This window comes from Solibacillus cecembensis (genome assembly GCF_050272495.1).
GTDB lineage: Bacteria > Bacillota > Bacilli > Bacillales_A > Planococcaceae > Solibacillus > Solibacillus cecembensis.
Genome location: NZ_JBNNMF010000027.1, coordinates 1 through 54560, shown reverse-complemented (window position 1 = coordinate 54560; position 54560 = coordinate 1). Strand labels below are relative to the sequence as shown.

53 protein-coding genes and 1 other annotated feature are annotated in these 54560 nt (G+C 37.5%); of the genes, 13 read left to right on the top strand and 40 right to left on the bottom strand.

The genetic code is table 11. The features are described from left to right. A partial coding sequence (locus tag ACQKIH_RS19260) for an IS3 family transposase (RefSeq protein ID WP_486387656.1) occupies positions 1-93 on the top strand: 93 nt, incomplete at its 5' end. 110 nt (positions 94-203) lie between these two features. On the opposite strand, the gene ACQKIH_RS19255 is transcribed toward ACQKIH_RS19260, so the two are convergent. From ACQKIH_RS19255 to kynU, 3 genes are all read right to left on the bottom strand, one after another. Beyond that, entirely contained in the window at positions 204-1892 is a 1689-nt protein-coding gene (locus ACQKIH_RS19255) for a methyl-accepting chemotaxis protein (RefSeq protein WP_427768298.1), read from the bottom strand. Between the two features lie 221 nt (positions 1893-2113). After that, entirely contained in the window at positions 2114-3505 is a 1392-nt protein-coding gene (locus tag ACQKIH_RS19250) for an amino acid permease (protein ID WP_427768297.1), read from the bottom strand. A 30-nt stretch (positions 3506-3535) separates the two neighbouring features. Next, positions 3536-4828 carry a kynureninase gene (gene kynU / locus ACQKIH_RS19245; protein ID WP_427768296.1) on the bottom strand — a complete coding sequence of 431 codons (1293 nt, stop codon included), beginning with the start codon at positions 4826-4828 and terminating at the stop codon, positions 3536-3538. 372 nt (positions 4829-5200) lie between these two features. Here kynU and ACQKIH_RS19240 point away from each other — a divergent pair, with 372 nt between their 5' ends. After that, positions 5201-5830: a TetR/AcrR family transcriptional regulator gene (locus tag ACQKIH_RS19240; RefSeq protein WP_427768295.1), complete on the top strand. Its 630-nt coding sequence runs from the start codon at positions 5201-5203 to the stop codon at positions 5828-5830. A 116-nt stretch (positions 5831-5946) separates the two neighbouring features. Here the strand turns inward: ACQKIH_RS19240 and ACQKIH_RS19235 are convergent, their stop codons facing one another. After that, complete coding sequence (locus tag ACQKIH_RS19235; RefSeq protein WP_427768294.1) at positions 5947-6435, bottom strand: metal-dependent hydrolase; 489 nt, start codon at positions 6433-6435, stop codon at positions 5947-5949. Between the two features lie 331 nt (positions 6436-6766). Continuing rightward, entirely contained in the window at positions 6767-7270 is a 504-nt protein-coding gene (locus ACQKIH_RS19230; protein WP_427768293.1) for a DinB family protein, read from the bottom strand. A gap of 197 nt (positions 7271-7467) precedes the next feature. Between ACQKIH_RS19230 and ACQKIH_RS19225 the strand changes: the two genes are divergently transcribed. After that, on the top strand, positions 7468-7980 hold the full coding sequence (locus ACQKIH_RS19225) for a MepB family protein (protein ID WP_427768292.1): 513 nt from the start codon (positions 7468-7470) through the stop codon (positions 7978-7980). Between the two features lie 94 nt (positions 7981-8074). Here the strand turns inward: ACQKIH_RS19225 and ACQKIH_RS19220 are convergent, their stop codons facing one another. Beyond that, positions 8075-9775 carry a methyl-accepting chemotaxis protein gene (locus ACQKIH_RS19220; RefSeq protein WP_427768291.1) on the bottom strand — a complete coding sequence of 567 codons (1701 nt, stop codon included), beginning with the start codon at positions 9773-9775 and terminating at the stop codon, positions 8075-8077. A gap of 407 nt (positions 9776-10182) precedes the next feature. On the opposite strand from ACQKIH_RS19220, the gene ACQKIH_RS19215 reads away from it, so the two are divergent. Next, positions 10183-10584, top strand: a complete 402-nt coding sequence (locus tag ACQKIH_RS19215) for a YuzC family spore coat inner layer protein (protein WP_427768290.1) — start codon at positions 10183-10185, stop codon at positions 10582-10584. Positions 10585-10769: 185 nt separating this feature from the next. Here ACQKIH_RS19215 and ACQKIH_RS19210 read toward each other — a convergent pair whose 3' ends face one another. The 3 genes from ACQKIH_RS19210 to ACQKIH_RS19200 are packed head-to-tail and all read right to left on the bottom strand — an operon-like array spanning position 10770 to position 12663. Continuing rightward, positions 10770-12080 (bottom strand): serine hydrolase, encoded by a 1311-nt coding sequence (locus tag ACQKIH_RS19210; protein WP_427768289.1) that lies wholly within the window; start codon positions 12078-12080, stop codon positions 10770-10772. 47 nt (positions 12081-12127) lie between these two features. Next, positions 12128-12430: a hypothetical protein gene (locus tag ACQKIH_RS19205; protein WP_427768288.1), complete on the bottom strand. Its 303-nt coding sequence runs from the start codon at positions 12428-12430 to the stop codon at positions 12128-12130. A gap of 2 nt (positions 12431-12432) precedes the next feature. Then, positions 12433-12663 (bottom strand): helix-turn-helix transcriptional regulator, encoded by a 231-nt coding sequence (locus tag ACQKIH_RS19200; RefSeq protein ID WP_427768287.1) that lies wholly within the window; start codon positions 12661-12663, stop codon positions 12433-12435. 328 nt (positions 12664-12991) lie between these two features. Between ACQKIH_RS19200 and ACQKIH_RS19195 the strand changes: the two genes are divergently transcribed. Together ACQKIH_RS19195 and ACQKIH_RS19190 are read left to right on the top strand one after the other, a co-directional pair. Then, complete coding sequence (locus ACQKIH_RS19195; protein ID WP_427768299.1) at positions 12992-13279, top strand: PadR family transcriptional regulator; 288 nt, start codon at positions 12992-12994, stop codon at positions 13277-13279. After that, positions 13266-13778, top strand: coding sequence for a DUF2812 domain-containing protein (locus tag ACQKIH_RS19190; RefSeq protein ID WP_427768286.1), 513 nt, complete (start codon positions 13266-13268; stop codon positions 13776-13778). Before ACQKIH_RS19195 ends, ACQKIH_RS19190 begins: the two co-directional genes overlap by 14 nt. 373 nt (positions 13779-14151) lie before the next feature. On the opposite strand, the gene ACQKIH_RS19185 is transcribed toward ACQKIH_RS19190, so the two are convergent. The 5 genes from ACQKIH_RS19185 to ACQKIH_RS19165 form a co-directional block, all read right to left on the bottom strand. After that, on the bottom strand, positions 14152-15000 hold the full coding sequence (locus ACQKIH_RS19185) for a hypothetical protein (RefSeq protein WP_427768285.1): 849 nt from the start codon (positions 14998-15000) through the stop codon (positions 14152-14154). After that, on the bottom strand, positions 14993-15487 hold the full coding sequence (locus ACQKIH_RS19180; protein ID WP_427768284.1) for an RNA polymerase sigma factor: 495 nt from the start codon (positions 15485-15487) through the stop codon (positions 14993-14995). Before ACQKIH_RS19180 ends, ACQKIH_RS19185 begins: the two co-directional genes overlap by 8 nt. 621 nt (positions 15488-16108) lie before the next feature. Further along, the gene (locus tag ACQKIH_RS19175; protein ID WP_427768282.1) at positions 16109-16528 is read right to left on the bottom strand and encodes a pyridoxamine 5'-phosphate oxidase family protein; all 420 of its coding nucleotides are present in this window, start codon (positions 16526-16528) and stop codon (positions 16109-16111) included. Between the two features lie 177 nt (positions 16529-16705). Then, positions 16706-17422 (bottom strand): response regulator, encoded by a 717-nt coding sequence (locus tag ACQKIH_RS19170; protein WP_427768280.1) that lies wholly within the window; start codon positions 17420-17422, stop codon positions 16706-16708. Then, positions 17415-20123: an ATP-binding protein gene (locus ACQKIH_RS19165; protein WP_427768279.1), complete on the bottom strand. Its 2709-nt coding sequence runs from the start codon at positions 20121-20123 to the stop codon at positions 17415-17417. Before ACQKIH_RS19165 ends, ACQKIH_RS19170 begins: the two co-directional genes overlap by 8 nt. A 263-nt stretch (positions 20124-20386) precedes the next feature. Here ACQKIH_RS19165 and kdpF point away from each other — a divergent pair, with 263 nt between their 5' ends. The 4 genes from kdpF to kdpC are packed head-to-tail and all read left to right on the top strand — an operon-like array spanning position 20387 to position 24919. Then, positions 20387-20467 carry a K(+)-transporting ATPase subunit F gene (gene kdpF, locus ACQKIH_RS19160; protein WP_083493616.1) on the top strand — a complete coding sequence of 27 codons (81 nt, stop codon included), beginning with the start codon at positions 20387-20389 and terminating at the stop codon, positions 20465-20467. A gap of 23 nt (positions 20468-20490) precedes the next feature. Further along, positions 20491-22188 (top strand): potassium-transporting ATPase subunit KdpA, encoded by a 1698-nt coding sequence (gene kdpA / locus ACQKIH_RS19155; protein ID WP_427768278.1) that lies wholly within the window; start codon positions 20491-20493, stop codon positions 22186-22188. 12 nt (positions 22189-22200) lie between these two features. After that, a complete protein-coding gene (kdpB, locus tag ACQKIH_RS19150; RefSeq protein ID WP_427768277.1) occupies positions 22201-24267 on the top strand; it encodes a potassium-transporting ATPase subunit KdpB in 2067 nt (688 codons plus the stop codon). A gap of 13 nt (positions 24268-24280) precedes the next feature. Next, positions 24281-24919 carry a potassium-transporting ATPase subunit KdpC gene (kdpC, locus tag ACQKIH_RS19145; protein WP_427768276.1) on the top strand — a complete coding sequence of 213 codons (639 nt, stop codon included), beginning with the start codon at positions 24281-24283 and terminating at the stop codon, positions 24917-24919. 251 nt (positions 24920-25170) lie between these two features. On the opposite strand, the gene ACQKIH_RS19140 is transcribed toward kdpC, so the two are convergent. From ACQKIH_RS19140 to cymR, 13 genes are all read right to left on the bottom strand, one after another. Beyond that, positions 25171-26364: a hypothetical protein gene (locus ACQKIH_RS19140; RefSeq protein ID WP_427768275.1), complete on the bottom strand. Its 1194-nt coding sequence runs from the start codon at positions 26362-26364 to the stop codon at positions 25171-25173. 14 nt (positions 26365-26378) lie between these two features. Continuing rightward, the gene (locus tag ACQKIH_RS19135; protein WP_427768274.1) at positions 26379-27209 is read right to left on the bottom strand and encodes a hypothetical protein; all 831 of its coding nucleotides are present in this window, start codon (positions 27207-27209) and stop codon (positions 26379-26381) included. Beyond that, positions 27206-27895, bottom strand: a complete 690-nt coding sequence (locus ACQKIH_RS19130; protein ID WP_427768273.1) for an ABC transporter ATP-binding protein — start codon at positions 27893-27895, stop codon at positions 27206-27208. Before ACQKIH_RS19130 ends, ACQKIH_RS19135 begins: the two co-directional genes overlap by 4 nt. Further along, positions 27892-28281 carry a GntR family transcriptional regulator gene (locus ACQKIH_RS19125; protein WP_427768272.1) on the bottom strand — a complete coding sequence of 130 codons (390 nt, stop codon included), beginning with the start codon at positions 28279-28281 and terminating at the stop codon, positions 27892-27894. The genes ACQKIH_RS19130 and ACQKIH_RS19125 overlap by 4 nt, the downstream gene beginning before the upstream one ends. Before the next feature lie 295 nt (positions 28282-28576). Beyond that, entirely contained in the window at positions 28577-28954 is a 378-nt protein-coding gene (locus tag ACQKIH_RS19120) for a DUF5071 domain-containing protein (protein WP_427768271.1), read from the bottom strand. A 2-nt stretch (positions 28955-28956) separates the two neighbouring features. Further along, positions 28957-29532, bottom strand: a complete 576-nt coding sequence (locus ACQKIH_RS19115) for an anthranilate synthase component II (protein WP_057984007.1) — start codon at positions 29530-29532, stop codon at positions 28957-28959. After that, on the bottom strand, positions 29529-30923 hold the full coding sequence (trpE, locus tag ACQKIH_RS19110; protein ID WP_427768270.1) for an anthranilate synthase component I: 1395 nt from the start codon (positions 30921-30923) through the stop codon (positions 29529-29531). Before trpE ends, ACQKIH_RS19115 begins: the two co-directional genes overlap by 4 nt. A 94-nt stretch (positions 30924-31017) precedes the next feature. Beyond that, positions 31018-31233: a binding site (T-box leader), on the bottom strand. Positions 31234-31306: 73 nt separating this feature from the next. Next, the gene (locus ACQKIH_RS19105) at positions 31307-32671 is read right to left on the bottom strand and encodes a hypothetical protein (RefSeq protein ID WP_427768269.1); all 1365 of its coding nucleotides are present in this window, start codon (positions 32669-32671) and stop codon (positions 31307-31309) included. Beyond that, positions 32668-33309 (bottom strand): ATPase, encoded by a 642-nt coding sequence (locus ACQKIH_RS19100; RefSeq protein ID WP_427768268.1) that lies wholly within the window; start codon positions 33307-33309, stop codon positions 32668-32670. Before ACQKIH_RS19100 ends, ACQKIH_RS19105 begins: the two co-directional genes overlap by 4 nt. Before the next feature lie 161 nt (positions 33310-33470). Next, positions 33471-34136, bottom strand: coding sequence for a tetratricopeptide repeat protein (locus tag ACQKIH_RS19095; RefSeq protein WP_427768267.1), 666 nt, complete (start codon positions 34134-34136; stop codon positions 33471-33473). Positions 34137-34180: 44 nt separating this feature from the next. Continuing rightward, a complete protein-coding gene (gene mnmA, locus ACQKIH_RS19090) occupies positions 34181-35302 on the bottom strand; it encodes a tRNA 2-thiouridine(34) synthase MnmA (RefSeq protein ID WP_427768266.1) in 1122 nt (373 codons plus the stop codon). 54 nt (positions 35303-35356) lie between these two features. Then, the gene (locus ACQKIH_RS19085; protein ID WP_057984019.1) at positions 35357-36499 is read right to left on the bottom strand and encodes a cysteine desulfurase family protein; all 1143 of its coding nucleotides are present in this window, start codon (positions 36497-36499) and stop codon (positions 35357-35359) included. A 32-nt stretch (positions 36500-36531) separates the two neighbouring features. Further along, positions 36532-36951, bottom strand: a complete 420-nt coding sequence (cymR, locus tag ACQKIH_RS19080) for a cysteine metabolism transcriptional regulator CymR (RefSeq protein WP_057984021.1) — start codon at positions 36949-36951, stop codon at positions 36532-36534. A 116-nt stretch (positions 36952-37067) separates the two neighbouring features. On the opposite strand from cymR, the gene ACQKIH_RS19075 reads away from it, so the two are divergent. Further along, positions 37068-38348 carry a replication-associated recombination protein A gene (locus ACQKIH_RS19075; RefSeq protein ID WP_427768265.1) on the top strand — a complete coding sequence of 427 codons (1281 nt, stop codon included), beginning with the start codon at positions 37068-37070 and terminating at the stop codon, positions 38346-38348. A gap of 58 nt (positions 38349-38406) precedes the next feature. On the opposite strand, the gene ACQKIH_RS19070 is transcribed toward ACQKIH_RS19075, so the two are convergent. Next, positions 38407-38907: a GTPase gene (locus ACQKIH_RS19070; protein WP_427768264.1), complete on the bottom strand. Its 501-nt coding sequence runs from the start codon at positions 38905-38907 to the stop codon at positions 38407-38409. A 167-nt stretch (positions 38908-39074) separates the two neighbouring features. Then, positions 39075-39485: an aminopeptidase gene (locus ACQKIH_RS19065; protein ID WP_427768263.1), complete on the bottom strand. Its 411-nt coding sequence runs from the start codon at positions 39483-39485 to the stop codon at positions 39075-39077. A gap of 173 nt (positions 39486-39658) precedes the next feature. On the opposite strand from ACQKIH_RS19065, the gene ACQKIH_RS19060 reads away from it, so the two are divergent. Beyond that, complete coding sequence (locus ACQKIH_RS19060; RefSeq protein WP_427768262.1) at positions 39659-41116, top strand: methyl-accepting chemotaxis protein; 1458 nt, start codon at positions 39659-39661, stop codon at positions 41114-41116. A 91-nt stretch (positions 41117-41207) separates the two neighbouring features. Here ACQKIH_RS19060 and ACQKIH_RS19055 read toward each other — a convergent pair whose 3' ends face one another. The 11 genes from ACQKIH_RS19055 to ACQKIH_RS19005 form a co-directional block, all read right to left on the bottom strand. After that, on the bottom strand, positions 41208-41969 hold the full coding sequence (locus ACQKIH_RS19055) for a tRNA threonylcarbamoyladenosine dehydratase (protein ID WP_427768260.1): 762 nt from the start codon (positions 41967-41969) through the stop codon (positions 41208-41210). Between the two features lie 351 nt (positions 41970-42320). Further along, complete coding sequence (locus tag ACQKIH_RS19050; RefSeq protein WP_427768259.1) at positions 42321-43325, bottom strand: asparaginase; 1005 nt, start codon at positions 43323-43325, stop codon at positions 42321-42323. Positions 43326-43452: 127 nt separating this feature from the next. Further along, complete coding sequence (locus tag ACQKIH_RS19045; protein WP_057984032.1) at positions 43453-44613, bottom strand: ROK family protein; 1161 nt, start codon at positions 44611-44613, stop codon at positions 43453-43455. 100 nt (positions 44614-44713) lie between these two features. Further along, on the bottom strand, positions 44714-45775 hold the full coding sequence (locus ACQKIH_RS19040; protein ID WP_057984034.1) for a Gfo/Idh/MocA family protein: 1062 nt from the start codon (positions 45773-45775) through the stop codon (positions 44714-44716). Further along, complete coding sequence (locus ACQKIH_RS19035; protein WP_057984035.1) at positions 45772-46659, bottom strand: sugar phosphate isomerase/epimerase family protein; 888 nt, start codon at positions 46657-46659, stop codon at positions 45772-45774. Before ACQKIH_RS19035 ends, ACQKIH_RS19040 begins: the two co-directional genes overlap by 4 nt. 3 nt (positions 46660-46662) lie before the next feature. Beyond that, a complete protein-coding gene (locus ACQKIH_RS19030; RefSeq protein WP_427768258.1) occupies positions 46663-47643 on the bottom strand; it encodes an ABC transporter ATP-binding protein in 981 nt (326 codons plus the stop codon). Next, complete coding sequence (locus tag ACQKIH_RS19025; RefSeq protein ID WP_057984039.1) at positions 47633-48628, bottom strand: ABC transporter ATP-binding protein; 996 nt, start codon at positions 48626-48628, stop codon at positions 47633-47635. The genes ACQKIH_RS19030 and ACQKIH_RS19025 overlap by 11 nt, the downstream gene beginning before the upstream one ends. A gap of 22 nt (positions 48629-48650) precedes the next feature. Beyond that, complete coding sequence (locus ACQKIH_RS19020; RefSeq protein ID WP_427768257.1) at positions 48651-49547, bottom strand: ABC transporter permease; 897 nt, start codon at positions 49545-49547, stop codon at positions 48651-48653. An 11-nt stretch (positions 49548-49558) separates the two neighbouring features. Next, complete coding sequence (locus ACQKIH_RS19015; protein WP_057984044.1) at positions 49559-50482, bottom strand: ABC transporter permease subunit; 924 nt, start codon at positions 50480-50482, stop codon at positions 49559-49561. 67 nt (positions 50483-50549) lie between these two features. Then, complete coding sequence (locus ACQKIH_RS19010) at positions 50550-52157, bottom strand: glutathione ABC transporter substrate-binding protein (RefSeq protein ID WP_057984046.1); 1608 nt, start codon at positions 52155-52157, stop codon at positions 50550-50552. A 345-nt stretch (positions 52158-52502) separates the two neighbouring features. Beyond that, positions 52503-53186 (bottom strand): response regulator transcription factor, encoded by a 684-nt coding sequence (locus ACQKIH_RS19005; protein ID WP_057984048.1) that lies wholly within the window; start codon positions 53184-53186, stop codon positions 52503-52505. Positions 53187-53484: 298 nt separating this feature from the next. Here ACQKIH_RS19005 and ACQKIH_RS19000 point away from each other — a divergent pair, with 298 nt between their 5' ends. After that, positions 53485-54444, top strand: coding sequence for a c-type cytochrome (locus ACQKIH_RS19000; RefSeq protein WP_427768256.1), 960 nt, complete (start codon positions 53485-53487; stop codon positions 54442-54444). Positions 54445-54560: the final 116 nt, after the last annotated feature.

Sequence of the window (54560 nt, the reverse complement as noted above, 5' to 3'; positions counted from 1 at the left end):
GTCAATGACTATATAAAGTATTATAACTATATCCGAATACAAGCGAAATTAAACAACCAGTCGCCGGTTCAATACCGACAACTGGTTGGATAAATACTTTTTTGACCTCTGTCTTATATACGGGGGTCAGTCCCAATGTCGGGTTGATCTTTTATTTTTACCTTGCTTCAACAGAAATTCTATCCTTCTATACGTGGCGGATTTTATACGTTAAACTTATTTATTTCACCCTTTACCAACAGCGCCTCTTCACTTAAACTTTTCGCCACGGCACTCAATTCTTGAATCGTTGCTGCTTGTTCTTCTACAGTAGCAGTAATGTCTTCCGATTGTTTGGCGATTGTATTTGCTGATGCTGACATTTCATTGACAGATGCAGCCACCTCTTCTGTACTTGCTGAAATTTGTTGTGTAGACGCAGAAACATCTTCAATTTGGTCTGTCATTTCTTCAATTGCACCTACAATATGATCAAAAGCCGTTTGCGCATTTTGAATAAATTGGACCCCTTCATTTACATTGAGTACCGTTACCTGCACGGCCTTTTCAACGTCTTTCGTATTGTGCTGAATGTTCGCGATTAACTCGACAATTTGATAAGCAGAGCTCTTTGATTGTTCCGCTAACTTACGAACCTCATCAGCTACTACCGCAAAACCTTTTCCATGCTCACCTGCTCGTGCTGCTTCGATTGCTGCATTGAGCGCCAGAAGATTCGTTTGTTCTGTAATGTCTGTAATAACTTTTGTAATGGTAACAATTTCAACGGATTGGACACTTAGTTGTTGAATGCGCTCGCTTGTCTCTTGAGAAGAATGTTGAATAATCTTCATTTGATTTTCAGCAGTGTGTAACGTTTTTTCTCCCTCATGCGCAATGGATTGTGTATCAACAGCTTTCGTATGTAGTAATTGTGTGGCTTCTGCAATACGTTGGACACCATGCGCCGTTTCATCCATCGCAATCGAACTTTCACGCCCTGTTGCAGCAGCTTGGTTATCACTCGTTGCCATTAATTCTACACGTTTTGCAATGTCACGGGAAGTGAGTGATATCCCTTCCGTACTTGCTGCTAATTCTTCCGTAGCTGATGTTGTATGCTCTAGATTTGCTGCCACACTATGAATAAATTTCTGTAAATTCGCCTTCATCAAATTAAATGACCCAGCCAAATTTTTAATTTCATCATTTGTTTTGACTTCGATATCTTTCTGACGTAAATCGCCTTTTGCAATGATCTCCGCCGCAGCAGCCAGTTTATTGATTGGTACAATAATCGAGCGCGCGAATAAAATGCCCACAATGATACAAGTAACTAAAATAATAGCAAATATTAATAAAAACGAATTTTTATTATCATTAATAAGATTTTCAACATTTTCTAAAGAGTTTTGCATCTCTACAATACTCTTTTGCTGGAAAACCGTTACTTTTTCATTAATTTCGATGGACGTCGTATCAAATTCTAACATGATTTGATTGCCTCGCTCTGGACCCACTTCAATATAACTGTTCGCCATCTTTTGTCCTGTCGCATAGTACGCATCAAAAGCTATTAGTATTTCTTCTAACTTTTCCTTATCTTGTGGATGCAGGATTTGAAGTTCATTCAAATTGTTTTTAAAAATTTGACTGTACTCCTCCGCTAGTTCAAAGCCATCATCTAAACCGTTTTGAGCACGCGTTGCACTAATATCTGTTAAATATTGTTGCACTTGGACTACCGCTAATTTCATCTCATCCGCTAATAACGTAGCTTGAAGCGTTTCTTCTTTCATAAGTTGAATATGTGCAAGTAGTGATTTTGAATTTTGTTGTTGCAAAAAGCCCATCAAAATGACGAGGCATATGATTAAACCGAAAGCTACAATACTTCTTACTTTAATAGTCATGGCATTCACTCCTCGTCTCTCTCTAAGTAGATTATATCTCTCACTAAACCATACACGCACATAGAATGATTTAAAAGGGGTAAATTAGTACTTTTTCCAACATCTTATGTACAATACAAAAAAATCCTGTATAGCGGTTCATACATACTACCACCATACAGGGTTTATTATGTTCAATTGTCCCCAGCAATCTCACCGTCAAAATGCATCTCTTTCTTCCACTAGTTCACCTTTTTTGCGTTAACTCTCTTCCAAATAAAGTAACAGACTGAGATAAAGATCAGCCAAGGGAAGCCAAGTGTTAATGTGGCTTTAAAGTCAGGTGAAAACCACGTGGATAAAACAACCGATGCTAGGAGAACCGCCCCGAGTATCGTTAAATAAGGGAATCCAATCATTCTTACTGGTAATTTACGTCCATTCGTTGAATTCCATTTCCGTCTGAAAAATAGATGTGTTACAAAAATCATAAACCAAGCAAACATGGCGCCAAAGCTAGAAAGTGAAATCATTAATGCGAAAGCTGAATCTGGTTTTACTACTGTGAAAATCGTTGCAAAGACAATCCCAATAACAGAAGTAAATAGTGCAATTGATGGAACTGATTTTTTGTTTAGCTTTCCAAGTATTTTCGGCGCAAAGCCACCACGAGACAATGAGAACATCATACGTGTTGAAATATATAATTGACTATTCATAGCTGAAAGTGCCGCCACAAGAACTACGAAATTCATAATGGCTGCTGCGCCTGGAATATTAACAATTTCCATAACTTTAACAAATGGGCTTTTATCAACCCCAGCAGCACCCCAAGGAACAATCATTAACATTAGGGATAGCGTTAACAGATAAAATAGCACGAGACGGACAACTGCTGAACGAAGCGCAATTGGAACTGCCTTTTCTGGATCCTTTGCTTCTCCCGCACTAACCGCAATCATTTCAATACTTAAGTAACTAAATAGCGAAATAAATACAGCAATCCACATTCCCCACATTCCATTCGGGAAGAACCCACCATCATTCGTATAATTTTGGATACCAATCTCCGATGAGCTATCCGCACCAACAACTACATACACGGCCAAAATGATAAAACCAGTAATCGCAACAATCTTGATGAACGAAAACCAATATTCAACAGCACCAAACATCTTAACGCTTGTCAGGTTGACATACATTAAAATCGCTGCGAATATTACAATCCACACAATTGCGGGAACTGTTGGAAACCAATATTTCATATATACCGCAACAGCTGTGACTTCGGTTCCGATTGCACAAACTAAACTAAACCAGTAAGAATAGCGAACGGTAAAACCTGCCCATGGGTTAATATAACGTTCTGCATACGCCCCAAACGAACCTGTAACAGGATGAGCCACCGTCATTTCTGCCAGACAGCCCATTAATAGTAGTGCAATTAATGCACCAATGGCATAACTGACTATAACACTCGGACCCGCCAAACCAATTGCCAAGCCACTTCCTAAAAATAACCCTGTTCCGATTGCACCACCAATAGCAATCATCGTCAATTGTCCTGTCGTTAAACTACGATGTAACCCTTTCTCCCGTTCGATAATATCCTGAAAGCTATTGTCATTTTTCATAACGAACTCCTCCTTCAGTTCTTGATTAGTTTATGAGACAACATTGCGTTTCTTATCAAATTTTTCGTAGTGCTTTTCCGTTACGATGTGCTTGAGTATTTGGACCGTTTTCCACACTTCCTCATAAGAAGTGTAAAATGCGACCGGCGAAAGACGGATAATATTCGGTGGTCTGAAATCTGGAATAATTCTATTTTCCACCAAAGACTTGCATATTCTTACAGCTTCATCATGCTCGAGACAAATATGTCCACCGCGCCTTGCATCTTCACTAGGATTCCCGATTGAAAAACCTAATCCTGATAACTCTTGATTGATTAAATCTGTCATGTACTGTGTAATATGCAGTGATTTTTGACGTACTTTTTCGATACCTACTTCAGCGAATATTTCTAACGAACCAATGATTGGTGCTAAACTTAGGACGTGAGGTGTTCCCGACTGGAGAGCTCCAGCCGATTCTTCTACATCTAAAATATGCTCCATATCAAACTGTTTATCTTTTTTGGAGCTGTACCATCCCGCTAAACCAGGTTGTATGCCAAAATGTTTTTTATTCATATACATGCCCGCTACCGATCCCGGTCCACCGTTCAAATATTTATAATTGCACCAAACGGCAAAATCAACTCCCCAGTCACTAAAGGAGTGTGGAACCGCTCCGATAGAATGACATGCATCAAAACCAATACATATTCCTCGAGCATGCGCTTCAGTAGTCAGACGCTGAATATCTAATAACTGTCCACTTCTATACAACACTGTGGGCAGGAAAATTAACGCCACTTCATCTGTCATTGCCGCGATAATATCTTCTTCTAAAATAACTTTTCCATCTCGACTTTTCACCTGTACTAAATGCTCTGCTGGGTCATATCCTTTCAATTTCAATTGACTTTGTAGTGCATATATATCCGATGGAAAGGTCAACTCATCCGCAAGAATTTTCGTCCGGTTTCCTACTGGCTTGTAAAAGGTTGAAATGAGTTGATGAATATTCGACGTAGTGGAACCGCTTACAATTACTTCTTCACTTAAAGCTCCTACAAGTGGCGCACACATTTCTCCCAGCTTTTCAGACAAGAAAAACCATGGATAACTTCCTTTTGTCCAGCCTTCAATCGCATACGTTTTCCATGATTCTATCAGCTCGGTTACTTTCACCTCTGCACGTTTAGACATAAGCCCTAATGAGTTTCCATCAAGATAAATAACGCCTGGTTGCAAATAAAATTCCTCACGATATGGATAAAACTTGTCTTCCAAATCTTGTTGTTGTGCATTTTCTCGTGTGAACAAGCATAATTCTTTACTCAAAAACATCGCCTCCGTTTCATTATTTATAACATTCTGAATATAGACCTGCTCTATTATAATACTGACATCGCGTCAATATGTTTAAAAAAATATATTTTTCCAAATTTTTTATTTGAGAAACAACCATTGTTTCTAAGATTTAGTTGAGCTACTATAAATCTATCTATCATTTTAAAATATTGAATATTCACACAACTATTCATCCATTTGTTTTTATATACAAAGCTTTTTTACCGTTAATTGTAGCGAAAATCAAACTAGTTCAGGCTTTATGGTACATTGTTCTATTGCGGAATTATTTCGAATACATCAAAAATAGAAAAGCAAAAACGGCGCTTTTCCCTTTGAGATACTTGTACATCAGGAGGTATTACTCGAATGAAAAATGAAGAGAAAATAACGGATGGAAGAAGTTTACGTTCTATAATGACTCGCCAGAAACTACTCGATGCAGCTCGTGAATTATTCTATGAAGTAGGATTTGAAAAAACGACAATCTCACAAATTATTAAACGAGCGAAAACAGGTTACGGTACTGCCTATGTACACTTCAAGGGCAAAGATGATATTTTAATTATGTTAATGGAAAATGTAATGCAGGAGTTTTTAGAGATGGCCGAAACCCCCTTTTTTCCCACAACAAAAGATGAAGCAAAACAGCTTATACTTAAACAAGTTTTCGCTTTTCTAAATATGGCTAAATCTAACGAAAAAATAATGAAGGTTTTTTCAGATGCTATCGGTCTATCCCAGTCCGTCAATAGCAAGTGGAAAGAAATTCGACAAGCCAATATCCACTTCATCACAAAAGATATCACCTATGCACAAAATATCGGATTAGCTCGAACAGATTTAAAAGCTGAATTAGTCGCAAAATCTTGGTTTTATACAAATGAAAATTATCAATGGGACATCATTCAAAATGTAACAACATCTCCACTAGAGGATATTGCTTGGACCATCACTACTATGTATGTCGATGGACTTTATCTTGATCTTGAGCACTAGCTAAAACTTAATCATTCTTCACTAGCTGCGGCAGGTTTATTGTTTCTTAAATGGTAGGTTTCATGAATATCCTTAAAACCCCTGCATGAAATCGTACTCATGCAGGGGTTATTTTTTTACGTAATGTTCACGATATCAATAATCATTTCATAGCCAAAATACAGTGATAGCATACATAGCCCGGCAAAGATAAACTTCTCCACTTTGCCACCTGTTTTAATCGTGAGTGGGAATCGTACTTTTATATTGATTGGGAAAAATAACTTAATTCCCTGCCTCGTCCCCATATCAAGAATCAAATGGCTGACCATTCCTAATAGTAGACCTATTGTGAATGCCTTGTACGGTATAAAAGTATTCATGAGCATCGCTATACAAAATAAAAAGAGCAAACTATGCGTGAAGGACCGATGCCCAAATAGCTTATTGACTATTTTTGAACTGATGGGAAACGTCCTCCCAATTTTACTCCCGCCGTGGCATATATCCGGCAACAACGCACCGACAATACCTGCGCCTACCAATACGAGCGGATTATCATTTGAAATTTGTGCAAAAGCCAGACTTGCTGTGATGCCGCCTACGATGTGTGTGTTCCCTAGCATAAGTCCATAATTCTCCTTGCCTGTTGATAAATTCTACTAATTAAATTTAACACAATTCCCACAAAAAGAGAACGTAGATTCCGAACGTACGTTCATATCCAGTGAGATTTCTTTAACTCAAAGTACCTTCCTTACTATCAATTTAAGATGGTAACCGAAAAAAATACAACATACCTTTAAAAATGCATTCCCCCCACGTTCTAGGCGAAATTGACACTTAATTAGTGTATTGTTGTATGTCTAATCGTTCGAATTGTAGAAATTTTTTAATGCGATAATTTTAGTAATGCCTGGACCCTTCATTCTATGAATAAGCACCATACGAAATTCTTCAAAAAAGGCCCTTTATCTCTTTTATTTGCTCGATGTGCCGTTGTTCATGTAAATAGATTTGTTCAATCCATTGATCAAGTGATAATTCCCCAAGCGCAGGGTGCTTCACTGATTTTTTCGCCAATATCGATTTGTCTTCTACCGTACTAAGTAATGTCATTAAATTTTTTCTTGAATCGTTAAGTAACGTCATTATTTGCTGTATTTCAAAGGAATCTACATCGGGTTCAACGATTTTTGGGGCTATCAATTTCTTCGTTCTATCGAGTATGAGTAGCTCTATTTTCTTACGCTCTACTTGCGTAACTTCACCCGCTTTTAATCCCCATGTAATCGCTTTTAGAGTCGCCTCTTCCACCAAAACTAAGTGATGGCAAATTTGTGCGATACTCCAGCTATCCTCATCAAGCTTCCAATTAAATTGATCATTACTTAATAAAGTAATCTCATTTACTAGTTGATTTCTTGTATCTGTCAAATTGTCATTTCCAATTTTACTCATGTTATTTCTCCCATCTTTAGTAAGAGTGTACAAAGATATACTCTTCACAATATATTCTTTACAATGAAAAGTATTCTACTGAGCTTTCTTCCATATTAGCAAATTATCATTCCAAATTAATCAGCCTTTGACGAAATTTTAAAAATCACCTATTCTATTCAATAAGGTTACCGACATTAAATAGAAGGAGCTTTAGGATGAATAATTTTTCTCACACATTAACCTACATAAATGAAGTTTTTTATAAGCCCAATTTCCTCACTGTACAGGATTCTCGAGAAGAAAAGCAGAATTCAGAATATGGCGCTGGGGTATTTAAGCTGAATTGTAAATCTGTTCGATTTAGAGTTGCTAAAATCACGCCTACCAAAATTGGGCAGTTTGTTGCCTTTTGGGAGAAAGATGCAGCGAATAAAAACCAAGCCTTTTCAGAAGAAAGCGCTCCGGATTTATTGGTAATCAATACGTTTACTCATGATCAGCAATCTTTCGGGCAATTTGTTTTTCCAAAAGAAGTGCTTGTAAAACACAATATCCTTAAAACAGCCACTACAAAAGGAAAAATGGCCATTCGAGTTTACCCGAGTTGGGATACGCCCACTAGCAAGCAAGCGATTGCAACTCAAAAATGGCAACTGCCATATTTTGTCGTGGTTGAGCCTTCCAACAGTTTAAATGTAAAAAAGCTGGTAGGGCTTTATACTAGCTAATATTAGTTAGGGCTAAAAAAAGCACTACACATCTTTCGGTTCGTCATCATTACGATACCCGTCGACATGTAGTGCTTATTATAATTGATCTAATTTATATTCTAAATTGTTGTACCATTTCTTGTAGCTCCGAAGATAACTGTCCTAGTTCATAGGCAGATTTCGAAATTTCATCCATCGTTGCATTTTGCTCTTCTGCAGCGGCAGCAACGGTTTGTGCCTGATCAGACGAACTCTCTGATAAATTAGAAACTTCGTTTAATTGACCTTTAATACTATTTGTATTCGCACTTAGCTGTTCAATAATGGCCGAAATATTTTCCGTTTGTGAGGATACATTACCAATCATCGAAGAAATTCCATGGAAATTTTCTTCTGAATTTTTCACAAGCGCAATCCCATCCGTGACATTATTCGTAGATTTTTCCATCGCATTGACCGCTTCCGTTACTTCCTTTTGAACCGATACAATGACCTCACGAATTTGATTAGCTGCTACGGAAGAATCTTCAGCTAATTTCCGCACCTCATCCGCTACAACCGCAAAGCCTTTTCCGTATTCACCAGCTCTTGCTGCCTCAATTGCTGCGTTTAATGCCAGTAAGTTTGTTTGATTAGCAATTGTTGTAATAAGCCCTACTATTTGACTGATTTCTGTTGATTTCTCTCCTAATGATTGGATGATTTTCGACGTTGCATCAGAAGTATTTTGGATATTCTTCATTTGTTCCATCGCTTGATCCATCATAGATGCCCCAACAGATGTATATTCCTTTGTAGATATCGCTAAATCAAATACGGACTGAACAGACGAAGTAGCATGATCCATCCCTGTCACCATTTCTGAAATCGCCTCGTTGCTCGTTCTTGCGCCCATTACTTGTTGATCTGCCCCTTCTGAAACATTTACCATTGCAACAGTTATTTGATTTGTTGCTTTAGTCGTTTCTTCCGCACTCGCAGATAGCTCTTCAGAAGTTGCGGCAATCGTTTGTATATGCGCTTGTAACCCGCCAATTAAGCCCTTCAGATTAGCTAGCATACTATTAAAATCTGTCGCTAATTGACCGATTTCATCTTGATTATTGATTGTTACTGGTTCAATAGCCAAATTACCATCCGCTAATTGCTTCACTTGACTGGAAAGCAATTCAACCGGATTTTTAATAACCCGAATAAAGAATATGATAATACCAATCGTTAATACAAAGGCAAAAATACTTCCTCCCAGTAGAAAAATAACTGTTCGCTTAAATTCAGACATTCCCTCATTGTGAATGTTTTCTGATTGTTGATCTAATAAAACAAGCAGGTCATCCATATTTTTCTGCATTTTTTCAAATAAGGGCTCTACTTCGTAATATGCCAGTGTCGCTTGATCCGCTTGACCCGCATTGTTTAAACGAATCACCTCATTATTCTTTTCGACTAGATCCGCCCAGTTCGATTTAAACATTTCAAAATCGGCTTTTCCCTGTTCCGATACCACATAAACCTCGTACGATTTCAAAGATTCGTCTATTTGCTTTTCAATCGCCTCAATCTCTTCAGTGTATTTTTCTTTATATGGCTGATCTTCAGATAATAAATTCTTTTGCGTATTTATAAACATGTGATCCGTTTGAGCATTTATTTTATTTAGCAATCCTATTTCTGGAATAATATCATTGTTTAATGTCGTTGTATTTGAATTCAACGTAAAGGCACTTCTAACTGATAGTACGCTCATCAAAATTATTACGAGCATAATAATCGAAAATGATATTCCAACTTTTTTTCCTATTGTCCACTTCATAACATTTCCCCCTAAGTATGTGAAAAGAACTAAAATTAATTTCTTATTACTTTTTGTATATCGACAAGTAATAACAGTTGTTTAATATTTAATAGTGACTTTTTTACTACCATATTATTAGGTTAATTATATAAAAAATGGATTTTTATCAAAAACTACTTCTCATTAACATCAAATTATAATAAATGCGAGATTCATGGATATTCATGTACCTCGCACCCTTTTCTTATTGAATTAATTTCGCGATCAATTTAAATAATCATATTTAACATTTTAATACGACTAAAAGAAACGTATGCTCTGTTTTCTCCCCGATTTGTTTATGCACCAGGTAACCTATCCATAAATACACCGAAAATCATAACAATTCATAAGATAAGATATTAGCTTCAATAGGAGGAATTCAATTGTATTATAGTTATCATCCTTATTATGTTAATGCACAACATTATCCATTGTGGATGGCGGTAAATCAACCTTCTCCCGCGCCACCCCCTAAACAAATAGCCATGCCAACAAATAACAACCCATTTCCACCAGTAAATACGAAAAGGCTGAAAATTTCAGCTAAAAGTATGCACTCCATTATGCAACAGGCTCAATTGCTTACAGATAAAATTGGCGCTTCAGAGCAATTTTCACATGACCTCATGGATGCTGCGCAGCTATCAAATAAAACAGAAGTAGATCGTTTAATTACCTCGATCGGCATCACGATTAAATTCGAAACAAAATTCACACCTAGCGGAATTGAAGTTCGTTTTTATGAAATTGCATGTTGTGGACTAACGGTCAATTTAGACTGGTAATCATGAACGAGAGACCGGGAAAACGTGGAGCTGAGTTCTTTCTAGATGGTACCCAGTTAGAAAGAAGATCTATTACGCCTTGGCTTTTCCTGATAAACAAAAAAAGATTTCCCTCATTCAAAGAAAGCAATGGGGAAATCTTTTCGTCTTTACACCTTGTACAGTTCGTTGATTTATTGTGTGTATCATGATTCAGAAAGTTCTTTCAGGACTTTTAGACGGTAATCTTCACTGCCAAGTAATCTTGATTCAAAGGAATTCATATTATATCTGAGCATTTGTGCTTGCCAGAAGTTCAAGTCATCATTCAAAATTACAATTTCGATTTTATTGCCATTGTGATTTTCTGCATACATCGCATCGTTCAATACAAATGCGGTCGATCCCCCTTTTGCACCCAGATGGACAAAGCGCTCATGATTCGATTCGTTATTTTGCATTGGCCATTCTAGTAAATCCCTCGCGATAAGTGACGCTCCTCCTGGAAGTTCGTCATTCGAAATAATTGCTAACAATTTCCCGTAATCATTTGCTGATCCACCTACGAGGCGATCCGACCATACTCTTTGTAGTTTCATAGACAGATCAAACGTTAGATCTGCAAAGCTAATGCTTCCCTCTCTCATTTGATTACTTAATTGTTCCGCAGTAGAACGATACGTTTTCATCGGCATTTCTTTAAGATTTTCAATTAACTGCTTCTCTTTCATCAAAGCATTTTCTTCCGTTTTCGGGATTAAAAGTGCACTGCCAATCGGATAGACTTTTTCATGCTGTGTTAGACCTAAGATCCTTGCTCGCTCATTGATATTTTCTATGCCCAGTACATGGATAAGGTAATCTGTATTGGCATTGGAACTAAAAGTAATCATTCCTTTTGCAACGTCATGCAACGTAACGACATTGTTTTTAACTTCTCCTTCGCTGTCCATCGCTTTCAACCATTCTTCATGTCCGTTGCCATCCGAATTTTTATAATATAAACGGTTTAAAACGTCTAGCGACACGGTGCTATCTTTAGAAAGTATGCCTGCATCGACTTGCATTGCGTATTCAACAGCAATTAGCATTTTCACTGTACTTGCTAATGGCCTGACTACATCCGATTGATAAGTAATTAATTGCACATCATTTTCCGCGATATAAAGGGAAGTTGTTTTTGGATTGTCCTTCAAATGGTTCAAAACATAATTAGGATTATCTCGGCCAATGGTATATCCTAAAATCCCAACAACTAGAATAAGAGAACCATAAATTAGCAATCGTTTCTTCGTATACGTTTTTTTATCGAATATAATCATGGCAATAAAACCAACGATTAGTGCAAGAAAATAATTGACACTAAAAACTAACACCGCAATGATGATTCCGAGCACAATCACTACCGTTATGATTACCTTTTTAATTTCCTCATTAGATCTGTTCTCTTTTTTGAGTAACGGCAAGAGTGTAAGAAAAATAATTCCCAACAACCCAATCCATGCGTAAATATTCATACAGCAGCCCCTTTCAAGTTTTTATCCTATGAAGAAAAACGGTCATTTTAATATTGCCTTTTTAATACGCTTAAGATGATTACTTGAAGAATCATTAATCCTGTTAGTAAATACCAAATGGCTAACTTGTATGCATCATAACTCAGCGTACCAATATAACGGTCAAATAACTCAATTAAAAACCACCCCAAAGGCATTAAAGGAAAAACCATACCGTACGATTTACTTGAAATACTTTTTCCGCGCTCATCTTTATTCTCTTCACTCCATTCAAATTTTAATGAAATAAAAACGGCAATAAAGAAAATTAATACATAAATAAGAGACAAACTCCCTATAAAAATGGCCATACTTAATTTTCCTCCTCTACTTCATATTGAAATACTTCGTGTAAATCCACGCCAAACATGAGCGAAATATCAAACGCTAATTTTAAGGACGGATTGTATCTGTTTTTTTCAAGTGAAATGATTGTCTGTCTACTCACCCCTAATTTATCTGCCATCTCTCTTTGGGATAAGCCCCTTTCAGCCCTTAACACAACAATTCTATTTTGAATTTTTCTTTCGCTACTTAATGACACGCTCAATCACTCCCAATAAATGTAATGTAACATATTTTTTACCATAAGTAAAAAATATGTTACATTACATTTTGAATTATTTTACAAATAACAGCATATCGTTATCTGCTCATGGACTCGGGTCAATTATTATCAATATGCTTTTACTGCCAATAATCATTTTTTATAAAAACTCTTATATGAAAAAGGGCAATGTTACGTACGAATTTTTTTTAAATATACAGTTGTATTATTCAGTTGAACTATATATAATTTAACTATACAGTTAAACTGATTAGATTGAGGTGAGGACTTGAAGAAGCATAAGCTACTACCTTTATCCGAAACGATGCATTATATTTTACTCGCTTTACGAGAACCACTTCATGGCTATACAATGATGCAAAAAATTGAAGATATGAGTAATGGGAATGTACGTATTGCTGCAGGGACAATGTACGGCGCGATTGAAAATTTATTGAAATATGAATGGATTACTCCAGTAGAAACAGAGGATGCTCGGCGTAAGGTGTATCAAACAACACCTGCTGGACTTGAAATATTAGCATCTGAGCAACAACGATTGCAGCATATTTTATCCTTATATGAGGGAGATGAAGTAAATGAAAAAAATTAAAATCTTTTTTGATATTGAAAAAGAAGAGAAATGGCTCAATTCTATGCTTCAAAATGGATGGGTATGTACACATGCAAACACTTTTAGTTTTTATTATACATTTCAAAAAACATCTGACATTGAACAGGTCATTCGTATTGACCATCAAAATGCCTTAAAAAAAGATGCACGCCAAAATTATTTACAATTACACGAGGATTTTGGCTGGCACACTATTAAAGCTAACGCATCTGATGGTACCTATTACTGGTTAAAACGTAAAGACGGGCGTGATGATTTATTTTCAGATGACTATTCTCTTATTGCCAAATATAAACAATTAATGAAATCAGCCGCTTCTTGGGCTTTTGGATCCCTCTTCTTTTTAATTGTTATTTACTCGAAATATGATTACTTTCAATTTTTCCAATTGAAGAGTGCCTATCTAACACCTGGCTTATGGGACAAAGACGGTACATCATTTCTTTTTGCCTTCTTATTTGAACGCCCCTTGCTTTAATGCGTTTCATACCGCCTTGGTTATTTATTACGACGAGTGTTTTGTATGGCCTCACTTATATGCGATATCGCAAAGCTATCCAGCACCTTTCTTCACAATGAGACCTAGAAAGGAGCCAATCCGCTTATGAATTGGCTCCTTTCTAGGTTCTGGTGCAAAATGAGATTTTTATCTTTTAACAAAGCAAATGATCCTCATAAATACGTAGCTATAGTTTATTAGTCGACTTTCTTCGCTTCTTGTCTCTTGCATTTTAACACTCCCTTATTGTGATAACATTGTAAAGGGTAGGGAGTTACTTTGTTTCTGATAAATCATATTTGCACCAGAACACGAATTTTTCCATTTAAAACAATTCATATATATACCCAGCTCACCACATCGGTGTCTCTTCATCTTCCAATTCAATATAGTACGGCAATATAAAGCGCCAAACAAGTAGAAAATAAGGGACGAGTATACATAGGATGACGATAAAAGGAAGGCCGATATTGATCGCAGTGAAAAAAGGGAGTCCTGTAAACAAGGATGTTAAACCAAATTTATTCCTTGATGCTCTCGTATAAAAAATAGGCTTTTCACAAGTGGTGCATTTCAGGTTAACCTTAAATGAAAAGGCAATTTTTCTTATTTCTCGCGTTGAATACGTATGATGACAAACGGGACATGGCAATGGTCTTTTCACATTGCGTGCTAAATAAAGCTGAAGCAATAGCAAAAATATTAAAATGAGGAAAAAAATGATTATTTTCGAACCGAGTTGTGTCGAACAAATGAACCATAAACTAGACGCACCTCCAACTGTTACTGTGGTCATAAAACCAATAAATAGCCAGTGATAGTGTCCCCACTTTTCCCTAAAATACATAATCTTGGGTTGCCAGCGAACAGTATTTTTTACAATTAAGACGGCTAAAATGCAGTTGATGACATATATGCTAAAGGCGATGGCTAAATAAATTAGCGTTTCCATTATATATTCATGATGATCCATTTCAATAGCTTGCTCGGTTCCGTGATTCAATATAGGGACAGGCCTTTCACTACTCATCACTAAAAATAAAAACAGTATACATAATACCGCAAAGGTTGGTACCGCTAGCCTGTATGTCCAATTTACTTTCTCTTTTTTGGATGATTTCACATGCTGCAACATGCTTGATTTTTGAGCTTCTGTTAACTGAAGTAGCTTCAATTCAGTTTGCCATTTTTCTTTATTCATCCGCCATCACCTCCATTTGTAACTTCGGCTTTAACTTTTTACGCGCGCGTTGTAATCTTGATTTTACGGTGGAAGCAGCGAGCTCTAACAAAACTGCAATTTCTGTCACGGTCAACTCTTCATAATAATAAAGCAGCAACACTTCACGATCCTTTACCGGTAGTGCTAACACAGCGGCTGTCACTTCCCCGCGCAACTCTTGTTCAACATAAATTTGCTCCGTTCCTTTTGAAGTTCCTTGTATGATTTCAAGAAATATGTGCTTTTTATTTTTCCAGCTCCGTAAATAATCATAGCTTCGATTAATCGTCATTTTTACTAAGTATGTTTTTAAAGTCGCATCCCCTTGAAATTGATGCGCTTTTCGGTAATAGTTAAAAAACACATCTTGTACCACTTCCTCGGCAGCCGACCTGTCCTTCGTATAAATAAAGGCAATGCGATATAAATAATCGCTATATGTATTAATGCATTGTTCAATATCCATTTTTTGCCCTCCTTTCACCTATATAGACGGAATGAATTTCAAATAGGACGCAAAATGTTTGAATTCCCCAAAATAAAAAGCAATTTTGGTTTTTTTAATAAATTAATTCGTTAAAAGCATATCAATTTAAAGTGGTCACATTGCAATTATTCGAAAATATCGTACAGTAAAAGTTCTTTGTTTCCCTATCTCAACCCTTACTTCCCTCTCATTAATTAATCAATTACATTCCGATTTAACATTGAAATATTTGCCTTGACGTATTCTACGTGTAAAATACATATGCAACTTCATGTAATGGATCAGCCCATATTTTTGTGTAGCTCCCACAATAAGATTATGATTCCGTTGCATAAAAAAATCCCCTTTTCGTCTTCAGTAGACAAAGAGAGGATTTTCACTTTTTTAGAACGCTCTGTGTTTGTTGAATGGCTATTCATAAATTGCAAGAACATTCATACACCTTGTTCCTACAAAAATTGTTTGTACCCCCGATACAGAATGTTTCTACTTCAACTCGATTTCACTACGAATTGCCGGTATTTGCTCGATTGATTGTTTCATGATATGCGCAATGCTATCATCTGTAATTCCACTTTCGACAGAATAATTCAGCTCTAACTATTCTGTTTTAAATTCTAATTCTTTCGGTGGTTCGCCTTTCTTGTTCATAAGGCGCATGCGAATGGGTTCAATTTTCAGCGTTAACATTTCATCTTTATTGCCGATAAAAATATCTGTGAAAAATTCCGCGAGCTTATTTTTTATGCCCTCATCCTCAAACGCTGTTACTTTCCCTTCAATCTCGACAAACGTATCACCAAATCCTTTATTTTCGTAGCCGTATAAAATATGTGTATACGGATTTTTTTGCAGTTCTTCTACTTTTTCAGAATGTTTATTTGTGACCGTATATAATACGAAGTCTTCATGTTGAAATGTCATATAACGAGAATAGGGTTTTCCATTCTCTACAGTAGCCATCGTCCCTATTTTTTCACGATTTAATACCTCTAATATTTCATCACGTATAGAAGTCATTTCATCCCATCCTTTCACTTTTCACTGTTATTTTGCCCTTCCTAAGCTATACTAAACAAATTTTTGTGAAAAATAAGAAATGAAAGTCTTCTGTATTCTACAAAATATATTGGTATATTTACTTGTTGGACAACATGATTTTACAGAATCTGTTTGTGCATCCAGTACATGGACTTACTACTCCCCACGCATACTATCCCCTTCATACCTAAGCATGCGATAGCCAACACGTATATGTGTCTGAATATACTTAGGATTTGCGGGATCATCCTCAACTTTTTTCCGCAGCGTTGCCATAAAAACACGCAGGCTGGGAATGTCCGATGGAAGGTAGTTTTGCCATACCTCTTTCAATAAAAAATTATGTGTCAGAACTTTTCCAACATTTTTGGATAGTACCACTAACAACTTATACTCTATAGGAGTCAAATGCACTTCTGCGCCATTCACTAACACTGTATTTGCCAAATAATTAATTTGTAAATGACCGTTGACGAACATAGGTTGCTCCTGATTCACACTACCATCAATCGCATTTCTTCTTAATGCAACGCGAATACGTGCTAGCAATTCATCTACGCTAAATGGCTTCGTTACATAATCATCTGCTCCAACATCGAGCGCATTGATTTTATCAGATTCTTCGCCGCGCGCACTGACGACGATGATCGCCGTTTGAGACCAACTACGGATTTTTTGAATAATATCGATGCCATCCATGTCCGGTAAGCCTAAATCTAGAATAATCACATCCGGTTTCATCGAAATGGCCTTTTGCAATGCACTTTGGCCATCCCGAACAATAGCGTATTCGTATTTTTGCGTCGATAATGTCATTTTGATTAGATTCCCGATTGCCACATCATCTTCTACCACAAGGATTCGTTTATTCATCAATGTTCACAACTCCTTTTTCAAGTGAGAAATTAAAAACGGTACCACTTGGGTTATTATTTGCAACAGTAAGTTCACTTCCATGTAATTTTAAAATAGTGTGACACAATGCTAAACCAAGCCCTAGACCTCGCCGGCTATCGCTTCTTTGCATCTTTCCTGTTGTAAAAGGTTCAAATAGTTTCGCTTTTAACGAATCTTCAATCCCCGCACCATTATCGCGAATACTAAAATGTACAAAATTGCCCACTTCTTTTGCCCTCAGGATGACCTCGCTCCCTGCTGGTGTATAAGTCAATGCATTATCAATCATATTAATGATCACTTGAATGATGAGTCGCGCATCCATCAAGGCGAATGATAATTCTGGCTCAACACAGTAAGAGATTTTGTGCGTATTGTTTATGCGCACAACATGCGACAGCGCTTCTTGTATAATATCCACCACAAGTTCGGGTTGCATCTCAATAGCAAGTTGCCCGTTATCTAATCTTGAGACCGCTAGCAAATTTTCTACCATTTGTACAAGCCATTTGGAGTTGCTAAAAATATCTTGGTATAGTTGGACTTTCTGCGTATCATTCACCTGTTCTCCTCTGGTCAACAAAATCTCGGCATTCCCTGCAATACTTGTCAGCGGAGTTCTTAAATCATGCGATATGGCGCGCAAAAGATTTGATTGCATTTGTTCAAGTTCCGCTTCTTGAACAACTTCTGCATTTAATTTCTGCAAATACCATTTATCAAGGGCAAATGAAAAATCATTAATGATGGCATGGAGGATATTACGCTCAAATGCTGGCAAAGGTGATTCTCTCGATAACGCTATTCCAATAACCCCTTTCACATGACCACCAGATACAAACGGCAAATAGTAGGCATTCGCTTCTGGAAATATATCAGTTGACCTACCGGCTACGTGCTCATTATTCGCAACCCAACTCACCACACCACGCTCGCTTACATTGCTAAATCGTCCCGCTACTTCTTGATTTTCGATTGTCGTCATACTAGCTGTTCGGAAAAAAACAGACTTCATGATCAGTTCATTTTCTAGTTCAAAAAATTCGACTGGCACATCTACTAATTTTACAATTTGGGACATACCTTCCATGATGATTTCCTCTTTCGACTTCGCTTGCTGCAATTTGCGATTTGTTTCAAGTAACACTTCCATTCGGTAAGACTTTCGCACCGCAACAACTGCCTGCTCCTTTACCTTCCTCGTTAGACTACTCGTAATGAAACCCGCGGTAAACATGATTAAAAATGTCATTGGATAGTCTGGATGATACGCTTCAATTGAAAATCGCGGTTCGGTAAATAAAAAGTTAAAAATGAGCACCGAAACGAGCGAACTAATCATGCTGACCACCCAACCAGATGTCCATGTTGACAGTACTAATACACCTAAAATATAGATGGTGATAATATTTGAATCACTAACTCCCATAGCGAAGAACCAAATTCCGATGATGGATGCCAACCCGAACACTACGACCATTTTAAGCAAGTCTAACCTCTCAAATCTTAGCCGAGGTCTTACTTTTGGTAAGCGCATTGGTTCATTCTCTACATCGGGCACAATATGTATCGCTAAGTTTGGTACAAAGTCATTAAGCGCGTCACTGATTTTGGGATGAGGAAGCCACCATTTCTTTTTCATAGCCGTTCTTCCGAGGACCAGCTTTGTCACACCACTTATCTGCGCATAATTCGCTAACGCACCTGCTACGTCATCTTCTTGTACGATGACTACATGCCCACCGAGTTGTTCCGTCAATTTTATATGCTGCTGCAATCGCTCAGAATTCACTTTGTCACTATCGTTTCTTTCAACTTTTTGTACATAAAGTGCTGTGAATTTGCCATGCAGGGCCTGTGCCAGTCTAGCCGCTGTCCGAATGACTTTTGCATTCGTTGGTGAACTACTAATACCCACCAATACATGCTCTTCTAATTGTGTATTTTGAATAGAAGAATCGTACTTTTGCGTTTTTTTATAATAAATCATATCAGCTGTTCTACGTAGTGCAATTTCTCTTAACGCCACTAAATTTTGTTTTTTAAAAAAAGAATTAATCGCTTTTTCTACTCGTTCGATTTTATAAATTTTACCTTCTCTTAATCTTTGAAGTAATTCATCTGGTTCAATATCCACCAGTTTTATTTGGGCTGCCTGATCAATTACATGATCGGGAATACGCTCTCGTACCTTCACCCCCGTTATGTCTTCCACCAAATCTTGTAAACTTTCAATATGCTGGATATTTACAGTTGTGTACACATGTATACCTTTTGCAAGCAATTCTTCGACGTCGCCAAAACGTTTTATATGACGCATTGTTGGCAGGTTTGTATGCGCCAACTCATCAATGATTACAATCTCAGGTTTACGTTCAAGTACCGCATCGATGTCTAATTCCTCGAAAATCTTTCCTTTATAATTTATCTTTTTCGTTGCTATTTGTTCAAGACCTTCAAGTAAGGCGAATGTTTCTGGACGGGGATGCGGCTCTACATATCCTACCACGACGTCTTTGCATAGTTTTTGAGCTTGATGTGCCGCATCTAACATCGCGTAAGTTTTCCCCACGCCCGCAGCATAACCAAGAAAGATCTTCAGCTTTCCTACTTTGTCATCTTTTCCCTCGTAAATCTTGGCTAAAAACGTCTCTGGACTCTGCCGAATGTCTTCCATCATTCTCACCTCTTTTCTTATTATAATCACATCTTTCATTGAAAAAGCGGAAAGTTTCAAATCTTAATGTCTTCTTAATACAAACCGCTATTCCCTAACACTACGTTAATTTGAATTGCAATATGATAAGAGCATCTAAGAAAGAGAGGATGGTTCAATTGATGGACATTTATATGATTGGCTTACTAATCATTAGTTTTTCTAGTTTATATTCTTTAACAACTTGGTGTTACAAACTCGTAAATGAGTAAGGAGGAAACATTATGTGGATCATTTTTGGGATTATTATTGTAGCGCTCTTCGGGTATCTAGGGCATGCATTATTATATCCAGAAAACTATTAAGAGACTTATAGGAGGTAAGATGTATGTGGCAAATCGCCATTATTTTAGCAATCTATTTACCGCTTGTTATACTAGCGGGGCATTATCTTTTTCGAGTAACAATGAATGAAAATACTTGGCTCGATCCAGTATTTGATAAAGTCGATGGCGTTATATATAAAGTAAGTGGCATTAAACAAGTCGATATGACGGGGAAACAATATGTATTCGCATTAATTCTTTCAAATGCATTTATGGTATTCATCGGCTACCTGCTGTTACGCATTCAATCTGCTTTATTTTTTAACCCAAATGGCATAGATAATATGGAAGCAACACTGTCTTTTAATACGATCATTTCGTTTATGACAAATACAAACCTGCAACACTATAGTGGTGAATCCGGATTAAGTTATATGTCTCAGATGCTAATCATTATATTCATGATGTTTACATCGGCAGCAACAGGTTATGCCGCATGTATGGCGTTCTGTCGTCGTTTAGTTGCGAAGACGGATACACTTGGAAATTTCTTTGTAGACCTTGTACGTATTATAACGCGTGTATTAATGCCTATTTCATTCGTAGTTGCCCTAATTTTAGTAGCTCAAGGGTCGCCCCAAACCTTTAGTCCAAACAAGACCGTAGAAACAATTGAAGGTAAGATGCAGGATATCGCACTTGGGCCCGTAGCCTCCCTAGAATCGATTAAACATATTGGTACAAATGGTGGCGGATTTTACGGTGCCAATTCGACGACTCCATTTGAAAATCCAACTGTTTCTTCAAATATTATAGAAATACTATCGATGATGTTGCTCCCTGGTGCTTGTGTTGTGGCTTTTAGTTTAATGGTAGCTCATCGAAGAAAGAAAACTATATTTGGAAAACAAGGGTTAGCCATTTTCACTGCAATGGGGGTTCTGTTTCTAATTGGATTGGTTACGGTTACTGTAGCTGAACGCGCTGGCAATCCACTTATTAGCGACCTCGGTATCACACAAGAACTAGGAAGTATGGAAGGCAAAGAAATGCGATTTGGTGTCGAACAATCCGCGCTATTCACTGCTGTGACGACTGCTTTTACTACCGGATCAGTAAATAATATGCATGACACCTTAACACCAATCGGCGGACTCGTGCCCATGTTTAACATGATGTTGAACGTTGTGTTTGGGGGTAAAGGTGTCGGGTTGATGAACATGATGATGTATGTACTACTGACCATCTTCATTGCCTGTCTCATGATTGGTCGAACACCTCAGTTTTTAGGCAAGAAAATTGAAGAAAAAGAAATGAAGTTAATTGCCCTTTGTATATTAGTCCACCCTGCCATCATTTTGCTATTTTCAGCATTGGCTGTCGCAACAACAGCTGGCGTCGCGGGTATCACAAATCCAGGTGCACATGGATTATCGCAAGTATTATATGAATATGCTTCATCCTCAGCGAACAATGGCTCAGGTTTTGAAGGATTAGCCGATAACTCAACATTCTGGAACGTGACTACTGGGCTTGCAATGTTCTTTGGTCGCTATGTAACGATTATACTTCAGCTAGCCATTGCATCACTGCTCGCGAAAAAAATATGGTATAGCGATACGGTGGGAACATTAAAAACAGACAATGCCATGTTTACAACGTTACTTATTGCAATTGTGCTACTGATTGGCGCTTTAACATTTTTACCAGCCCTGGCTCTCGGACCAATTACTGAACATTTAAAAATATATTACCGATAAGGAGAGACATCAATGGAAAATGCTTCTAAAAAAAGTTTTATAACAAATGATATTATGAAAAACGCTATAATCGGCGCTTTCAAGAAATTGAATCCCGTCTACATGATAAAAAATCCAGTGATGTTCGTGGTGGAAATTGGTTTTATACTTGTCCTTCTGTTAACTATTTTCCCAAATCTACTGGACAGTGGCGCTGGCGAAAAAGATCGTCTTTATAATGCGATTGTTACGATCGTTCTTTTCGTTACTATTCTATTTGCGAACTTTGCAGAATCAATCGCTGAAGGCAGAGGAAAAGCACAAGTACAAACGCTAAAAAATACTAAAACGGCGACTAAGGTGCGTGTGCTATTAGAAAATGGCCAGGAAGTCATGAAACAAGCACATGAACTGAAAAAGGGAGATATCGTCTTAGTGCAGGCTGGCGAGGTCATCCCTAATGATGGCGAAGTAATATATGGCATTGCTACAGTGGATGAATCCGCTATTACTGGTGAATCAGCACCTGTCGTAAAAGAACGTGGTGGTGACTTTTCGTCTGTAACAGGTGGGACTACTGTGACAAGCGATTGGCTCATGATCGAAATCACAGCACTACCTGGTGAATCGTTCCTTGATAAAATGATTGCCCTAATTGAAGGAGCAAGTCGAAAAAAAACACCCAATGAAATTGCACTAAACACGCTATTAGTTAGTTTAACGATCATCTTTTTACTCGTTGTTGTGACGCTTTATCCAATGACAGTCTATTTAGATGTGCATATTCCAATCGCGACTTTAATTGCACTAACGGTTTGCTTAATTCCCACTACGATAGGTGGCTTGTTATCGGCAATCGGTATTGCTGGAATGGATCGTGTAACACAGTTTAATGTCATAGCTTTGTCCGGAAGAGCCGTTGAAGCATGTGGTGATGTGGATACGTTAATTTTAGATAAAACAGGCACGATTACTTACGGCAACCGGATGGCCTCTGAATTCTCACCTGTAAATGGTGTAGAGATCAGTAAATTGATACGAGCAGCATGGCTGAGCTCACTGACAGACGATACGCCAGAGGGTAAATCAATTTTGTCACTTGCATGCGAGTTGTTAGTAGATACAACGCACGAAGATTTGATCATCAAAAAGAGCGATCACATTTCTTTCACCGCGCAAACTCGTATGAGCGGCCTTAATATGCAAGACGGCACCAAAATACGGAAAGGCGCCTATGATTCGATAAAAAATGAAAGTCTTGCTGCTGGTCAGGTGATTCCTAAAGACTTAGAGCAACTCGTCCACCGCGTATCATCGGTTGGCGGAACACCTCTAGTCGTGTCGATAAACGATAAAATTTTAGGTGTCATTTTCCTAAAAGACATTGTGAAACCTGGATTGAAAGAACGTTTTGACCAGCTGCGTGCAATGGGTATCAAAACAATAATGTGTACCGGGGATAATCCACTGACCGCTGCTTCCATCGCCAAAGAAGCAGGAGTGGATGGCTTTATCGCAGAAAGTAAACCCGAGGATAAAATAAAAGTTATTAAAGATGAGCAAGCACTTGGAAAAATTGTGGCGATGACTGGTGACGGCACAAACGATGCACCTGCACTCGCCCAAGCTAACGTTGGGCTTGCGATGAATTCTGGGACGAATGCAGCAAAAGAAGCTGCGAATATGGTAGATCTTGATTCCAATCCTACGAAAATAATAGAAGTTGTTGAAATCGGTAAACAACTGCTCATGACGCGGGGGGCGCTCACAACATTTAGCATTGCGAACGACGTGGCTAAATATTTTGCCATTATCCCCGCAATGTTAATGGTTGCCATTCCAGAAATGAACACGTTAAATGTGATGATGTTGAATTCACCAACAAGCGCCATCATCTCTGCATTAATTTTTAATGCCGTGATCATCCCCCTATTAATCCCGATTGCGATGAAAGGCGTTAACTATAAACCGATGAGTGCATCGAAATTATTAAGAAAAAACTTATTCGTTTATGGACTAGGTGGGTTACTTGCCCCTTTTATTGGGATTAAGTTAATTGATTTAATGATTGGACCTATGCTACAAATATTGGGACTATAGGAGGGACTATACGATGAAAAGATTTTTTGAAAGCTCTAAACAAGCGCTATTACTTACATTAACAATGTTTATTATATGTGGTGTGATTTACCCATTCGCAGTAACTGGTGTTGCTCAGGCATTTTTTAAATACGAAGCAAATGGTAGTTTACTAGAAGTAGACGGGAAAGTAGTTGGATCGGAATTATTAGGTCAAAGCTTTACATCACCCCAATATTTCTGGGGGCGCGTTTCTGCCGTGAATTACAATGTCTATTCACAAGAAGATACGATGCCTGGTGAAAACGGGGAAATAGCTTACGGCGGTGTCAGCTCAGGTACATTCAACTATGCCCCGTCCAACCCTGAGCTCATAACACGAATTGAGAGCAATATCGAAACGTTTTTACAAGACAACCCAGGTGTGAAACGCGAGCAAATTCCCGCCGACTTAATGACCGCGTCCGGCTCTGGATTAGATCCGCATATTAGTGTAAATGCAGCCCTAATTCAAATGGAACGTATTGCAAAAGCAAGTGGTTTGTCAGTAAATGAAGTAGAAGCTATTGTAAAAGTAAATACTGAGGACCGCCTTTTTGGTATCTTTGGTGAAAATACCGTCAATGTCCTAAGTGCTAACATTGATATTTACAAAAAAATGAACGCGCAGTAACTATAACTACATTAGAACCCAAAATCGGAAAGGTTGATTCCACTATGGAATTCATCCTTTCCGATTTGCCGCTTACTGAAGCCTTGGAACATTCTGTGTAGCATGTATAGATATTTTTGAATTGTAAATGATCATCTTATTAGTTTTCGCACCTGGTGTAGCATCCATATAAATTTTAGTTTCTTCAGTTGTTTTTACCTATCCCATAAATATGAAAATCAGTTTTTGTAAATATATATGTTGAAATCTACTTAATTATTTTTAAGTACAGTTGAAATACGAAGCTGCTTAATTGAACTTAGTGAATCATTTTGATCCGCGGTAATTTTACCTTCATATAAAGATTCCCCTGTACGTAAATCACCGATATACAATAATTGCTCCCCTGCAACACGGTTCACGATATAAATCTTCTCATCCATTAGCTGCACTAAAGGAGCATCTTCCTCCTTATTAACGGTAATTGGATAATTATAATGTAATGGTTCTTCCCATTGTTGCGTTTCGATACTATAATGATTTAGCTCAATACCATTTGCTGAATAAGTCGGCATGAATACTTGTGCGCCATAAAGGAAAGTCATTTTCGGTTTTAATTCAGATGGAATAACGATTTCCTCTACTTCATTTTTCAACTTATTATACACATACAATTGATGAGAAAGTAATTCGTTTGTAGGACCATCCCATCTCTCTTTATATTTCTTTATCTCATACAAATAATAGTTATCATTTAGTGATTCATTTGTATTAGTATGCATATGAAGACCTGTACTAATTCCTACTTCCGACGCTACTTTTCCAATCAGCTTATCCTCTTGCAATGCTTTGCTTTTTTCATCAACCGTAAATATGCGCAAAGTATCCCCGCCATTTACGTGAGAGCCAGTTGCAACGATTTTTATTTTTCCATCTTGCATATAGACATCTCTTACGCCCATCCAATAATAACTTTCTTCTACAGGTACTTGAATTTCAAATGATGAACGCACATCTGTTTTCAAATCAAGTAAATCAATTTCCATCGTTAGTGAATCCCCTTGGTGTAATTGATCAAAATCTTGAATTGCTGCGTAAACTAAATAATTCTCATCTTTAAAATAGCTATCTTCATTATATTGTTTTCCACGCATAAATTGGCGGTGTTCTTGCATATAGTTTTGCACATTGTCAGGAATATACGGGTTGAGCCAATTGTACATCTGAGACCGATTTGACTGAGTCAAAGTCGAACCATCCTTTGAAATGTTTAATTGGCTTTGAAAATAACCCCCTACATAATACGCTTCAAGGCTAATATTTTCAATTTCCATCTCATTACCGCTGGTCGTTTCAATTTTAAAAGGAAAATCTCCTTTTCCTGCGATTGCTACTTGAATATAGTAAAATCCAATTGCAATTACGCTAACAATACTAATGAGCAGCATTTTCCAATATCGTTTCATTGTCATTCCCCCTATCAAACTGTAATTTTATGTTTAAGCAAATAGGATGCTAGCCAAATAGCCATTCCAAAAACGATGCTGCTTGTTAGTAATGCAGTAATTAATAGTTCAAGTGGATACAAATAGTTTGGATATAGGCTCATTATTATGAATGGCACAATTAATACAACAAATGACAACACCCCATAAACGATGGCGAAGAAAATCCCCTTTAACCGGAAACTACGCTCTAGTAAAATAGCTGTAAAGATAACGGCTACAAAAACTAAACCTAGTCCATAACTCATGATGAATTCTATAATTGATATCGGATACAGCATTGTCCATACATCATTATAAAACAGTTCATAAAGCGAAAAGTACATCCGATAATCTGCTGGTATCATGCTATTCATAATTTGAAGCTCTATTGGGATTAAAATAAGTTGTAATGTGATTAAACCAAAGACGAACAGCAAAATTGTCGTCAATTTCGCGAAATAAATCGTCAACCTGTTTGTCGGCAATAGTAATAATCGGTAAATAAATGTATTTTTTGCAAACCAATCCCGATACCATATAAAAAATACATAAAGCATGAGAACGACGATGCACATAAATATTGGAAGTATCGCCCATTCAGAATTTACATATTGATAAAACGGAGAAGCGCCATACCCTTCTGCTGCAAATTCACTAAATGATAGTTGATTTTCGAACATGACTCGCTTCGTATTTTCTAAATAGAATTTCGATACGAAAATAACTCCAAGCAATTGGCTAACAATTGTCAATCCCATAATGAGGACATACAATTTGAAAAATCGACTCACTTCGAAATTAACAAGTTTTAAATAAGTATTCACCCTCGATACACCTCCCGCATCACATCTACAACGGATTTCCCCTCGTTTTCACGTACTTCTTCTACATTAAATTCTCTCAATACTGCCCCTTCATCAATGAGCACAACTTTATCAATTAAGTGTTCAATATCATTAATTTCATGGGTTGTAATAATGACACCACGATCTTCAATTAAATGGCTCGTAAACACTTCGGCAATTTGTTCGCGCGAGAAAATATCAATGCCGGAAAATGGTTCATCCATCAGCAAATAATCGACATCTAGTGCCAACCCTAACAGCATATTTACTTTCGCTGTATTTCCCTTTGATAAATTCGCAATGCGGTCGTTTGCATCAAGCTTAAAAAATTGCAGTAGCTCTTGTGCCCTTTGTGGATTCCAGCTTTTATAAAAATCCGCCATAAATTGAAAAGCTTCACTAATTTTCATTTGTGGCAGCATTGTAATTGTATCGGGAATAAACGTAATCTTTTCGAAGCTTTCTTTTCGAATTTTTCCCCCATCAATTAAAATCTCACCGCTATTAATCGGAGTGAGTGCCATAATGGCTTTCATGATTGTCGTCTTTCCTACGCCATTTATACCAATCAAACACGTAATTTCACCTTTGTTCGCGGTAAAGGAAATCCCTTTTAATATTTGCTTCCTGCCGTATTTTTTTTTGACATTTTTCACTTCAATCATTTGGATTCCTCCGTTTCACCGCTTTTGGCATCATGCGTTTTCTTCACAAGTTCCAATACTTCGGATAACGGCACATTGATGGATTGAATCGAGCCAACAAATAAGTCAACCGCTTCGATAATTAATTCCTCACGCACATTTTTAAGCACTGTTTCATCTTTCGTAATGCTGCTTGGCAAATTTCCTTCAGTATAAATCAATTGTTGTTCCTCCATTTCCTTATAAGCTCGTTGTGCAGTATTTGGATTAATTTTCAGCTGATTAGCCAGTTCCCTTCTTGACGGAATTTCCTGACCAGCCACATAATACCCCTTGGCAATTAGCTCTTTAAAATGCCGAATTACCTGCACATAAACTGGATCCCGATTATTAAACTTTATATCCAATCCACTCAACTCCTTGAAAATCATAATTTTGTGTATTAAGGACTCAATACACATTAGGCATAAATAGGCGATTCCTTTTAAGAAAGAATTAGCCGCGTATTAACCTCCTAATACACTACCCTCAAAAAAATGTATTAACAGCATAATACACTCCTTGAAATGTATTATACTCTTGGTACAGATTTCAAGTCAACCAAAATTATGGAAATTTTCATTTAGAAGGGGATTACACGAAAACTTCCCCACAAAAAAACGTCTAATCAAATTCCCTCCCATTGATTAGACGCCCCTCTACTTATTTATTTATTTCCAAACTTTGAAGCGCTTCTTTTGCGGCTTGCACATTATCCTCATTGAATGGCGTGATTCTTTGCATAGCCAATTGCTCCACGGCATTTGCAAGTACGAGCTTCGAGAAATAGGGTAGTGCTGGGAATACCTTCACTAAGCACCAGTAAATCCACATATCATCCTCTCCAAGTAACACCTCTTCTACATGAGCTGTAATCTCGGTCGGGTATTGCAACAACACTTCCAGCACCGGCTCTGCTACTGGCCAATTCATGTCTTGAATCCATTCGAGCAATTGTGGTAGTAATGGAATCACCTCAGTTGCATGCATCCGATGTAAAACGTTCACTGCTTCTACATCATGTTTATTTTTTGGAATCACACTTACACCTCTATTTTTTCAATAAACGCCTGAATCATCTTATATCCATCCTCTGTCCCAATCGATTCAGGATGAAACTGTAAACCGTACAGCGGATACGTTTTATGCTGGATTGCCATGATTTCTCCATCATCTTTTGCGGTTGCGATTACTTCAAAATCTTTTGGCAATGTTTCTTTTTCTATAATGAGTGAATGGTAGCGCATCACTTCTACTGCCCCTGTCAATTGTGCAAATAAACTATGACCTGCATAATTTAGCTCACTTGTTTTCCCATGCATAATTTGATTGGCGCGACTAACCGTTGCTCCGAATGCTTGACCAATTGCTTGATGTCCTAAACAAATGCCGAGGATTGGAAATTCTTTATACAAAGACTGGATCATGTCAATGACAATCCCCGCCTTTTCAGGTGTTCCAGGTCCAGGAGAAATGATAATTGCCTTCGGACTGAGTGCTTGTATTTCTGAAATCGTTATTTTATCATTGCGTACAACTTGCACTTCTTCACCAGTTGCAGCAATTTGATGGAATAAATTATATGTGAACGAATCGTAATTATCGATTAATAAAATCATACACGCACCTCCAGTAACGCACGCGCTTTGTTCAGCGTTTCCTCATACTCAAGCTCTGGTACAGAATCATATACAATGCCTGCCCCCGCTTGTACATAAGCTTTTCCGTCTTTTACAAGCATCGTCCGAATAGCTAGTGCTAAGTCCATATTGCCTGTTGTCGAAATATAACCAATTGCCCCCGCATAAATGCCGCGCTTCCTCTGTTCTAATTCATTAATAATTTGCATCGCGCGAATTTTCGGAGCACCGGAAACCGTTCCAGCCGGTAAACTAGCAGCTAATACATCCATTACATGGGCATCCTCACGCAGTTTCCCCGTCACCTCTGACACAATATGCATAACATATTTATAGCGCTCAATTTGCATGTATTTTGTCACATTCACGGAGCCTATTTGCGCTACACGCCCAACATCATTGCGTCCCAAATCCACGAGCATTTTATGTTCGGCAATTTCTTTTTCATCCGCTAATAAAGCAGCGGCGATTTCAGCATCCTCTTGCTCCGTTTTTCCGCGCGGCTTTGTCCCTGCAATAGGGTTCGTTGTCACGAGCCCATTTTGTACTTTTACTAAGCTTTCAGGAGATGTACCTAAAATCGTATACGCCCCAAAATCTAAAAAGTACATATACGGGGATGCGTTCGTCGTACGCAATTTACGGTAAAGCGCGAGTGGCTGTTCATCAATGTTCGCTTCAAACGTCTGCGATAATACAACTTGAAAAATATCCCCGTTCCGAATATGTTCCTTTGCCGTTTCGACCATATTGATAAAATGGTCTTTCGAAAGTGTCGGAGTAAATCGAATATTCGTCGACTCGGAAGGCCTTGTCATCACCGGCTGCTGAATTACTTTTTCAATCGCCTCAACCGCCTGCTGCATCTCTTCTTCCGTACGCCCATCTTGAAATAAATCAATCGCCACAATCGTTACTTGTTGCAGTAAATGATCGATTACAATAAACGTATCATAAAAAAAGACGTGTACATCTGGCATATGATAAACATCATTGACAATGTCGCCAATCTCCTCAAAATGATACGCTGTTTCATAACCAAAATAGCCAATCGCCCCTCCAAAAAAGGCAAAGGGATAAGCTTCATTTTCGCGAATCGGTAATAATTCCTTTAACGTTTGAAGAACCGGCTGTTCATACACTTTCTCGCTGCCATTCTTATTATAAAAAGAACTTTGATGCTGGCTCCCTTTTAGCTCGCCAACTGGATCAACGGCAATAAAGGAATAACGGCCGCTCTCACTAAATTTTGCATTCGATTCAAACAGCACTTTATTTTTTCCACTCAAAGCGGTATACACGGAAATCGGTGTCAGCGTATCGCCCGTAATTTGTTTCATAACATAACGTTGTTGCATCTCTACTCTCATCAAAATCTCTCCTCAACTCAACTGTTTTTCCACTTATGCAAACATGCTTTGTGGACATTCTCTACTTTTCTAGACGCAAAAAGGCCCTCCGTAACTAAAGGACGGAGAGCCGTGGTGCCACCTTCATTGACTACTATACTGATTGCAAAACAGTAGTCCACTTCAATACTCGTAACGTGAGTGCTACGGCACAGCATTTCCTCTGTGCAGCTAGAAAGTCCATTCATAAGCATTGTTTACTAACTTTCACCAACCGTTAGCTCTCTAAAAAAATCAATCGCTTACTACTCTCTTTCATCATCGCTTTTTCTATACGCTAATTGTACGTTAACAAGGTAGAATTTTCAAACTATATTTTCGTTACTATGAGAACTATTTCATTTCTAGCTATACATATACAATTGACCATGTGATTTTGCATAGTAAAGGCTTGCATCTGCATGGGTAACTAATGTTTCATAAGTCACTTCATCTTCAAGACAGTATTTCGAATCGACAAAACCGAAATGAATCGGAATTTCAACAGCTCCCAGCGTTAACTGAACAACAATCGACTGTAATTGCTGTTCAAGCTCCATAATTAAGGCAAAAAAATCATCATTTGAAATATCTTTTACAATAAATTCACCTTCATTACGAGAGAAAATTAAAAATTCTACGCCGTATGCAGATGTCGATTTATAAATAGCATCGAATAATTTAAACAATAATTGTTCCGCAAATTGCCCCCCGAACAGTTCCTCTATTTCATTCGTAATAAAAGACCAATGGAAACAATACACATTTTTTTCCGCTTGCAGTAATTCATTCACATACGTTTCCATCGATTTTTCCGTATGAAGATTCGGGTACTTATAAGTAAAGGTTGAACTTACATTATCTTGTGCTATGTCAGATGGAATACTTTGAATTTGCTTGTAAATAATTGATTCCATCCCCACGTCATTCACACTTCTAAACGACTCATCATAAAATTCAACATAATTTTTCAATTGATAACGATTAATTATTTTGAAAATGAGATGCAAACCAATCGTATTTCCCTGTTCTTTAAAAATGACATATGCCTTTGTTAGCTCAATACCACTCAAATGAAATTTTTGTTGTTTCGCTAAAATAGTTCCCTCTGAAAAAGCAATTTGTGCATGATAAATTAACGGTATTTCCCCTAAATATTGCAGTAATTCATTTTTAATTTTTTGAAATTGTTGATAATTATTGACACCCGCATAATAATATAACAACCCCATATTAACTTTCACTTTCAGCGGCCCTGTATTACTGTTTTTCGTTTTATAATAGAGAGCTAGTTGTGCAGCTATTTTTGCCTGTTCCAATTGTCCAAAAAATGATAATTGCGCTGCGATCATTGCGTAATTTGCCGCAAAAAGTTCCACATGATTTAATGAGCTTGCATATTGAATCGATTTTTTACACGCTATAATCGTTTCTGTATTATTTACCATACTATTTAAAATACTTAACAAATAAAAATAAGTCATCTTATTTTGAGGTTCTCCATGGATGAGACAAAGCTTTTCATACTCCACCATAATTCCACTAAAACTAGAAATATCACCTATACCATGACTCGCGTTTGCTAACAATTCATAGCATTTTAGTGCCTCTGCATAACGCTTTTGCTCTAATGCAATATGTAATGTAATGTTCGCAAACTGAATTACCTCTTTATATTGCAGGTTTCCATTTAAACTTTTCAAATGCTCGATTTGATTGATAATAATCATGGAAACCTCCCCCCCCAATCATTAACCAATCCAAAAACAGCTTCGTAAACTCTTTCTGCCTCATCGACTTTTTCATTAACATACCAGTGAAAATTCGCCATGTTGTTGTGATAGATTTCATTAAGTTCTGTTATAATCGTTCTTTGTAATCTCGCTAAATCTTTTGGATATTTTTCAGCACCTTGATATTGTTCATTATAATAGGCGCGGATACTCCTTGGTTTGTATTTTTCAAACGTTTCGAAACTGGAGGCCAATCTTTCATTAGACATAATTTTCACCTTAAAATATTCATTTACTGCTTTAAAAATATAAATCGTACAAATATAAGCTAATCTTTCATTTTCTAACGCCGCTTTTTGGATATATCGTTTCATTGGGTAATTTTCAATCATTTTCATAAAACTATTTCTAATGCAGAAAATCATCACATTTTCTGGATTTTCAATTCTTTTTTCTTTAGGTTTTGATAAAATACACCAAATATCATACAAAAATTGTGTTTTATGGTGGAGATGCTTTTTAATAGGCAGAATTAAAGTGAAAAATTCTAATTCATCCGTTAATTCAAGGAATCGGTTAAATTGTTGCTCAGAATTTAAAAACAAACCATCTTCTTTTTTTACATCCTTGTACATAAAACCCCACCATTCCCAATAAAATCGTATTAATATTATTATATTCTATCATAAATTTGTTGCATAACATATATTTACAATACTACTTTTTCTAGAAAAAACAGAAAATTTTAAAAAATAAAAAACCCACCATTTCCAATTCTGAAAATGGTGAGTTATTATTAATTTAATCGTTGGCCGATCATGTCATAAATATAGCGCGCTTGATCAAATTCCGGTTGCAGTGTAAAAGCCTGCTTCAAATGATATTGTGCTTTTTCTGTATCTTGTGTCGAAACAGCATAAAGGACACCTATGTTATAATGTGCATCCGCATTATTCCAGTCTTCTTCAATGACAAAATCAAGCTCTGGCTTTGCAAAATCAAACATTTCTAACGTACATAGTAAAATACCATATGCTAAACGAATTTGAATATCTTTCGGTGCTAGTTCAGCAGCTCGTTGCATAAATGGTAATGCTAATTTATATTGTTCTTCACGTTCAAAACATTTGGCTAACATATAGTAAGCATCTGCGCCTTCAATTCCTGCATCAATTGCTTTTTGATATAATTTTGCCGCCTCGATAAAACGCTCTGCTTCATAATAAAGATTAGCCAATCCATAAAAAGCGGTTGCCGCTTTTTCATCAACCGTAATTGCCTTTTGGAAAAATCGCTCCGCACGTTCGACATCATTCATAGCTGCTAGTAATGTACCAAAGTTCACATATCCAACTGCTTCTTCTGGATTTTCTTCAATTGCCTGTGTAAATGCTTGCCCTGCATCTTCATAACGTTTTTCTTGGAATGCTTTAATCCCAATTTCATTGTAATCTACTTTCATGCTGTCACTCCAAACAATATTTTCAAGAACATCTGTCTATTTTTTTAACCTACGTATGTTAATTTTTCGTTATTTTTAAATACTTCGTCGATTGTACCGCCGCCTAAACAAATATCGCCATCGTATAAAACTACCGCTTGTCCAGGTGTAATCGCACGGACCTTTTCTGCAAATGCAATAAAGGCTGTCCCATCTTCGCGAATTGTTACTTCTACTGGAGAATCTTCTTGACGGTAACGGAATTTCGCTGTACAGCTGAACGTACCTGTTTTTGGCGCTTTCGTTGTATAGCTCATTTTCACTGCTGATAACGCTTCTGAATAAAGCGTCTCATGATGGAAACCTTGTCCAACATAGAGAACATTGCGTTCAAGGTCCTTCCCTAATACAAACCAAGGTTCACCGTCTCCACCAATACCTAATCCGTGACGTTGCCCTAATGTATAATACATAAGTCCATCATGTTTGCCCATCAGTTGCCCTTCAAATGTTTCCATATTGCCTGGCTGTGCTGGTAAGTATTGACCTAAAAATTCTTTGAAATTGCGCTCTCCGATAAAGCAAATTCCTGTAGAATCCTTTTTCTTAGCTGTTGCAAGGCCCGCTTCTTCTGCAATTTTACGCACTTCCGGTTTTGGTAAATGACCAATTGGGAACATAACTTTTTCAAGCTGTTCCTGTGTCAATTGATTTAAGAAATACGTTTGGTCCTTATTATTATCGACACCGCGCAACATGAATACCTCGTCATCTGTACGATCCACGCGTGCATAATGCCCAGTTGCTAAATAATCAGCACCTAAATTCATTGCATGCTCTAAAAACGCTTTGAATTTAATTTCTTTATTGCACATCACATCCGGATTTGGTGTGCGCCCTGCTTTATATTCTTCTAGGAAATAAGTAAATACTTTATCCCAATACTGTTTTTCAAAATTTACTGCATAATAAGGGATACCGATTTGATTACATACGGCGATAACATCTTCATAATCTTCCGTTGCTGTACATACACCATTTTCATCTGTATCGTCCCAGTTTTTCATAAAAATTCCTATAACATCATAGCCTTGTTGCTTTAATAAATATGCCGCTACTGAGGAATCTACCCCACCTGACATACCTACGACTACTCTGATTTGTGATGGATCTCTTGTTTCTACCATTTACTATTCACCTTTTCTTAGACAAATTCGCGTAAAAGGCGCGAAGTCTTTACTTTATTTCACAAGTCGATTCACAATTTCTGCTGTACGCTTACCTGCTTCACGAGCGAGTGCATCTGTTAAGCCTAACCCAAAACTGAAGCGAATGGAACTACGAAGTTCTGGCGCATCATTGCCAAACATCGCCAACAATACATGTGATGGGTCAATAGTGCCTGCAGTACAAGCCGAACCACTTGATACAAGCACGCCAGCCATATCTAAATTAATTAAAAACGATTCAACATCTGTTCCTGGAAATGTCACATTGAATACATGCGATAATGTTTCTGTAGGGTGACCATTTACCTGAAAAGAAATTTCCGCCACTTGGAATTCTTCAATTAAAATGGCTTTAAATTGCTTGTATTGCTCGTTTCGCATTGTTGCTTTTTCACTAGCGAGCTCTGCTGCTTTCGCAAACGCCACTGCCGCTGGAACATTTTCAGTACCTGCACGACGTTTTTTCTCCTGTGAGCCACCATACATAAAGCTTGCGAACTTCACATCTTGCTTTGCATATAAAAAACCAATGCCTTTTGGTCCATTCATTTTATGGGCAGATACACTTAATAAATCAATATGCATCGCTTGTACATCTATTGCCTCTAAACCAAATGCTTGAACAGCATCTGTATGGAATGTTGCAGGATGGTCACGTAGTAATGCCCCAATTTCTGCAATAGGCTGAATTGTGCCGACTTCATTATTTCCAAACATGATTGTCACTAAAATCGTATCCTCGCGTAGCGCCTGCTGAACATCCTGGATACGAACGCGACCTGTTGCATCAACCGGTAAATATGTTACTTCAAACCCTTCACGTTCCAACTTTTCACATGAATGTAACACAGCATGATGTTCAATTTGCGTTGTAATAATATGTTTCCCTTCCGACTTGCGGGCATATGCAGTGCCAAAAATAGCGGTGTTATCGGCTTCCGTACCACCACTAGTGAAAATAATTTCAGTCATTTTGGCATTAATTTTTTTCGCTAATGACGCGCGTGCATCATCTAATACTTTACGAGCATGGCGCCCGTCTGTATGAATACTTGATGCATTTCCATGTATGTCCGCCATTGTCGATGCTAACGCTTCAATAACTTCTGGTGCAACCGGAGATGTGGCAGCATGATCAAGATAAATTGTGTTCATCAAACGTGAAAACTCCTTTAGTAAAAATTTCTTTAAATGTAAAACATATAGCCATCTATTGCATCTGAATCGCTAAATTTCGCTAAATCTTCAATAGATGTCGTATCTAATACATGTTTCACAGCATCTCGAATTCGACCCCACAACTCACGCTGAGGCGCTTCTTCATTTTCTATTCCCTCTACCGGTTGAATCGGTCCTTCCAAAACGCGAATGACATCTGCAGCAGAAATATCGGCTGGTTTATGCGCTAACATATAGCCCCCATAGGCGCCACGAACACTTTTTACAAGTCCAGCATTTCGGAGTGGCGACACAAGTTGTTCTAAATAAGCTTCTGATAATTCCTTTTCCGCAGCAATTTGACGGAGTGGCGTTGGTCCTTCTCCGTAATGCTTTGCTAATTCAATCATTATCGTTAAACCATAACGACCCTTTGTTGAAATTTTCATAATAACACCTCTTTTTTCTAGTCCATTGATATGCATTATTATAGCACATTTCCTTTTATTCCACTCGGAAATACTTTATGATGAATAGACGAAATCACAAAAAGGGGAGAAAATCAATGCAAAACGAGCCACTCGCATACAAAATGAGACCGCGCAATTTACGAGAAATCGTAGGTCAGCAGCAAATTATCGGTCCTCCAACCCCGCTTTTTAAAATGATTGAAAAAGGGCACGTTCCTTCTATGTTATTGTATGGTCCTCCTGGCGTCGGAAAAACGTCGATTGCCAATGCCATTGCAGGAAGCTCCCATTTGCCCTTTTTTTCATTGAACGCAACACATGCAGGAAAAAAGGATATCGAGCAAATTGTGATGGATGCACGGATGAGTGGCAAAGTCATTTTATTTTTAGATGAAATCCATCGTTTCAATAAACTCCAGCAAGATACGCTGCTTCCCCATGTTGAAAATGGCTCAATCATATTAATTGGTGCGACTACGGAAAATCCATTTCATGATGTCAATCCAGCCATTCGTTCAAGATGTGGGGAGATTTTACAGCTTGAACGGTTAACAACAGAGGATATTCTCGACTTATTAAAATTAGCGCTTGAAGATAATACACGGGGGCTCGGGGAAATTCCCATTGACGTGACAGACGACCAGCTCGAACGAATTGCAAATGCTTCTAATGGCGATGCAAGAAAGGCATTAACTTTATTAGAATCCGTCTATTATGCCTCTGATGAAGTGGATGGTGTAACACAATTAAATGATAATGCGATCGATGCATTAGCAAAGCGCATTGGGGTTTTCGGGGATAAAGGCGGCTCTCATTTTTATAATTTATTATCCGCGCTCCAAAAATCGGTCCGCGGCAGCGATGTCAATGCGGCGGTATATTATTTAGCTCATTTATTAGAAAGTGGCGATTTAATAGCTGTTTGCAGACGACTACTCGTCATGGCGTATGAGGACGTTGGGCTTGCTAATCCAGCAGTCGGTACAAATGTTCAAGCGGCAACAGAAGCGGCGGTGAAACTTGGTCTTCCTGAAGCGCGCATTCCACTAGCTTCGGCGGTTGTTGAGATGTGCTTGTCCGACAAATCCAACTCTGCCTATAAAGCTTTGGATGCTGCTATTTCAGCGATCCATGTAGGCAAAACAGGCGCAATCCCAAACCATTTGAAGGATGCACATTACGCAGGGGCAACGGAACTAGGACATGTTGGCTATCAATATCCGCATAACACCCCAATTGGTACATTCGGTGGCTGGGTCAATCAGCAGTATTTACCTGATGATCTTGTAGGTACAGAATTTTATAAACCGGTCATTGCAGGAGAAGAAAAGCGAATGGCTGCCATTTATGAAAAATTGAAGGCATTTAGACAGTAGGAAGAGATTAATGGAAGTTTAAAACCCATTTTCTATCGAACAGAAAATGGGTTTTTGATTATTCGTATGTTTTTGTTAATGCATAAAATTCTGCTAAACACTCTTCAATCGAGTGATTTGTCGTAATTTCAGTTGGCACATCACTTTGAGGTGAAATGACTTCAATACTTTTTATTAGTTCTTCAACAAACTCTTCATTAATTTCTAATGAAGCATTCGGCAAGCAGGCTGCACTTTTTTGATACAGCTTGACAATATGCATTTTCGCTTCAACATCATGTTCATCAATTACATGAGCGTGTGATAAGCCTGTAAAATAAATAAGCTTTGCGGCAATATCCATATAAAGCACCCAATAGGTAGAACCTTTAGGAATTTCCCCATTATTTCTTCGAATGGACGCATTATAATTATTCGCCATTTTTTGTAAAACTTCATCTAACATTGAATACGCTTTTGACCAATTCGGTTTTGTATCAATATGATCAAATACAATTTCATCAACTTTAAATTTTAAGCTTGGCAAATTTAGTAACTCATTTTTAACATCAATATTCATTCATCGATTCCTCCCCTACTTACATCCCCATACGCCCTTTACATAACGTATCTTTACTATATCAAAAAAAAAACAGCTTTCTAAAAAAACGGGAAAATCATTGAAATAAAGTATTTTTCTTACCATTTTCCATCTTTTAATAGAATTTTACGTAATTCTATCATTCATTATTCTGACAATAATCGAAATACATATTTTGGATAATAACTCTGATCCATTAATTGCTGTTCATTCAATTGTGTAAGTTCACCAGAAGGTACAAATATCATCTCTTTATTTTTATATGCTTTGACAGCATTTATAGAACCATAAAAAATCCAAGTATATGAATCCACCCCTGACTGAAAATATTTTTCTTTATTTTCCTCCAATAATTGTTTTTGCAGTAAGACATTGGCCATCTTGAAAAAACTATCAGTTAATCGGTAATTTTTTGTTTGGAAATCGTATTCAGGGTCAACGATTTGTTGAGTATCAAAAACATGAATCACTTTCAAATCAGTATTTATGGCGAGTTCCACCGTTCCTACTTGGTCCATTAAGTTTAAACCTTTATATTCCAGTTCGTTAAAATGCATATTCTTTATTCTCCTTTTTATTTAAATTGACATTTTACCACAATAATAAATAATCAAAACATAAAATGAATGACTATTCAAAATTGACGTGACAAAGTGGTGAATTTATTGTATATATAAATGAAATGGAAAAATTTGAAATGGAAATCTTAATTTGAAAGAAGGCGTTTAAAATGATAGATGAACTCACGAAAAAAGACCTTTATGAAAAAAATACAATTTTAATGATTGTTTTTGGTATTGCAACGGGCTTAGGAGGAATTGCACAACTTATTCTCGACCGTCCAATTGGAATTGCACTCTCACTATTCATACCTGGTTTTATTGCACTTGTCTATTTCTTAATCCAACGACAGGTTCATGTATTACGACCGTATTTCCCTTATGTCGTTTTACTTGCAGGCGTAGTTTTGAATTACGGGACAATCATCTCAAACAAAGTGACGCTTGCTACAATTGTTATAAGTATTTTTATCCTCATTTTAGGCAGTATTCACAATAAAATTACTATTTTAATATTCGGCTATATTGGTTCAACATTCAGTTTAATTATTAATTTCACAATGGATACAAGTGGTTTTGCGGTCGACCCTGCCAATGTTTTTGTAACCCAAACATTAATGGCTGTAGCTCTATTATTACAAGTTCGCCAAAATAAGAAAATGCTTGTCAATGTCGAAAAACTTATGGGAGATGCAAATGAACGTGCTGTACATGAAGTATCATTACATCAACGATTAGAAACTTCTGTTCAAGGAATTACTTCCAAATTAGCACTGATTACAGATAGTACAAATAATGCAAGTGCTTCCAATCAACAAATGATGGCTTCTATTAAAGAAGTGAGCGTCGGGTCTCATAAACAATCGGATTATGTTGGATCGATTGTTCAAAATACAGCGGCAACTACATCCGAAATTGAAAATATGGGTGAAGAACTCCGTGGAATTATTAATGAGGCTGAGCATACGAGTAAAAATGCAGTTGACGGTGCTAATGTGATGCAAAGTTTAAAAAAGGAAATCGATCAATTTACTGACTTTTTCGACGAACTTAATACATCATTCCAATCCCTTTCAGAAACAATTACGGAAACAAATAATTTTGCCGCTTCCATTCAAAAGATTACTGAGCAAACAAATCTGCTCGCATTAAATGCATCCATTGAAGCAGCTAGAGCTGGCGAACACGGGAAAGGTTTTGCTGTCGTGGCTGAGGAAATTCGAAAACTCGCGGGCATTACAGACGATACGGTCAGCAAAATCGACCAAAACTTGGCGCAAGTGAATTTATTTAATAAGGAAACGCTAAATCGTCTACAAAGTGGGATTTCGCATATCGCGAATCAAGTGCAGATGGTGGAACATTCCAATTCAACTTTCACCGATTTGTTTAGCGCGATGAAAAATTTACAGCAAAGACTTGAGCAATTTTCAAGCAGTGCCCAATCTATTGAGATGAATAGTAAGTCTATTGAAATGGCAACGAGTGAATTTGCGGCAATTATTGAACAAAGCTCTATTTCGATTGATGAATTGAGTGTTGTACTTGAAAAAGTTAACCAGGAGCAACATCTAATTACGGAAAATATTGAGGATACTTATCAACAAGCCCTTAAAATTATGGCTTGAAAATAGTACCACTGAACTTTTTTCTAATACAAAAGGCAGGAATTTGATGTAATCAACATTCCTGCCTTTACTATTTTATTTGACGATTTAGTTAATCTTGCACGCGAGTAATTTTGATATCTTTTAAAATCGTATTAATGACCCAACTCGCCGCAAATAAACCTACTACAGACGGAACAAATGCATTGGATGAAGGTGGCATTTGGGCTTTGCGAATTTGTGCATCCGGCTTCCCTACTTGCTCCACAACGTCTGGACGAACGACAATCGGTGACTCATCTGAAAAGATAACAGGAACACCTTTTGGAATGCCCTCTTTACGAAGCTTTGTACGAATCACCTTTGCAAGTGGATCCGTATGCGTTTTCGAAATATCCGCAATTTTAAAGCGCGTTGGGTCCATTTTATTTGCTGCACCCATGCTTGAAATAATTGGAATTTGACGCTTTAAGCATTCTTTAATGACGTGGATTTTATACATAACCGTATCAGATGCATCGATTACATAATCAATACCTAGCTCAAAAAATTGCTCATACGTTTCATCTGTATAAAACATATGCATGTCAATTACTTCACACGCTGGATTAATGTCGGCAATACGTTCTTTCATAATTCCCGATTTTGATTTCCCAACCGTCGATAAATAGGCAACAAGTTGACGATTGACGTTCGTAATATCGACATTATCTTTATCGACTAATACGATACGCCCCACACCACTACGTGCACAAGCTTCCGCCGCAAACGATCCGACACCGCCTATCCCTAAAATCGCTACTGTTGTATTTTGTAATTGCGCTAATCCTTCTTTACCAATCGCAAGTTCATTACGCGAAAATTGATGTAACATCATTTAACCCCTCAATCTATATCATGCTACTAGGAATTATAACGATATCGATTCTCGGTTGCAAGTAAAGATTCATTACGTAAAATTTAGCCCATAAAAAAAACGCGATTAGAGTAAGCCGGTTGCTTCGTCCAATCGCAATCATTAGGGGAGGAAAATTTAAATATGGATCATCACCACAAGTTGAGGATGACAAATGGTTTAGAGCCGATAAATAGCGATTCCCGCAAGCATAGCGAATTGAAACTATGCTTGCGAAAACACGACCTTATCGACATGAAAATCAACCTCAAATTACGGCGAAGAATCACCAATAGCTACCTTTACTTTCCATTAAATCACTAAAAACGCCTATATGAATAGCTGGATGGTTGATACAATTTCTCCGACCACTACACCCGCATCATTTTTAATATGATTGGAACGAATTGCTTTCACATTTTTGATTGTCTCTTTATTTGCATAATCAATTTGTTCTAATAAATTGGCAATAATAATCGACCAAGGCATTTCAGAGCCATTCATAATTTTAAATACAAAGCTCAATTTTTCCTTCTTTAAGGAAAAGCAATATACTCCTTGTGCGCCACCTTTTGCTACAATGTTCGAGTCCATTAGCAACGTACTGCATATAAAGTTCTCAGATGCAATCATATTTGGATAGCCATTCATTAAATTCACAATTTGAATAACCGCATTTCTCATTTTTTCATCTTCAATTAAATGGGGATTCGCTAACTTTAAATAAGCAATTGCCATATTTCGAAGTGGGATGGCAAAATTCGGTGCCCCGCAACCATCCACCCCTAAAATTAACTGGTCTTCCGCTACTTCGCTCAAGTTCATGATGCAGTTTTTTATTTGTTGCTGCAACGGATGGTCGATGTCACAATAATTCTCAAATGGATAATCATTTGCTAAGCAAGCTGTTAAAAAACCTAAATGTTTCCCTGCACAATTATGATATAATTTCCTTTTTTCGTGCCTTTCATGTATATACTTTTCTTTTGCACCTTCATTCAACGGATAAGAAGCGGCACAAATTAACTGTTCTTCTTTAAATGGTAGTTTTTTTATCAGGGATTGCAATCGTTCTTGATGATATAATTCACCGCGCTGTGATGCCATAAAAAGCGCACTTTCTTCAGGTGTTATGCCCCATTTTTCAATCGCACCTTTTAAAAAAATCGGAATTGCTTGAAATGGTTTAGCTGCGGATCGAAAATAAACGGGTTCATGATTTTGCCCAACCGAGTAAATTTCTTCTTTCGCTCCATTCACACAGCTAAGTTGGCCTATGTGAATGTTTTCTAAAATGCCACCACGATATTCTTTTACAAACGTTTCGAAGCTCACATTACATCACAATCCTCTATTTAAATAGTTAACTTGCTTCAGCAGAAGCAAGTTAACGCCCCGGCGGATGTCACAGATTTTAAAAAGGTGGATTTTCGAGCCGACTCGAAAAAAAATCTGGACGCAATTACGCCGAGGCGTAATTGATTACTTGCTTTTGAATTTGCAGTGCTGCCCCTTTCACAACACCTACTTTCGCTTGATTGGAAAACTGTAAATCAAAATGTTGTTGAATGTCTGACCAAATATACTGCGAACACATTTCGCGAAGTTCTTGTTGGAAAAGTTCGTTATGTTCCACCATTTCACCGCTTACAATAATGGCTTCGGGCTCATATAAGCACGCCAAATTATTGATAGCCACTGCTAAATACAAGGCCACATCCTGTTGAATTTCGAGTGCCCAGTGTTCTTTTGCAATCATGCTCATTGCTAATTGTTCGATTGAATCGATATTTTTAGGCGCTCTTTTTAAGAGAGCACTTTCAGAAATATATAAGGATAAACAGCCGCGCTTGCCACAATGACAGTGCTCACCGTCTCCTTCTAAATTGACGGTAATATGACTAATTTCACCTGCACGATTATGCGTTCCCCGGTAAAGTTCGCCATCTAATAAAATCGAAGCCCCAATGCCTGTACCGATGCCCACTAAAATACAATTGGAAAACGTAGGGGCATACACATCGCCGATTTCGGCTAAGATTTGCATTTTTAATTCATTATCGACAACGACATCACAATCGAATCTTTCTTTCAAATCACTAGCAATATTGCAATTTCTCCAAAGTAATTGCTCTGATGAAAGGACGATTCCTTCATCATGGTTGATAACTCCTGGTATGCCAATCCCAATTCCTTGCAGTTTTTCTGTGGAAACGGCATTGGCCTCCAGCAGCTCATTGACACTATGCTGAATAATATCAAGCGCATCTTCATAGTGGTTTTTTACATTACATTTTACTTCCTTAAAATCAAGCAATTCACCGATAAAATCGACAATGCCTATTTTAATGACGAAGCAATCAATTTCGATGCCAATTGTAAATAAAGCGTCGCCACGAAGATGAATGAGTGTTGGCCTTCTTCCGATTAATGTTTCTTCTGTTAGCCCTTCATATAAGAACCCTTCTTGCTCTAACTCCTGTACAATTCTCGTTATTGTTGTTGGACTCATTTTTGTATATTTGGATAACTGAATTCTGGATACAGGTGCCATTTGGCGAATCGCATCTAAGACAATGTATTTATTTTGCTTTTTCATTTGCATTTGATCTTGCTTCTTCATGTTGATTCCCCCCTAAGAAAACTCATTTACAACCATTTTATGATAGGTAGTGCATTTGCTATATTTTCATTTTATTGGGAAATCATTAACGCATACCCTATCATTCGTAAACAATCTCTTTACCAAGACGGGCAGATTCGTAAACACCTTCCAAAATTTTCATGATTTCCACGCCATCTTCAACAGGAGCTTCCGACGTTTTTCCTTCTAAACAGCATTTCACAAAGGCGTTAACTTCGGTTTCAAAGGCATGAGCAAAATCAAATGTTAAATGATCCACTTGCGGATGCATATTGACAATTGTTTCATTAGCTTCACTGACAATTTTGAGTTCAGGCTCTAGCTCTGCCCCACCGTTTGTTCCATATAATTTAACAGCTAGTTCATCCTTTGCAGCATGCAGCGTATACGATACATCTACAAGTAAGGACGCGCCGTTTTCAAAGGTAATGAGTGCATTGGCCATATCTTCTACGGAATTTTTCGTTGCATCATAATCTGCTGTTTTATAAAATGACAAGTTTTCAACATGGCTTCGGTTACCTAAATGATGATACGTATGCCCGACAATCCGCTTCACTTTCGGTCTGCCCATCAAATACCAGCAAATATCAATAATATGCACACCAAGGTCAATTAAAGGTCCGCCTCCTGATTTATCTTTATCCGCAAACCAACCGCCTGGATTTCCGATGCGGCGAAGACATGTTGCCTTTGCAAAGTAAATTGAGCCGAGCGTATTATTATCAATAAACTTCTTTAATATCGTTGTATTCGTTGCAAATCGGCGCACAAATCCCACTTGAAACACTTTGTTACTTTTTTGCGCTACTTTTTGAATTTCTAATGCTTCTTCATACGTCATGGATAATGGTTTTTCAACTAAAACATGTTTGTTATTTTCAATCGCCGCCATTGCGTACTTTGCATGGGTATTATTCCATGTACAAATGCTAACCGCATCGACTTTAGGGTCTGCTAATAATTCCTCAATTGAGCTGAATACTTTTTCAATGCCATATTGATCTGCCTTTTCTTGTGCACGGGCGAGTGAGAAATCGTATACACCATATAAATGAACGGATTCATTTTTTTCATACGACTTTAAATGGAAATCTGAAATCGAACCTACCCCAATTACGCATACATTCAATTGTTTCATGATTTTACGACCTCACATTCTTCCCAAAATCTACGAACATTGTCCATCCCAATTTTTGATCCAGTTTGGCAATCTTCCATTCCTTCAAATTCGATCGTCAAATAGCCATCATAGCCCGATTGTTTAACAAGCTTAACAATTTGACGAATATTCAAATCGCCATGACCAACAATCGCGCCGCGGATGAGATTATCATGGACCGTTGTAAACCATTCGCCACCACCTGGATGCTCGTAAAAAGGACGAATATAAAAGTCTTTAAAATGAACCGTTGCTGCGTAAGGTAAATTTTTCTTTACGCCAACTAATGGGTCTTCATCAATACATAAAAAGTTCCCGACATCCAGCGTCGTTTTAAAATTATCGCGGTTTACTGCATGAATAAGCTGTTGCACACGGTCACTTGTTTGGACATTAAATCCATGGTTTTCAATCGTCGTCGTAATCCCAAATTGATTGGCATAATCCGCTAACAGCTGGCTCCCGCGCACCATTTTATCTAAATGCTCGTTATAGTAATGAATCGTCATATTTTCTTTCGGCATTGTAAACAATGTGACATCATGGCGCATGATTTTAATGCCCATATGATGCACAACGTCGATATGCTTTTTCAATCTTTCCACTTCAGCTAGTAATTCCTCTTCTGTTTCCTGTACAAAATTGGCAGGTAATGAATAGGCAGATAGCTCAAGTCCTAATACTTTTGCTTTGTCACGAATAGCCGTAGCGAGTTCATAATTATCGACAACTGAAAATTCGTAAGGCACTAATTCAACATGCTCCCCGCCATTTTCTGCAACCCAATCTAATACATCCAATACAGACATTTCATTTGTTTTCATTTTTTTTACCATGCTATACGTACTTAATCCAATTTTCATTTTCTACACCTCTTCTATTTTTTCTACAAAGTGACAAGCTACCGATTGCTGCTCAGTAATTTGTCGCATTTTTGGTACTTCTAATTTACATAGCTCCTGCGCGATTGGACATCTCGTATGGAATGTACATCCAGTCGGCGGATTTTTCGGATTCGGAATATCGCCCTTTAACGTTTCCTTTTTTCGACGTAGTAAAGGGTCCGCAACAGGAACAGATGCAATTAGCGCCTTCGTGTATGGATGTAATGGGTTGACAAATAATGCTTCCTTCGTTGCGATTTCAACGATTGAACCGAGATACATGACACCAATCTCATGGCTTATATGCTCTACTACACTCAAATCATGTGAAATGAATAAATAGGATAGCTGGTATTCCTGTTGCAGCTTTTTTAATAAGTTTAATATTTGGGATTGAATCGAAACATCCAGCGCTGAAACTGGTTCGTCGGCAATAATTAACTTCGGCTTTGTAATTAATGCCCGCGCAATGCCAATTCGCTGCCGCTGCCCTCCGCTAAATTCATGCGCATAACGATTCGCATATTCAGTGTTTAAGCCTACGATATTTAACATTTCTAAAACGAGATTCTCACGTTCTCCTTTAGAAAGTTTCGTATGAATAATTAAGGGCTCTTCAATAATCTCTTTTACTTTCATTCTCGGATTTAATGAAGCATATGGATCTTGGAAAATCATTTGCACCGTTTCACGCAAATCGCCTAATTCCGATTGCTTTAAATACCCCACTTCATTGCCATTTAACGTAATACTTCCTGAAGTCGGATCGATTAATCTCGTAATGAGTCTTCCTGTTGTAGATTTTCCGCAACCACTCTCCCCAACTAAACTAAATGTCGTTCCTTCTTTAATTTCAAAAGATACATCAATAACGGCATTCACAAACTCTTTCTTTTCAAACATCCCACCGGCAACCTGAAATTGTTTCTTTAAATTTTTCACTTGTAATAGTTTATTTTGCATGGAGTGCCACCTCCTTACTTGCATATAACCAACAGCTACAAAAGTGAGATTCTGTAATCGTCTCTATTTCAGGCTCATGTTCATGACATTTTTCCATCGCATTTGAACATCTCGGTGCAAATTTGCAACCTTGTGGCATGTTTTGAGGTGATGGTACGTTTCCAGGAATTGAATCTAATACTTCTTTTCGATCACCGATTTTAGGGACCGAATTAATCAAACCTTTCGTATACGGATGTTTCGGATTGGCAAATAGTTCAAACACATCCGCTTCCTCTACGACTTGCCCGGCATACATAACAACAACCCGGTCACACATTTCGGCCACAACACCCAAATCATGGGTAATTAATAATATTGCCGTGTCATTTTTTTCTTTTAATTGCTTCATCAACTCTAATATTTGCGCTTGAATCGTCACATCGAGTGCTGTTGTTGGTTCATCTGCAATTAATAATTCAGGCTCACACGCCATGGCCATTGCAATCATAACCCTTTGACGCATTCCACCAGATAACTGATGGGGGTACTCATTCATCAGCTCTTCTGCCCGACCAATCCCAACGCTTTTCAATGTTTTAATCGCATGTGCAGTACTTTGTTTTCGCGTAAGTTTCATATGCATTTCAATGGATTCCGTTAGTTGCTTACCAATTTTTAAGACGGGATTGAGTGACGTCATCGGCTCTTGAAAAATCATACTAATTTTTTTCCCGCGTAATTGACGCATACTTGCTTCATCCAATTTTGTTAAATCCGTTCCATGAAATGAGATAGAGCCGTTTTTTATTTCCCCCGATGTGCCATGAAATAATTTCATAATGGATAAGGAGGTAATACTTTTCCCGCTCCCTGACTCTCCAACAAGACCAAGTACTTCTCCTCTTTGAATCGAAAAATTGACCCCACGTAAAATTTTGATTTCCTGTTGATCTCTTTTAAAAATGGTTTCTAAATTTATCACTTCTAAAACGTTTTCGTTCACGTGCGCCTCCTCCCTACTTTGATTAATTATTTTTGATTTTCGGATCTAATACATCGCGTAAACCGTCGCCAATTAAATTAAAGGCAAGAACAGTTAAAAATATGGCAATACCCGGCATTAAAACAACATGTGTCGCAGTCCCTAAATAATCTCTACCACTGCTTAACATGACACCCCACTCCGGCATTTCGGGGCTCGCTCCAAGTCCTAAAAAACTTAAACTCGATGCAGCAAGAATAGCCGTTCCAACACGCATTGTGACAAAAATAATTAACTCACTAATCGTTTCAGGGAAAATATGCTTATACATAATTCGAACATGCGAGGCTCCCATCGACTTGGCTGCTTCCACATATACATTTTCTTTTGCATTCAGCGTTGCCCCTCGCACTAAGCGCGCAAATGATGGAATACTAAAAACCATAACTGCAATGATTACGTTATTAATTCCTGGCCCCAAAATAGCGACAATAGCAATGGCCAATAATAAATCTGGGAATGAAAATAAAACATCACATGTACGCATAATGATTTTGTCTATCCAGCCTCCAAAATACCCACTAATTAAACCTAAAATCGTCCCGAGAATTAATCCTAAAAATACGGCACTAAAACTTACGGTTAATGAAATTTTTGAGCCAACGATTAATCGACTGAAAATATCCCGTCCATATTCGTCTGTGCCAGCTAAATGTTTGGCACTCGGCGTTTCCAAAATCGCATTGTAATCTGGCTCAAAGGGATCATACGGTACTATGTATGGTCCGATAAATGCGATGACAATTAACAGCACAATGAAAATACTTGCGACTAAAGCAGCTTTTTGTTTTTTAAACGCTCTCCAAAATTCTCTTATGGGAGAGTATTTTGCATGTTTCACAACAATGGCGTCCTGTTTTACAAGTGATGATGACTGCATATCCTCTCCCCCTACGATTGAAGTTGAATTTTCGGATTTAATTTAGTGTATAAAATATCCACTATGAGATTCACAAGAATAAATTCAAAAGCAAATAATAATAAGGCTGATTGAATGACTGGATAATCTCGGAAGGAAATCGAATCAATTAACAACCTGCCCATGCCAGGAAAACTAAACACGGTTTCTACCACAACGGATCCCCCTAGCAAAAAGCCAAACTGAAGTCCCGCTACGGTAACAACAGATATGAGTGAATTTCTTAACGCATGTTGCACGATTACTGTCCGTTCCTTTAACCCTTTCGCACGTCCAGTACGAATATAATCGGACTGCATCGTTTCTAACATGGAAGACCTCGTAAAGCGGGCAATCATCGACATAATTCCTGCACCTAATGTGATGGATGGCAAAATATAACTACTAAAACCATTCAATCCACCCGTAGGTAAAATACCAAAAGTAACTGAAAAAATTTGAATTAGGATTAAACCTAACCAAAAACCTGGAAGAGAAATACCTGATACCGCTGTTACCATCCCTAAATAATCTGGCCATTTATTTTTATTGATTGCTGAGAAAATGCCGATCAATAGCCCCAGAATTGTCGCCCAAAACATCGATAAAAACGTTAAATAAATCGAAGGCATAAACCTTGTTTTGAACATATCAATGACTGGTAAGCCCGTTGTTAAGGAAGTTCCTAATTCCCCAGAAACTAAATTTTTCATATAGCTGAAATACTGCATAATAATTGGTTTATCAAGGCCCAAGCTTTTTCGAACATTTTCAACTTCCTCTAATGTGGCATCTTTTCCCGCAACTAAACGAGCTGGATCCCCTGGAATTAGATGGATGAATAAAAACGTCAATATGGAAACAACAATTAGTATCGGTATCATTTCAACAATTCGTTTCACAATATATTTCAGCATTTATACTCCCCTTTCCAATTTGATAAAAAGGTGACTTCCCTATTTTGTGAAGCCACCTTTTCCTCAACTAATTAATTTTCGCATTGGCAACGTCTAAGCCACCTGTTGGGTTCACAATAACACCGCTTACATTTGATCGAACACCATATAAAATTTCATCTACACCTAGGAAAATCCATGGTGCATCTTTATAAATTGTGTCTTGCAAGTTAGCATAAAGCTCTGTTTTTCTTGCTTCATCTGAAATCGAGTTTGCCTCATCCATCATTTTGTCTGTTTCTGGATTGTTATAATAAGCCGTATTTGCACTGTTTGGTGGGAATGATTCGCTATGGAATAACGGTTTCGTCGCGTTTGTTACATCCGATGCATACGACGACCAGCTTACATACCACATTTTCAATTTCGCTTCTTCTGGTGTTTGCGCACCGTAAATTTCATCAGAAAGAGTCGCTTCTTCCATTGATTTAATGATGACCGTAACACCAATTTGCTTTAATTGTTGTTGGATGAATTGCATACCTTTCATCGTGTCAGAGTTGGTATTTCCCCAAATTTCAATTTCCAATCCATCTGGGTATCCCGCCTCTGCTAATAAAGCTTTCCCTTTTTCAATATCTTGGTTATATACTTGTTGTTGCTTATAATAAAGCGTTTTAGATGGAATAATCGAATCGAGTGGTACACCTAATCCAGAATTAACTACTTTTAAAAACGCGTCTTTATCTACCGCATAGTTGAACGCTTGTCGCACTCTAATATCATCAAGCGGTTTTGAAAACGTATTTAATGATACATAACGTGCAATTGTTGATGGCACAGAATTAACCTTTACGTCCTTTGTATTCGAAAGTTCAGCTTGATTTTGTGCTGGTACAGGATAAATGGCATGCGCTTCCCCTGTTTTTAACATTGCTACACGAGAACCATTTTCAGGTACTGGTTTAAACGTCACTTTATCCACGCGGTCACCACCACCCCAATACTCATCAAAACGTTCAATTTCTAAATAATCACCTTGCACCCATTTCCCAAATTTATATGGACCCGTTCCAACTGGATTTTTCGGAATGTCCTCGATACTTTCTTTAATAATTTTTGGACTCATCATTTTTGCAACAGCAAAACGTGTCACCATGGGACCATATGGTTCAGATAAAGTTACTTTTATTTCATATTCTCCTAAAATTTCAACACCATTTACTAAGCTAAATCCACGTGAATATAAACGTAGACTGCTATCATTTGTAATTCGTTCAATATTCGTTTTAACCGCTTCCGCATTAAAGGCTTCCCCGTCATGGAATGTAACCCCTTGTTTCAGCTTAAATATATACGTCATTGTATCTTCACTAATTGTGTAATCTTCAGCTAACACTTTAATAATTTGACCTTCTGCATCAAACCCTAATAGCCCTTCCATCATGGCTGCTTGCACGGAGTTTGAATTCGTGTCTCCCGTATTATGGGGGTCCATTGAAATAAAGTTCTCATTCACAGCAATTACTAATTCTTGCGCTTTTTCACTAGTTGGTTTGTTACTATCTCCAGCAGTGCTAGATTCAGTTGATTCTTTTGCTGGTTCATTCACGGGTTCTGTTGAATCATCATTCGAGCATGCTGCTAACACAAAAATCATCGCAAAAAGAAATATAAAATTTTTTAATCCCTTCATTCGTTTCGCTCCCTTTGTAAAATTTATAAAAATATTTCCTTTTTAATGAAAGAAAATAGTTCTATCATTTTATTTTCTCCAATGGTGAAAATAAGTAGTTAAAAAATATATCTCCCATTGAAATGTTTACAGTTCATGAACATGTAGTTCTTGAAAAGCCTGTATTATGAAGGCTAACAAACAACTGGTATAGCTCGATACACTTGCGGCCATTTTTAATTTTATTCGTGCTCTTTTCTAAATATGCACCGCTTCCCGAAATTATTCCGTATCAAAAATAGGCCCATCAACATAGCAAATGTTGATGGGCCTATTTTGTCAATTAACTAGTCCACAATGAAAAAGTTAATCGTTTACATATTTATAGCCTATTCCACGAACCGTTTGAATACGTGTTGGCCTACTTGAATTCATTTCAATTTTTGACCGAATTTTTTTAATGTGAACATCAATTGTTCGATCTAGAACATCCTTCTCCTGGTAACCGTACAAATAATTAATTAAATCTTGTCGACTAAAAATCATATTTGGGTGCTCCATTAAATGATACAGCAATAAAAATTCATGTTTCGTAAAATGGATGATCTCATCGTGAAGAATAACCTCACCCTTCCTCGGTTTAATACATAAACCACGGTCCACGATTTTTTGACAGTATAATCCCGTCCGACGCAAAACCGCTTCCATTTTAGCAGTTAACTCAATCATTTCAAAAGGCTTTGTAATATACGCATCTGCGCCTATTTTTAAACCATTCACTTTATCCGCCACTTTATTTTTGGACGAAACCATTATGATCGATACTTCATTTCTTCCCTGCTCGCGTACCCATTCACAAAATTTTTCACCCGACATACCTGGGAGGATTAAGTCCAGTACAATCAAGCATGGATATTCCATTAAAAATAAATCCACTGCCTTTTCCGCATCATTCGCTGTTATAACATCAAAACCAGCACGTGTTAACCCATCTTTCATTATATTTTGTAATAATAAATCATCTTCAACTACTAAAACTTTTTGACGCATCTGCTTCACCTTTGATAGTTATTTGATATATTCGACCACTATTTTTTTCGTTTATCTTTTATTATAACAAATGAATGTTAAGTTATTATGAAGATATATCAATATATTAAATATCACCTTTCTGTATTGTTATAACTAGTTTTTAATGATATTAAAATAATTTTCCTTCCGAATTTAAATGTGAATAATTTGTATCAAATTCATTTTTAAACCTTTTTCACGTTAAATTGTGATTTTTCTCACAGCAAATTTTTAGTATAAAATATAAAATCAAGGTAACAAGAAGGGAGTGAGTAGCATGAATATCAAATCTTTATTCATGTCAGTCATTGGAATTATTATATCAATAAGTTGTGGCATCTTTGTTTACAATCAATTTGTTTCAGCTACTATCGATCAAGAAATAGCAAATTTAGAAGTATCTGAGGTTACGATTCAACAAGTTAATGCTGGAGCTCCTTCCAATAAAGCAGCATTTAATCCACCTAGTATGGACGATGTACCAGATGGACCTATGAAAGAAGCAATTTTATACGGATATGATTTAGTTAACGAAACACATAGTACGGCTTCCGATAAAGTCGGGGCAAATTTATCTTGTACAAGCTGTCACGCAGGTGCTGGATTAACAGAAGTTGCTACACTTGTAGGAGTAATGGCAGACTATCCAAAGTACATGCCTCGTCCAGATGATATTATCACAATTGAAGAACGCATAAACGGTTGTATGGTTCGCAGTATGAACGGCGAAAAATTTGAGACGAACAGTAAAGAATTAAAATCGATGGTCGCTTATTTTAAATATATTTCTGAAGGTGTCGAAATTGGCGGCGAGCGTCCGTATGCAAAATCAGTGGATATGAAAGTCATTCCTACACCAAGTGTCTCAGATGGTGAAACACTTTACCAAAAATCTTGTATCGCCTGCCACGCAGCAGATGGTTCAGGTAACGGTCCAAATGTAGGTCCAGCTTTATGGGGAGATACATCCTTTAATGATGGCGCAGGTATAGCACGTCTGTCAAAAATGGCTGGTTATATCCAAGCTTACATGCCAATTGGCGGAGAAAAATCGTTATCGGACCAAGAAGCAGCGGATTTAGCAGCTTACATTTTAACGCAAGATCGCCCAGTTTGGAAAAATCATGATAAAGATTGGGCAAACGGTGCTCCTTCTGATATCATGACTGAAGATCGTCGCAAACAAGCACAAAACGGCACGCTTAATTGGGATGAAGTTACAGCAGGTTTTAAATAACCATATTAAAAAGGTCACAGCATTGGGACTGACCCCCGTATATAAGACAGAGGTCAAAAAAGCATTTATCCAACCAGTTGTCGGTATTGAACCGGCGACTGGTTGTTTAATTTCGC

Bases quoted from the DNA above. Each gene is read 5' to 3' on its own strand.
- kdpC (WP_427768276.1), top strand. From the start codon at position 24,281: ATGAAAAGATTTTTTGAAAGCTCTAAACAAGCGCTATTACTTACATTA.
- ACQKIH_RS19045 (WP_057984032.1), bottom strand. From the start codon at position 44,613: ATGAAGAAGCAAGATCAAATGCAAATGAAAAAGCAAAATAAATACATT.
- ACQKIH_RS19065 (WP_427768263.1), bottom strand. From the start codon at position 39,485: ATGCATTTTAACGAACTGGAATATAAAGGTTTAAACTTAATGGACCAA.
- ACQKIH_RS19195 (WP_427768299.1), top strand. From the start codon at position 12,992: ATGCATTATATTTTACTCGCTTTACGAGAACCACTTCATGGCTATACA.
- trpE (WP_427768270.1), bottom strand. From the start codon at position 30,923: ATGAGAGTAGAGATGCAACAACGTTATGTTATGAAACAAATTACGGGC.
- cymR (WP_057984021.1), bottom strand. From the start codon at position 36,951: ATGAAAATTTCAACAAAGGGTCGTTATGGTTTAACGATAATGATTGAA.
- ACQKIH_RS19095 (WP_427768267.1), bottom strand. From the start codon at position 34,136: ATGAAAGTAGATTACAATGAAATTGGGATTAAAGCATTCCAAGAAAAA.
- ACQKIH_RS19005 (WP_057984048.1), bottom strand. From the start codon at position 53,186: ATGCGTCAAAAAGTTTTAGTAGTTGAAGATGATTTATTATTACAAAAT.
- ACQKIH_RS19255 (WP_427768298.1), bottom strand. From the start codon at position 1,892: ATGACTATTAAAGTAAGAAGTATTGTAGCTTTCGGTTTAATCATATGC.
- ACQKIH_RS19165 (WP_427768279.1), bottom strand. From the start codon at position 20,123: ATGGAAGACATTCGGCAGAGTCCAGAGACGTTTTTAGCCAAGATTTAC.
- ACQKIH_RS19020 (WP_427768257.1), bottom strand. From the start codon at position 49,547: ATGCAGTCATCATCACTTGTAAAACAGGACGCCATTGTTGTGAAACAT.
- ACQKIH_RS19175 (WP_427768282.1), bottom strand. From the start codon at position 16,528: ATGACTTCTATACGTGATGAAATATTAGAGGTATTAAATCGTGAAAAA.
- ACQKIH_RS19040 (WP_057984034.1), bottom strand. From the start codon at position 45,775: ATGAAACAATTGAATGTATGCGTAATTGGGGTAGGTTCGATTTCAGAT.
- ACQKIH_RS19230 (WP_427768293.1), bottom strand. From the start codon at position 7,270: ATGAGTAAAATTGGAAATGACAATTTGACAGATACAAGAAATCAACTA.
- ACQKIH_RS19030 (WP_427768258.1), bottom strand. From the start codon at position 47,643: ATGCAAAATAAACTATTACAAGTGAAAAATTTAAAGAAACAATTTCAG.
- ACQKIH_RS19105 (WP_427768269.1), bottom strand. From the start codon at position 32,671: ATGATTATTATCAATCAAATCGAGCATTTGAAAAGTTTAAATGGAAAC.
- kdpA (WP_427768278.1), top strand. From the start codon at position 20,491: ATGTGGCAAATCGCCATTATTTTAGCAATCTATTTACCGCTTGTTATA.
- ACQKIH_RS19060 (WP_427768262.1), top strand. From the start codon at position 39,659: ATGATAGATGAACTCACGAAAAAAGACCTTTATGAAAAAAATACAATT.
- ACQKIH_RS19010 (WP_057984046.1), bottom strand. From the start codon at position 52,157: ATGAAGGGATTAAAAAATTTTATATTTCTTTTTGCGATGATTTTTGTG.
- ACQKIH_RS19240 (WP_427768295.1), top strand. From the start codon at position 5,201: ATGAAAAATGAAGAGAAAATAACGGATGGAAGAAGTTTACGTTCTATA.
- kdpF (WP_083493616.1), top strand. From the start codon at position 20,387: ATGTGGATCATTTTTGGGATTATTATTGTAGCGCTCTTCGGGTATCTA.
- ACQKIH_RS19035 (WP_057984035.1), bottom strand. From the start codon at position 46,659: ATGAAAATTGGATTAAGTACGTATAGCATGGTAAAAAAAATGAAAACA.
- ACQKIH_RS19130 (WP_427768273.1), bottom strand. From the start codon at position 27,895: ATGATTGAAGTGAAAAATGTCAAAAAAAAATACGGCAGGAAGCAAATA.
- ACQKIH_RS19190 (WP_427768286.1), top strand. From the start codon at position 13,266: ATGAAAAAAATTAAAATCTTTTTTGATATTGAAAAAGAAGAGAAATGG.
- ACQKIH_RS19015 (WP_057984044.1), bottom strand. From the start codon at position 50,482: ATGCTGAAATATATTGTGAAACGAATTGTTGAAATGATACCGATACTA.
- ACQKIH_RS19180 (WP_427768284.1), bottom strand. From the start codon at position 15,487: ATGGATATTGAACAATGCATTAATACATATAGCGATTATTTATATCGC.
- ACQKIH_RS19225 (WP_427768292.1), top strand. From the start codon at position 7,468: ATGAATAATTTTTCTCACACATTAACCTACATAAATGAAGTTTTTTAT.
- ACQKIH_RS19115 (WP_057984007.1), bottom strand. From the start codon at position 29,532: ATGATTTTATTAATCGATAATTACGATTCGTTCACATATAATTTATTC.
- ACQKIH_RS19070 (WP_427768264.1), bottom strand. From the start codon at position 38,907: ATGAATATTGATGTTAAAAATGAGTTACTAAATTTGCCAAGCTTAAAA.
- ACQKIH_RS19185 (WP_427768285.1), bottom strand. From the start codon at position 15,000: ATGAATAAAGAAAAATGGCAAACTGAATTGAAGCTACTTCAGTTAACA.
- ACQKIH_RS19100 (WP_427768268.1), bottom strand. From the start codon at position 33,309: ATGTACAAGGATGTAAAAAAAGAAGATGGTTTGTTTTTAAATTCTGAG.
- kynU (WP_427768296.1), bottom strand. From the start codon at position 4,828: ATGTTTTTGAGTAAAGAATTATGCTTGTTCACACGAGAAAATGCACAA.
- ACQKIH_RS19220 (WP_427768291.1), bottom strand. From the start codon at position 9,775: ATGAAGTGGACAATAGGAAAAAAAGTTGGAATATCATTTTCGATTATT.
- ACQKIH_RS19205 (WP_427768288.1), bottom strand. From the start codon at position 12,430: ATGGCCATTTTTATAGGGAGTTTGTCTCTTATTTATGTATTAATTTTC.
- ACQKIH_RS19235 (WP_427768294.1), bottom strand. From the start codon at position 6,435: ATGCTAGGGAACACACACATCGTAGGCGGCATCACAGCAAGTCTGGCT.
- ACQKIH_RS19250 (WP_427768297.1), bottom strand. From the start codon at position 3,505: ATGAAAAATGACAATAGCTTTCAGGATATTATCGAACGGGAGAAAGGG.
- mnmA (WP_427768266.1), bottom strand. From the start codon at position 35,302: ATGGTAGAAACAAGAGATCCATCACAAATCAGAGTAGTCGTAGGTATG.
- ACQKIH_RS19055 (WP_427768260.1), bottom strand. From the start codon at position 41,969: ATGTTACATCAATTTTCGCGTAATGAACTTGCGATTGGTAAAGAAGGA.
- ACQKIH_RS19140 (WP_427768275.1), bottom strand. From the start codon at position 26,364: ATGAAACGATATTGGAAAATGCTGCTCATTAGTATTGTTAGCGTAATT.
- kdpB (WP_427768277.1), top strand. From the start codon at position 22,201: ATGGAAAATGCTTCTAAAAAAAGTTTTATAACAAATGATATTATGAAA.
- ACQKIH_RS19075 (WP_427768265.1), top strand. From the start codon at position 37,068: ATGCAAAACGAGCCACTCGCATACAAAATGAGACCGCGCAATTTACGA.
- ACQKIH_RS19170 (WP_427768280.1), bottom strand. From the start codon at position 17,422: ATGAATAAACGAATCCTTGTGGTAGAAGATGATGTGGCAATCGGGAAT.
- ACQKIH_RS19085 (WP_057984019.1), bottom strand. From the start codon at position 36,499: ATGAACACAATTTATCTTGATCATGCTGCCACATCTCCGGTTGCACCA.
- ACQKIH_RS19000 (WP_427768256.1), top strand. From the start codon at position 53,485: ATGAATATCAAATCTTTATTCATGTCAGTCATTGGAATTATTATATCA.
- ACQKIH_RS19210 (WP_427768289.1), bottom strand. From the start codon at position 12,080: ATGAATATTTACGCATGGATTGGGTTGTTGGGAATTATTTTTCTTACA.